49 protein-coding genes and 1 riboswitch (1 of these 50 only partly in view) are annotated in these 56,882 nt (G+C 73.5%); of the genes, 11 read left to right on the top strand and 38 right to left on the bottom strand.

Going from position 1 to position 56,882, the window contains the following annotated elements:
- Window positions 1-199 precede the first annotated feature (199 nt).
- Genes ACLQ2W_RS13355 through ACLQ2W_RS13370 form a run of 4 tightly spaced genes read right to left on the bottom strand, consistent with a single transcriptional unit; the run spans window position 200 to window position 3,523 of the window.
- A complete protein-coding gene (locus tag ACLQ2W_RS13355; RefSeq protein WP_281941943.1) occupies window positions 200-610 on the bottom strand; it encodes a type II toxin-antitoxin system Phd/YefM family antitoxin in 411 nt (136 codons plus the stop codon).
- 38 nt (window positions 611-648) lie between these two features.
- Entirely contained in the window at window positions 649-1,191 is a 543-nt protein-coding gene (locus tag ACLQ2W_RS13360; RefSeq protein WP_107157374.1) for a GNAT family N-acetyltransferase, read from the bottom strand.
- A 50-nt stretch (window positions 1,192-1,241) separates the two neighbouring features.
- Complete coding sequence (locus ACLQ2W_RS13365) at window positions 1,242-2,963, bottom strand: acyl-CoA dehydrogenase family protein (RefSeq protein WP_425786662.1); 1,722 nt, start codon at window positions 2,961-2,963, stop codon at window positions 1,242-1,244.
- Window positions 2,960-3,523, bottom strand: coding sequence for a PadR family transcriptional regulator (locus ACLQ2W_RS13370; protein ID WP_107157372.1), 564 nt, complete (start codon window positions 3,521-3,523; stop codon window positions 2,960-2,962). Before ACLQ2W_RS13370 ends, ACLQ2W_RS13365 begins: the two co-directional genes overlap by 4 nt.
- Before the next feature lie 133 nt (window positions 3,524-3,656).
- A riboswitch (SAM riboswitch) is annotated at window positions 3,657-3,767 on the top strand.
- A 244-nt stretch (window positions 3,768-4,011) separates the two neighbouring features.
- Here ACLQ2W_RS13370 and ACLQ2W_RS13375 point away from each other — a divergent pair.
- The 3 genes from ACLQ2W_RS13375 to ACLQ2W_RS13385 are packed head-to-tail and all read left to right on the top strand — an operon-like array spanning window position 4,012 to window position 6,425.
- A complete protein-coding gene (locus tag ACLQ2W_RS13375; RefSeq protein WP_425786663.1) occupies window positions 4,012-4,875 on the top strand; it encodes an ABC transporter substrate-binding protein in 864 nt (287 codons plus the stop codon).
- 30 nt (window positions 4,876-4,905) lie between these two features.
- Window positions 4,906-5,685 carry an amino acid ABC transporter permease gene (locus tag ACLQ2W_RS13380; protein ID WP_425786664.1) on the top strand — a complete coding sequence of 260 codons (780 nt, stop codon included), beginning with the start codon at window positions 4,906-4,908 and terminating at the stop codon, window positions 5,683-5,685.
- Window positions 5,682-6,425, top strand: a complete 744-nt coding sequence (locus ACLQ2W_RS13385) for an amino acid ABC transporter ATP-binding protein (protein ID WP_425786665.1) — start codon at window positions 5,682-5,684, stop codon at window positions 6,423-6,425. The genes ACLQ2W_RS13380 and ACLQ2W_RS13385 overlap by 4 nt, the downstream gene beginning before the upstream one ends.
- Here the strand turns inward: ACLQ2W_RS13385 and ACLQ2W_RS13390 are convergent, their stop codons facing one another.
- The 26 genes from ACLQ2W_RS13390 to ACLQ2W_RS13515 all read right to left on the bottom strand — a co-directional run bounded on the left by ACLQ2W_RS13390 (window position 6,426) and on the right by ACLQ2W_RS13515 (window position 36,872).
- The gene (locus ACLQ2W_RS13390) at window positions 6,426-7,346 is read right to left on the bottom strand and encodes a carbohydrate ABC transporter permease (protein WP_425786666.1); all 921 of its coding nucleotides are present in this window, start codon (window positions 7,344-7,346) and stop codon (window positions 6,426-6,428) included.
- On the bottom strand, window positions 7,343-8,362 hold the full coding sequence (locus tag ACLQ2W_RS13395; RefSeq protein WP_425786667.1) for an ABC transporter permease: 1,020 nt from the start codon (window positions 8,360-8,362) through the stop codon (window positions 7,343-7,345). The genes ACLQ2W_RS13390 and ACLQ2W_RS13395 overlap by 4 nt, the downstream gene beginning before the upstream one ends.
- Window positions 8,359-10,038, bottom strand: a complete 1,680-nt coding sequence (locus ACLQ2W_RS13400) for an extracellular solute-binding protein (RefSeq protein WP_425786668.1) — start codon at window positions 10,036-10,038, stop codon at window positions 8,359-8,361. The genes ACLQ2W_RS13395 and ACLQ2W_RS13400 overlap by 4 nt, the downstream gene beginning before the upstream one ends.
- Before the next feature lie 93 nt (window positions 10,039-10,131).
- Entirely contained in the window at window positions 10,132-10,821 is a 690-nt protein-coding gene (locus ACLQ2W_RS13405) for a RibD family protein (RefSeq protein ID WP_405089788.1), read from the bottom strand.
- Complete coding sequence (locus tag ACLQ2W_RS13410; RefSeq protein WP_425786669.1) at window positions 10,818-11,447, bottom strand: GTP cyclohydrolase II; 630 nt, start codon at window positions 11,445-11,447, stop codon at window positions 10,818-10,820. Before ACLQ2W_RS13410 ends, ACLQ2W_RS13405 begins: the two co-directional genes overlap by 4 nt.
- Before the next feature lie 67 nt (window positions 11,448-11,514).
- On the bottom strand, window positions 11,515-12,435 hold the full coding sequence (locus ACLQ2W_RS13415; protein WP_425786961.1) for a lysylphosphatidylglycerol synthase domain-containing protein: 921 nt from the start codon (window positions 12,433-12,435) through the stop codon (window positions 11,515-11,517).
- Between the two features lie 111 nt (window positions 12,436-12,546).
- Window positions 12,547-13,356, bottom strand: coding sequence for an SAM-dependent methyltransferase (locus tag ACLQ2W_RS13420; RefSeq protein WP_425786670.1), 810 nt, complete (start codon window positions 13,354-13,356; stop codon window positions 12,547-12,549).
- A complete protein-coding gene (locus ACLQ2W_RS13425; protein ID WP_425786671.1) occupies window positions 13,353-14,390 on the bottom strand; it encodes a glycosyltransferase family 4 protein in 1,038 nt (345 codons plus the stop codon). Before ACLQ2W_RS13425 ends, ACLQ2W_RS13420 begins: the two co-directional genes overlap by 4 nt.
- Before the next feature lie 4 nt (window positions 14,391-14,394).
- A complete protein-coding gene (locus ACLQ2W_RS13430; protein WP_107157360.1) occupies window positions 14,395-14,793 on the bottom strand; it encodes a 6-pyruvoyl trahydropterin synthase family protein in 399 nt (132 codons plus the stop codon).
- 2 nt (window positions 14,794-14,795) lie between these two features.
- On the bottom strand, window positions 14,796-15,773 hold the full coding sequence (locus tag ACLQ2W_RS13435) for a zinc-dependent alcohol dehydrogenase (protein ID WP_425786672.1): 978 nt from the start codon (window positions 15,771-15,773) through the stop codon (window positions 14,796-14,798).
- A 94-nt stretch (window positions 15,774-15,867) separates the two neighbouring features.
- Window positions 15,868-16,137 (bottom strand): hypothetical protein, encoded by a 270-nt coding sequence (locus ACLQ2W_RS13440; RefSeq protein ID WP_425786673.1) that lies wholly within the window; start codon window positions 16,135-16,137, stop codon window positions 15,868-15,870.
- Window positions 16,138-16,244: 107 nt separating this feature from the next.
- The gene (locus tag ACLQ2W_RS13445) at window positions 16,245-16,601 is read right to left on the bottom strand and encodes a DUF1622 domain-containing protein (RefSeq protein WP_405089794.1); all 357 of its coding nucleotides are present in this window, start codon (window positions 16,599-16,601) and stop codon (window positions 16,245-16,247) included.
- 133 nt (window positions 16,602-16,734) lie between these two features.
- The gene (locus tag ACLQ2W_RS13450) at window positions 16,735-18,144 is read right to left on the bottom strand and encodes a cellulose binding domain-containing protein (RefSeq protein WP_425786674.1); all 1,410 of its coding nucleotides are present in this window, start codon (window positions 18,142-18,144) and stop codon (window positions 16,735-16,737) included.
- Complete coding sequence (locus ACLQ2W_RS13455) at window positions 18,141-19,535, bottom strand: pectinesterase family protein (protein ID WP_425786675.1); 1,395 nt, start codon at window positions 19,533-19,535, stop codon at window positions 18,141-18,143. Before ACLQ2W_RS13455 ends, ACLQ2W_RS13450 begins: the two co-directional genes overlap by 4 nt.
- Window positions 19,536-19,706: 171 nt before the next feature.
- Window positions 19,707-21,842 carry a sigma-70 family RNA polymerase sigma factor gene (locus ACLQ2W_RS13460; protein WP_425786676.1) on the bottom strand — a complete coding sequence of 712 codons (2,136 nt, stop codon included), beginning with the start codon at window positions 21,840-21,842 and terminating at the stop codon, window positions 19,707-19,709.
- A gap of 104 nt (window positions 21,843-21,946) precedes the next feature.
- The gene (locus tag ACLQ2W_RS13465) at window positions 21,947-22,612 is read right to left on the bottom strand and encodes a TcmI family type II polyketide cyclase (RefSeq protein ID WP_425786678.1); all 666 of its coding nucleotides are present in this window, start codon (window positions 22,610-22,612) and stop codon (window positions 21,947-21,949) included.
- Window positions 22,613-22,643: 31 nt separating this feature from the next.
- The gene (locus ACLQ2W_RS13470; protein ID WP_425786679.1) at window positions 22,644-23,870 is read right to left on the bottom strand and encodes a cytochrome P450 family protein; all 1,227 of its coding nucleotides are present in this window, start codon (window positions 23,868-23,870) and stop codon (window positions 22,644-22,646) included.
- Window positions 23,867-24,187 (bottom strand): putative quinol monooxygenase, encoded by a 321-nt coding sequence (locus ACLQ2W_RS13475; protein WP_107157354.1) that lies wholly within the window; start codon window positions 24,185-24,187, stop codon window positions 23,867-23,869. Before ACLQ2W_RS13475 ends, ACLQ2W_RS13470 begins: the two co-directional genes overlap by 4 nt.
- Window positions 24,184-26,451, bottom strand: a complete 2,268-nt coding sequence (locus ACLQ2W_RS13480) for an FAD-dependent monooxygenase (protein WP_425786680.1) — start codon at window positions 26,449-26,451, stop codon at window positions 24,184-24,186. The genes ACLQ2W_RS13475 and ACLQ2W_RS13480 overlap by 4 nt, the downstream gene beginning before the upstream one ends.
- A gap of 132 nt (window positions 26,452-26,583) precedes the next feature.
- Window positions 26,584-27,735, bottom strand: coding sequence for a glycoside hydrolase family 26 protein (locus tag ACLQ2W_RS13485; RefSeq protein ID WP_425786681.1), 1,152 nt, complete (start codon window positions 27,733-27,735; stop codon window positions 26,584-26,586).
- Window positions 27,729-29,585: a glycosyltransferase family 2 protein gene (locus ACLQ2W_RS13490; RefSeq protein WP_425786682.1), complete on the bottom strand. Its 1,857-nt coding sequence runs from the start codon at window positions 29,583-29,585 to the stop codon at window positions 27,729-27,731. The genes ACLQ2W_RS13485 and ACLQ2W_RS13490 overlap by 7 nt, the downstream gene beginning before the upstream one ends.
- 79 nt (window positions 29,586-29,664) lie before the next feature.
- Window positions 29,665-31,170 carry a glycosyltransferase family 39 protein gene (locus ACLQ2W_RS13495; protein ID WP_425786683.1) on the bottom strand — a complete coding sequence of 502 codons (1,506 nt, stop codon included), beginning with the start codon at window positions 31,168-31,170 and terminating at the stop codon, window positions 29,665-29,667.
- 181 nt (window positions 31,171-31,351) lie between these two features.
- Window positions 31,352-33,661, bottom strand: coding sequence for a glycoside hydrolase family 3 N-terminal domain-containing protein (locus ACLQ2W_RS13500; protein WP_425786684.1), 2,310 nt, complete (start codon window positions 33,659-33,661; stop codon window positions 31,352-31,354).
- Window positions 33,662-33,700: 39 nt separating this feature from the next.
- Window positions 33,701-34,567, bottom strand: coding sequence for a carbohydrate ABC transporter permease (locus ACLQ2W_RS13505; protein ID WP_396775063.1), 867 nt, complete (start codon window positions 34,565-34,567; stop codon window positions 33,701-33,703).
- Window positions 34,564-35,562, bottom strand: coding sequence for a carbohydrate ABC transporter permease (locus ACLQ2W_RS13510; protein ID WP_107157348.1), 999 nt, complete (start codon window positions 35,560-35,562; stop codon window positions 34,564-34,566). Before ACLQ2W_RS13510 ends, ACLQ2W_RS13505 begins: the two co-directional genes overlap by 4 nt.
- Window positions 35,559-36,872 (bottom strand): ABC transporter substrate-binding protein, encoded by a 1,314-nt coding sequence (locus ACLQ2W_RS13515; protein WP_425786685.1) that lies wholly within the window; start codon window positions 36,870-36,872, stop codon window positions 35,559-35,561. Before ACLQ2W_RS13515 ends, ACLQ2W_RS13510 begins: the two co-directional genes overlap by 4 nt.
- Before the next feature lie 134 nt (window positions 36,873-37,006).
- On the opposite strand from ACLQ2W_RS13515, the gene ACLQ2W_RS13520 reads away from it, so the two are divergent.
- A complete protein-coding gene (locus ACLQ2W_RS13520; RefSeq protein WP_425786686.1) occupies window positions 37,007-38,011 on the top strand; it encodes a LacI family DNA-binding transcriptional regulator in 1,005 nt (334 codons plus the stop codon).
- 7 nt (window positions 38,012-38,018) lie between these two features.
- Here the strand turns inward: ACLQ2W_RS13520 and ACLQ2W_RS13525 are convergent, their stop codons facing one another.
- Window positions 38,019-39,491, bottom strand: a complete 1,473-nt coding sequence (locus ACLQ2W_RS13525) for an RICIN domain-containing protein (protein WP_425786962.1) — start codon at window positions 39,489-39,491, stop codon at window positions 38,019-38,021.
- Between the two features lie 175 nt (window positions 39,492-39,666).
- On the opposite strand from ACLQ2W_RS13525, the gene ACLQ2W_RS13530 reads away from it, so the two are divergent.
- The gene (locus ACLQ2W_RS13530) at window positions 39,667-40,860 is read left to right on the top strand and encodes an endo-1,4-beta-xylanase (protein ID WP_425786687.1); all 1,194 of its coding nucleotides are present in this window, start codon (window positions 39,667-39,669) and stop codon (window positions 40,858-40,860) included.
- A gap of 7 nt (window positions 40,861-40,867) precedes the next feature.
- On the opposite strand, the gene ACLQ2W_RS13535 is transcribed toward ACLQ2W_RS13530, so the two are convergent.
- Window positions 40,868-41,425, bottom strand: coding sequence for a DUF5872 domain-containing protein (locus ACLQ2W_RS13535; protein WP_425786689.1), 558 nt, complete (start codon window positions 41,423-41,425; stop codon window positions 40,868-40,870).
- A gap of 72 nt (window positions 41,426-41,497) precedes the next feature.
- Complete coding sequence (locus tag ACLQ2W_RS13540) at window positions 41,498-41,638, bottom strand: hypothetical protein (protein WP_425786690.1); 141 nt, start codon at window positions 41,636-41,638, stop codon at window positions 41,498-41,500.
- Window positions 41,639-41,712: 74 nt separating this feature from the next.
- Between ACLQ2W_RS13540 and ACLQ2W_RS13545 the strand changes: the two genes are divergently transcribed.
- Complete coding sequence (locus ACLQ2W_RS13545) at window positions 41,713-43,287, top strand: glutamate synthase-related protein (RefSeq protein WP_425786691.1); 1,575 nt, start codon at window positions 41,713-41,715, stop codon at window positions 43,285-43,287.
- Window positions 43,288-43,302: 15 nt separating this feature from the next.
- On the opposite strand, the gene ACLQ2W_RS13550 is transcribed toward ACLQ2W_RS13545, so the two are convergent.
- Window positions 43,303-44,544 (bottom strand): DUF1501 domain-containing protein, encoded by a 1,242-nt coding sequence (locus tag ACLQ2W_RS13550; protein ID WP_425786692.1) that lies wholly within the window; start codon window positions 44,542-44,544, stop codon window positions 43,303-43,305.
- A gap of 12 nt (window positions 44,545-44,556) precedes the next feature.
- Window positions 44,557-45,858 carry a DUF1800 domain-containing protein gene (locus ACLQ2W_RS13555; RefSeq protein WP_425786693.1) on the bottom strand — a complete coding sequence of 434 codons (1,302 nt, stop codon included), beginning with the start codon at window positions 45,856-45,858 and terminating at the stop codon, window positions 44,557-44,559.
- 88 nt (window positions 45,859-45,946) lie between these two features.
- Here ACLQ2W_RS13555 and ACLQ2W_RS13560 point away from each other — a divergent pair, with 88 nt between their 5' ends.
- Window positions 45,947-47,185, top strand: a complete 1,239-nt coding sequence (locus ACLQ2W_RS13560) for a sugar efflux transporter (RefSeq protein WP_425786694.1) — start codon at window positions 45,947-45,949, stop codon at window positions 47,183-47,185.
- Here the strand turns inward: ACLQ2W_RS13560 and ACLQ2W_RS13565 are convergent.
- Both ACLQ2W_RS13565 and ACLQ2W_RS13570 read right to left on the bottom strand, forming a co-directional pair.
- Entirely contained in the window at window positions 47,137-47,796 is a 660-nt protein-coding gene (locus tag ACLQ2W_RS13565) for a class I SAM-dependent methyltransferase (RefSeq protein ID WP_425786695.1), read from the bottom strand. The genes ACLQ2W_RS13560 and ACLQ2W_RS13565 overlap by 49 nt on opposite strands.
- Before the next feature lie 152 nt (window positions 47,797-47,948).
- Complete coding sequence (locus ACLQ2W_RS13570; protein WP_281942011.1) at window positions 47,949-49,001, bottom strand: S1 family peptidase; 1,053 nt, start codon at window positions 48,999-49,001, stop codon at window positions 47,949-47,951.
- Between the two features lie 549 nt (window positions 49,002-49,550).
- Between ACLQ2W_RS13570 and ACLQ2W_RS13575 the strand changes: the two genes are divergently transcribed.
- From ACLQ2W_RS13575 to ACLQ2W_RS13585, 3 genes are all read left to right on the top strand, one after another.
- Window positions 49,551-49,781 (top strand): DUF2188 domain-containing protein, encoded by a 231-nt coding sequence (locus ACLQ2W_RS13575; protein ID WP_425786696.1) that lies wholly within the window; start codon window positions 49,551-49,553, stop codon window positions 49,779-49,781.
- A 219-nt stretch (window positions 49,782-50,000) separates the two neighbouring features.
- Window positions 50,001-55,460, top strand: a complete 5,460-nt coding sequence (locus ACLQ2W_RS13580; RefSeq protein WP_425786697.1) for a carboxyl transferase domain-containing protein — start codon at window positions 50,001-50,003, stop codon at window positions 55,458-55,460.
- A 147-nt stretch (window positions 55,461-55,607) separates the two neighbouring features.
- Entirely contained in the window at window positions 55,608-56,000 is a 393-nt protein-coding gene (locus tag ACLQ2W_RS13585; RefSeq protein ID WP_107157328.1) for an SCO5389 family protein, read from the top strand.
- Between the two features lie 69 nt (window positions 56,001-56,069).
- Here ACLQ2W_RS13585 and ACLQ2W_RS13590 read toward each other — a convergent pair whose 3' ends face one another.
- Entirely contained in the window at window positions 56,070-56,651 is a 582-nt protein-coding gene (locus tag ACLQ2W_RS13590; protein ID WP_281942027.1) for a TetR/AcrR family transcriptional regulator, read from the bottom strand.
- A 69-nt stretch (window positions 56,652-56,720) separates the two neighbouring features.
- Between ACLQ2W_RS13590 and ACLQ2W_RS13595 the strand changes: the two genes are divergently transcribed.
- Window positions 56,721-56,882 carry the start of a hypothetical protein gene (locus ACLQ2W_RS13595; protein WP_425786698.1) on the top strand. The gene runs 852 nt beyond the window's last position, so the window shows 162 of its 1,014 coding nt (coding positions 1-162); it begins with the start codon at window positions 56,721-56,723; its stop codon lies beyond the right edge, outside the window.

Genomic DNA, 56,882 nt, shown 5'->3' on the forward strand with positions numbered 1-56,882 from the left:
CGTTGCGCCCCCGCCCCGCGCGGCGCCCGCCCCCCCCCCCCGGGGCGCCCCCCCCCACGGCGGCGCCGGCCGGGTCGGGCCGGGCGGCTCCCGGGTCGGGCGCGTGGTGCGGACGACCCGGGCGACGGGGCCGGTGGCGCCTGGCCCTCGGGCGAGGCACGGGCGGCGCTTGCCGCCGGGCGTCGGTCGGCGCGGCCGGTCAGGGGCGCAGCAGGTCGGCGTGGGCGGCACGGAGCCGGGTGAGGGCCGCGTCGCCGGCCGGCGCGCGCCGGTCCAGCTCGGCCCACGCCTCGGCGAGCGCGTCGGTGAGGGCCCGCAGCTCGGCGGCGTGCCGCCGGCTGGACTGCCGGTGCAGCTCCTCCAGGCGGCGGGCCCAGCCGGCGCTGATCGCGGCGATCCGCTCCGCGTCGGCCCGGGCCTGGGCCCCGGTGCGGGCGGCCGGGGCGGGCACGATCGCGGCGATCGGGCGGGGATCGCCGTCACGCGTGACGACGGTGACCGTGTCGGTCAGCTCGGCGAGGGAGACGAGTTGGGTGAGCCGGGTGCGGACCTCGCGCAGCGGCAGGGCGCGCGGCTGGGGGGACCGGTCGGCCAGTGCGGGGACAGCCATGGACACATGTTGACGTCCGGGTACGACAAGAACCCTTCTCAGGCCGTCCATTCCGGCGCCAGCACCGACCAGACCTCCATGTCCGCCCGGCCCTCCGGCACCGGCGCGGCGTCCCGGAGCACCCCGTCGCGACGCATGCCGAGCCGGCGGGCGACCGCGATGCTGCGCTCGTTTCCGGCCCGGGTCACCCACTCGACGCGGTGGATGCCGCGCTCCCGGACCGCCCAGTCGATGACCACCCGGGCGGCGCGGGTGACCAGGCCCTGGCCCTCCGCGTCCGCCTCCAGCCAGCAGCCGGCCTCGCAGACGCCGCGCGCCGTGCTCAGCGACACCAGCAGCACGCCACCGACGAGCGTGCCGCGCTGCCAGATGCCCCAGATCCCGCCGTCGTCGCGGGCCCACCGGTCCGCGTACGCCTGGAGGACCCGGCGGGCCGACTCGGCGTCGGTGGCCACGAAGGACGCGCCGACCCAGGGCGCGATGTGCTCCCGGCAGCGGTCGAGGTTGGCGAGGAACTCGTCGGCGTGCCAGGGCTGCAACGGTCGCAGCTCGGCGTCGTCGGTCAGGGCAAGCGCGAACATTCGTGCAACCTACCGGCCCACCGTGCGGTCCCGCCCGCCGATTTCGCCGCTCACTGTCGCATCTCGTACGCGCCGGCCAGGTCGGCCACCCGCTGCCACGTCCGGGCGCTGCGATCGGCGTCGACCACCGGGCGGCGGATGTGGGCGAGCGCCCAGGCGGCCTGCTCGTCGGTGGTGGCCGGTTTGCCGTGCAGCTCGGTGGCGTAGCCGGAGAAGTCCCGGACCAGCAGGTCGAAGATCTCGTCGAGCAGGTCCGGGTCGAGACCGGTCAGCTCCGCCTGCTCCAGGACGAGCTGACCGTAGACCACGAGCGCGAAGAGCTGGCCGATGGTGAGCAGGAAGTCCAGGTCGCGCTGCTGCGTCTCGTCCGGCGCGTGCGCGGCGAGCAGCGTGACCAGACCGTCGGCCTGTTCCCGGAACCGGGCCACGTTGGGCAGGTGGGCGTGCGCGTCGTAGGGGGCGCGCCAGTCGTGGAACCGGATCGCGCCGAGGCCACGCGCCGGGCCCTGCCGGAACAGGAACGTGTCGTCGGCCGCGTCCCGCCGGGTCGGCACCGCCGGGTGTTCGGTGGGCCGGAACAGGTAGTTGGGCATGAACTTGAGGATCAGCGCCAGGTTGACGTGGACGGTGCCCTCCAGCTTCGGCAGGCCACGGATGTCCTTGGCGGCCTTGTCGAAGTAGGTGTCGGCCTCGAAGCCCTTGGCGGCGATGACGTCCCAGAGCAGGTCGATCACCTTCTCGCCCTCGGTGGTGACCTTCATCTTGGTCATCGGGTTGAACAGCAGGTAGCGGCGGTCGTCCGGGCCGGCCGAGCGGAAGTAGTCGACCGCCCGGTCGCTGAAGAGCTTCATCGCCACCAGCCGGGCGTACGCGTCGGTCAGCTCGCGGCGCACGTGCGGGAAGTCGGTGACCCGCCGGCCGTACAGCACCCGGCCGTGGGCGTGGCTGACCGCCTCGTACATGGCGTGCTCGCAGATGCCGACGGACGCGGTGCAGAGGTTGAACTTGCCGACGTTGACCGTGTTCAGCGCGGCGTCGAACGCGGCCGGCCCGGTGTGCAGCACGTCCTCGGCGCGCACCGGGTAGTCCTCCAGCCGGAACTCGGAGACGTACATCTGGGCGGCGACCACGTTGCGGACCAGCCGGTACGCCGGGTGCCGGCTGTCGGCGGCGAAGAACACGTACCCCTCGGGGCCCTCGACGTCGGCGCGCCGGCCGAAGACCGAGACCAGCCCGGCGACGTTGCCGTTGCCGATGTAGTACTTGCCGCCGGTGGCCCGGAAACCACCCGCGCCGTCGGGGGTGAGCAGCATGTCGGTGGCGTAGATGTCGGCGCCGTGCGGACGCTCGGAGAGGCCGAACGCCATCACGTGCCCCTGGTCGAGCAGCTCGGCGGCGCGGGCCCGGGCGGCGGCGTTGCCGCTCTGCCACACCGGCCCGAGGCCGAGCACGGTGACCTGCCAGGTGTACCAGTAGCCGAGCCCGTAGAAGCCGAGGATCTCGCTGAGCGCGGCGTTGCGGGCGGTGTCCCAACGCTTGTCGGCGTCGTCGCCGCCGTCGGCGGCCGGGGTGAGGAACGTGGCGAAGAGGCGTTCCCGGGCGGCGAAGTCGAGGAAGTCGGCGTACCACTCGCGGGCGTGGTAGCTGTCGACCAAGGCGCGCTTGCCCCGGGTCTCGAACCAGTCGATGGTGGCGCGCAGCAGCCGCCGCGAGGTCTCGTCGAGGTCGGCGGGGTCGTAGTGGTGCGGGTGGAACAGCAGCGGGTCGCTCACGCGGGGGGCCTTTCCGGGTCGAGGTCGCGGAGGGTGGCCAGGACGTCGTCCAGCCAGGCCAGCACCATCCGCTCGTACGCGATGCCGCCGCGCAGCACCACGTGCTGCAACGCCGCCCGGGCGTCGGGTGCGGCGGAGCCGAAGTCGCGGCGCTCGCCGGCCAGGTAGCCGGCGAGGACGGTCTCGTGGTCGGCGCGGTAGCGCTCGACCTCGGCGACCAGGAGCGCGCGCCCGGCCGCGTCGTCGAACGCGGCGCCCCGGATCTTGACGGCCAGTTCGTGCCGGACCGCCTCCGGGCGCACCGGGGCGTGCAGCCAGCCGACAAGTGCGGCCCGGCCGGTCGGGGTGACCGACCAGAGCTTCTTGTCCGGCAGGCTCTCCTGACCGATCTCCTCACCGGTGATCCGGTCGTCCTCGGCGAGCTGTTTGAGGACCCGGTAGATCTGCTGGTGGGTGGCGGTCCAGAAGCGCCCGATCGAGCGGTCGAAGCGACGGGCCAGCTCGTAGCCGGAGGCGGGTTGCTCCAGCAGCGAGACGAGGATGGCGTGCTCCAGTGACATGCCGGCCATCTTGCTATGCACTTTGTTGCATAGCAAGAGCTAGTCCGGCAGGGAGTCGCCCGGTAAGGCACGGCCGTGAGGGTGGTCATAACGGCTGGACGACCGGCGCACCGGTGCTGCTAGCCTTTCGGCAGGTCATGAGCGCCAGCGTCAAGCCCCGGCTCGCTGGCCGGCAACCCTCCGCCACGGTGGGGTGCTCCGGGTGAGGACCAGGCGCCGACGGCAGTCGGCGCAAGCGTGGCCTGGCACCCAGGTCAGCACCAACCGGCCAGGGAGACCCGATGTTCGCACCGCCCCTCGTTCCGACCCGCCTCATGCTGGTCACGCGCCGCCACGTCGACCTGATGCGGGTGTGCAGCGACCGCTGTCGCGACGCGCGCTGAGCGACCGCTCCACCCTTTCCCCGATCCATCCTTCCGGCTTCGCCGTGCCCGGCGGCGCCGGCACCGGCACGCGTCCCGCGTGTCCGTCCACTCTGGAGAGACATCGTGCGTATCCGTACCGCCCTGACCCGCGTCGCCGCGCTCGGCGCCGCCGCCGTGCTCGCCGCCACCGCGCTGACCGCCTGCGGCGGGGCAGCCGACGACGCGGCCGACAACCCGTACGGCCTACGGCAACCCGGTGTGATCCGGGCCGGCACGCTCACCGACGCCCCGCCGAACGTCTTCCTCAAGGACGGCGAGTTCACCGGCTTCGACAACGACCTGCTGCGGGCCGTCGCCGGGAAGGTCGGTCTGAAGGTGGAGTTCGTCGGCACCGACTTCTCCGCGCTGCTCGCCCAGGTCAACAACCGCAAGTTCGACGTGGGCAGCTCCTCGATCACGGTCACCGAGGCCCGGAAGAAGACCGTCGACTTCGGTAACGGCTACGACTTCGGCTACTTCGGCCTGGACGTGCCGGCCGGCTCCGCGATCACCGGCTTCGACCAGCTCGCCGGCAAGCGCGTGGTGGTGGTCCAGGGCACCGTGCAGGACGACTTCGCCACGAAGGAGAAGCTGAACCCGGTGCGGGTGCCCGACTACAACGGCGCGGTCAACCAGCTCAAGGCCGGCACCGCCGACGCCTGGATCGCGCCCGCCGAGATCGGCGACAAGTCCGCGGCCGACAGCTCCGGCAAGATCAAGGTCGCGGCGAAGCAGCTCAGCCCCGCGCCGACCGCGTACGCGGTGGCGAAGGGCAACGACAGGCTGCGCGAGGCGCTGGACAAGGGCCTCGACCAGGTGATCGCCGACGGCACCTGGAGCCGCCTCCAGGAGCGGTACTACCCGGGGCGGCCGATCCCGGCCGACTTCACCCCCGGCAGCGGATCGGTAGCCGTGCCGTCGCCGTCGGCGGCCTCTGCGAACCGGTAACCGGGCACGAGCGGGACGGACGGAGCGGACATGGATCCACTGAGCACCCTCTGGGAGACGTTCTTCGACTGGGGGTCGATGCGCGAGGCGCTGCCCGAGATGCTGACCGTCGGGCTGCCGAACACGCTGATCCTGGCCGCCTCCGCCGCCCTGCTCGGCTCGGTGCTGGGCATGCTGCTGGCGGTCGCCGGCATCTCGCGTACCCGCTGGTTGCGGTGGCCGGCCCGGGTCTACACCGACGTGTTCCGCGGCCTGCCGGCCGCGGCCACCATCCTGCTCATCGGCGTCGGCCTGGCGCCGCTGGGCATGGAGGTCTGGGGCCCGAACCCCTACCCGCTGGGCGTGCTGGCGCTGTCGCTGATCGCCGCCGCCTACCTCGGCGAGATCTTCCGGGCCGGCATCCTGAGCGTGGAGGCCGCCCAGTTGGAGGGCGCCCGGGCGCTCGGCTTCTCCTGGGCCGAGTCGATGCGGCTGGTGATCATCCCGCAGGGCGTACGCCGGGTGCTGCCCGCCTGGGTCAACCAGCTCATCGCGTTGATCAAGGACTCCAGCCTGGTCTACTTCCTCGGCCTGCTGGCCAGCCAGCGGGAGCTGTTCCGGATCGGCCAGGACTACGCGGCGAACACCGGCAACCAGTCCGCGCTGCTGCTGGCCGGCCTGTGCTACCTGCTGCTGACCGTGCCGCTGACGCACGCGGTCAACTGGCTGGACCGGCGGCTGCGCCAGGGCCGCCCGGCCGCACCGCCGCCCGAGCCCGACACCGACCTGACGCCGGCCGGCGTCACCCCGACCGGAAGGGACCCGCGATGAGCACCGGCACCGTCACCTCGGTCAGCCTCGCCGTCCGCGACGTGCACCTGGCGTTCGGCGCGCACCGGGTGCTGCGCGGCGCGGACCTGGACGTGGCCCGGGGCGGCACCGCCTGCGTGATCGGACCGTCCGGCTCCGGGAAGTCCACGCTGCTGCGCACCGTCAACCGGCTGATCGAGCCGGACCGGGGCGACGTGCTGTTGGACGGGCGCAGCGTGCTACGCGACGACCCGGACGCGCTGCGGCAACGCGTCGGCATGGTGTTCCAGCAGTTCAACCTCTTCCCGCACCTGAGCGTGCTGCGCAACGTCACGCTCGCGCTGCGGAAGCTGAAGAAGCTCGACCGGGACGAGGCGGAGGCGGTGGCCCGCGCCCAGCTCGACCTGGTCGGGCTCGCCGCGAAGGCCGACGCCCGGCCGGCGCAGCTCTCCGGCGGCCAGCAGCAACGCGTCGCCATCGCCCGCGCGCTCGCGCTGCGCCCGCAGGTGATGCTCTTCGACGAGGCCACCTCGGCGCTGGACCCGGAGCTGGTCAAGGGCGTGCTCGCGGTGATGGCCGACCTCGCCGCCGCCGGCATGACCATGGTGGTGGTCACGCACGAGATGGGCTTCGCCCGCACCGTCGCCGACACGGTCGCGTTCATGGACGCCGGCAGAGTGCTGGAGGCCGGGCCGCCGGCCGCCGTGTTCGAGGCCCCCGAACACCCCCGGCTGCGGCGGTTCCTGTCCCAGGTGCTCTGATCAGCCCTTGACGGCCCCGATCAGCACCCCCTTGATGAAGTGCCGCTGGATGAACGGGTAGACCGCGACGATCGGCGCGACGGTCAGCACCACCACCGCCATCTTGATCGCCTCGGTCGGCGGCATGGTCACGCCGCTGGCCGCGCCGGAGGTGTGCGGCGCCTGCCCGGCCAGCAGGTAGCTCTGCAACACCCGCTGGATCGGGTACATGTCGTTGCGGTCGATGAACAGCAGCGCGTCGAACCAGACGTTCCAGTAGCTGACCGCGTAGAAGAGACCGACCACGGCGATCACCGCACGGGACAACGGCAGCACGATGCGGCCCAGCGTACGGAAGTCGCTGGCGCCGTCGATACGCGCGCTGTCCAGCAGTTCCTGCGGGATGCCCTGGAAGAAGCCGCGCACCACCACCAGGTTGAACACGCTGATCGCGGACGGCAGCACCAGCGCCCAGATGGTGTCCTTGAGCCCGAGCCCGGTGACCACCAGGTAGCGGGGCACGAGCGGCGGGTAGACCAGGAACGGGATCAGGAAGTACGCCAGCAGCCAGCGGTGCCCCAGCGTGCCCGGCCGGGACAACCCGTACGCGGCCAGCACGGTGACGGTCAGCGCGATCGCGGTGCCGCAGACGGTGACCAGCGTGCTGATCCACAGCGCCCGGGTGACCGCGCCGCCGGCGAAGATGGTGGCGTAGGCCGAGGTGTCGATGCCCTTCGGCACCACCACCAGGCCGCCCGCGTCGGCGATCGTCCGGCGCGACGAGAGGCTGGTCACCAGCACCACCCAGAGCGGGAAGAGGACGCCGAGCACCAGCAGGGTGAGCAGGGTGGCCTTGAGCGCCTGGCCGACGCGGGTGGGGGGTTCCTCCCACACCGGGCGGTGGGGCCGCGCGCGCGGCGGCCGTCGGATGATCACGGTCATGACTTCGAGTAGATCCCTCGTTCGCCGAGCAGGTGCGCCACCCGGTTCGCGGCCAGGATCAGCACCAGGCCGACCACGGCCTTGAACAGGCCGGCCGCCGCGCCGTAGCCGTAGTTCCCGGTGGCGATGGAGAAGTGGTAGACGAAGGTGTCGAGCACCTCGGCGGCCTGCCGGCCGACCGCGTCGCGTTGCAGCAGGAACTGTTCGAAGCCGACCGAGAGCGCGTCACCGAGGCGCAGGATCAGCAGCAGCACGATCACCGGACGCAGGCCGGGCAGCGTGATGTGCCAGAGCCGCCGCCACCGGCCGGCGCCGTCCGCCGCGGCGGCCTCGTAGAGGCTCTGGTCGATGGTGGACAGTGCGGCGAGGAACACGATGGTGCCCCAGCCCACGTCCTTCCAGACCGCCTCGGCGGTGACCAGGACGATGAACGTGTCCGGGTCGGTCATCACGTTCCACGGCTGCATGCCGGCGTCGCGCATGGTCTGGGCCAGCAGCCCCGCGCCGCCGAGCATCGCGACGAAGAAACTGATCACCAGCACCCAGCTGAAGAAGTGCGGCAGGTAGACGATGGTCTGGACGAGGCCGCGCAGCCGGCTGGAGAGCAGGTTGTGCAGCATCACCGCGAGCAGGATCGGCAGCGGGAAGAAGAACACGAGCTGGAACGCGGTGATGGCGAGCGTGTTGCGGAACGCGTCCCAGAACGCCGGGTCGTCGAAGAGGAGCTGGAACTGGCCGAAGCCGATCCAGTTGCTGTGCGTGAACGCCTGCCACGGATTGTCGCCCAGGTACGGGTTGTAGTCCTGGAACGCGATGACGTTGCCGGCGATCGGCAGGTAGCTGAAGATCAGCAACACCAGGAAGCCGGGCGCCACCATGGCCAGCAACTGCCAGTCGCGGCGCAGCCGGCTGCGCAGCGGCACCCGGCGACGGCGGGGCGGTCGGCGACGGGCCGGTGGGGCCGGCTCGTCGGGTCGGGCCCGCTCGGGCCCGACCGCGACGGCCGGCTCGCTCACTTGGCCGCCTTGGGCAGCGAGTCGGCGAGCAGCTTGCGGGCTTCCTCCCCGCCGTTGGCCTTCCACTCGGCGACGATGGCGTCCGCGTCGCTCAGTGGACGCCGGCCGCGCAGCACGTCGGTGAACTTGTCCTCGGTCGGCACCTGGTTGGCCTTGTAGGCGGCCGGCATCTCCAGCTTGACCCCGGCCCAGGGGTTCTTCTCCAGGAACTTGACCATCTGGTTGGAGTAGTTCAGCACGTCCGGGACGTAGCGGGGGGTGTCCGGGTACGGCCCGATGGTGGGGTTGCGACCGCTGATGAAGAAGTACTGGTTGGCGATCTCCTTGAACGCCAGGTCGGTCTTGACCGGCCCGTTCGGCGACTTGGTGTGGTGCTTGCCCTCGACGCCGAAGTCCCGGAGCTGGGCCTCCTGGCTGCCCAGCGGCGCGGAGCACCAGTTGATGACGCGCAGCAGCTCCTGGACCCGATCCTTGCCGAGGCCCTTCCTGACGAAGGTGAACGAGATCGGCTTGTCCTCGCCCCAGACCAACGGGTCGCCGCCGGTGGCGGAGAAGATCGGCACCGGCTGGATGTTCAACGTCGGGTTGGTCTTCTGGTGCTCGGCCTGGGCGCCCTGCCAGAAGCCGATGCCGTCCTGCTTGAACACGATGGCGCCGTTCTTGGCGAACAACTGCTTGGCGTCCGCGCCGCGACTGGCCACGATGTCCGGGTGGACCAGGCCGTCCTTGTAGATCTTGGCCATCACCTCGAGCGCCTGGCGGAACTCCGGCGTCTCGTACTTGAACTCCGGCGTCCCGTCGGAGCGCAGCCGCCACCCCTGGTTGGCGCCGGGCACCCGGTGGAACATCTGGATCATGGCGAAGACGTCGTCGAACGCCCACACCTTGCGAGCCGGGTCGGTGACCTGCCGGGCCGCGGTCAGCAGCTCGTCGAGGTTGGTCGGCACCCCCAGGCCGCGCGCGTCGAGCAGGTCCTTGCGGGCGAACAGCGCCCAGGGGAACGGCCCGTCCGTGGGATTGGGCACGGACATCAGCCGCTCGTTCCACACCGCCTGGCGCCAGGCCCCGGTCGGGAAGCTGGCCAGCATCGGGTACGCGTTCGCAGCGTCGCCCCGGAGGTGGTCGGTGAGGTCCTCGAAGAGCGCCTTGATCGCCTCGGCGAAGCGCGGGATCTTCTCCACCTCCCAGCTCGGCACGCAGAGCAGCTCCGGCACGTCGCGGGCGCTGAGCATGGCGTTGAGCTTGTCGGCGTAGGTGGCGCCGTCCTGGATGGTGAAGTTGACAGGCGTGCCCAGCTCGGCGTTGACGGCCTGGAGGTAGGCGCTCTGCGCGATGCCGGGCGGCGCCGGGCCCCAGGCGGGCGTCATCGCGGTGATCTGCTTGCCGCTGGTGCCGGGCTTGTCGGTGATGGCGTCGACAAGCGTCGCCGGGTAGCTGGTGTAGCCGTCGGGCACCGGGCGGGTGCCGACGATGTCGGGCTTGACGGCGCCGGGCAGGTCCTTCCGCGTCGGCAGCAGGCCGGAGACGGCGTCGAGCTGCTGGGAGGCGCCGGAGCCGGCGGGCTTCTCGGAGCATCCGGCGAGCAGCGGGCCGCCTGCGGTGGCGGCCACGCCGAGGCCGACCAGGCCGAGGAAGCGGCGGCGGGTGGCGCCCGGATCGGGGTGGTGCACGCTCATCGATACCCCTTCGGGAGGGATGCATTCGTATGGATGAGCAACAAACTAATCTCGACCGTGAGCTTGCACAAGAGCGAACCGGAGCGGCGTCGGTCAGGCCTGGCAGCGGTCGGAGAGCGCGTAGCGCGTCAACACCACGTCGCCGATCTGGCGCACCTCGACCACCCGGGCCCGGCGACCCGGGTGCCACGGGAAGCGGCCCTCCCCGACGAACCGGGGGGCCCGACCGTCCCCCACGAAGAACGGCGCGACCACCAGGTGCAGCTCGTCGGCGAGCCCGGCGGTGAGGAACTGGCGGTGCATGGTGCCGCCGCCCTCCACCATCAACCGGCCGACCCCGCGCCCGGCCAGGTCGGCGACGACCGCCTCCGGGGTGACCGGCTCGCCGGCGTCGACCACGGTGGCCACCGCGCCGACCTGCTCCCGGGCCTTGTCGACCACCCCGCTCGGGCAGTAGACCAGCTTGACGCCGTCGCCGACGGTGAAGAAGCGGGCCACCGGGTCGAGGTCGCCGCTGCCGGTGACCGTCACCTTCACCGGGGACGGGGGCAGGCCCCGGGCCACCCGCTCGGCACGCCGCCGATCGCTGCGCACCAGCAACCGGGGGTCGTCGCGGCGGACCGTGGCCGCGCCCACCATGATCGCGTCGCACCCGGCCCGCGTCGCGTCGACCCGGTCCAGGTCGTCGTCGTTGGAGAGCAGCAGCCGCTCGGTGGTCGCGTCGTCGATGTAACCGTCGATCGACATCGCGCAGCTCAGCAGCACGTACGGGCGGGTGGTCACGGCACGAACGGCAGGTCGAGGGCGTGGTCGGCGCGGGTGACCTTGGCCGCCAGGTAGTCGGCGTTCGCCGGGGACAGGTGCACGCCGGTGACCACCCGGTCGGCCACCGCGACGCCCAACCCTTCGAGCTGTGCCGCCTTGTCCGGATTGTTGCTCAGCAGGGCCACCCGGTCCACGCCCAGCGCGGTGAGCATCTGCGCGGCCACCGTGTAGTCCCGCTCGTCGGCGCCCCGGCCGAGCGCCAGGTTCGCCTCGTACGTGTCCAGCCCGTCGTCCTGGAGCGCGTACGCGTCGAGCTTGGCGTACAGGCCGATGCCCCGCCCCTCCTGACGCAGGTAGAGCAGGTAGCCACCGGCCTCGGCGATCCGCTCGACCGCCTCGCGCAACTGCGGGCCGCAGTCGCAGCGCTGGCTGCCGAACACGTCGCCGGTCAGGCACTCGCTGTGCGGGCGGACCAGCGGCGGGTCGGCGTCGGCGTACCCGCCGAGCCCGAACGCCAGGTGCTCCCGGCCGTCCACCAGGCCGTGGAACGTGTGCACCAGGGCGGTGGTGGAGTATCCGTCGGGGAACCGAAGCGGGACCGTGACCCGGGTCCGGACCGTCGCGCTGGGCAGGGTTTCGTCCATGGTTCTCCTCCGTCCGGTCGCCGGGCTGACCGACGACTCACACCTCGCACCCTCACCGTATGCGGGATCACCGACAGTTGCCGGTCGGGCGCAACAGCAGCACCACGGCGCCGGGCAGGCTGGCCACCAGGACCAGCGCGCCGTAGACGGTGCCGGTGGCGACGCCCTGGGCCGCGGTCAGGCCGGCCGCCGCGAACGCCCAGGCGGCGACGCCCTCGCGGGGCCCGAAGCCGCCCACGTTGAGCGGCAGGGCCATGGCCAGCAGGGCGAGCAGGGTCAGCGGCAGCAGGCGGGACAGCGGCGCGTCGGCCCCGGCGGTGCGGGCGGCCACCACGAACGTGGCCAGGTGGCCGGCGAACACCACGGTCGAGGCGATCACCACGCCGGCCCAGGTCCGCCGCGCCAGCAGCCCGGCGCGGACGTCGGTCAGCGCGGTACGCGCCACCCGGGCGAGGCGGGACGCCCCGGAACGCGGCACCGCACGGGCCACCAGCACCAACGCCACCACGGTCACCACCCCGACAGCGGCCAGCGCCGGCAGGTACCGGCGGACCGGGGACGGGAACGCGGCCAGCACCGCCACCGCGATGACCACCTGCACCACCTGGCCGGCGGCACGCTCCCAGACCACCGCGCGGACCCCCCGGGCCACGTCCCCGGCGTCCCGGCCGTGCCGGACCGCCCGGTGCACGTCGCCGAGCACGCCGCCGGGCAGGGTGGAGTTGAGGAAGATCGCCCGGTAGCAGTGCGCCACCGCGGCGCGCATCGGCAGCCGTACGCCGAGCCCGCCGGCCACCAGCGACCAGCGCCAGGCGCCGCTCACGGTGGTGACCACGCCGATGCCGAGCGCGGCGGCCAGCGCCGGCGCGTCGATCAGCCGCAGCCCGGCCAGGAACGGACCGGTGCCGACGAAGGCGACCAGCGCGGCGAGCACGGCCAGCCCGGCGGCCGGCCGCAACCAGGCCCGGCGGGTCCAGGCCCAGCGCACCCGGGCCGGGCGCGGCCGGACCGGTACGGGCACGGGCGCGGCGACGGCGACATGTGACAAACGGTCCTCCCTCGTTCCCACCGGATGTCACGTGTCGGCGGGCCGTACGGTTCAGCCGGCGAGCAGGTCGGCGTGGTGCAGCACCACCTCGACCCGGCCGGCGGCGGCCTCGGCGAGCCGCCACTCGGTATACGTCCGCGCGGGGCCGTTCAGATGCGGTCGCTCCTCGACGGCCGCGTCCACCCAGCCGGTCAGCCACTCGGCGGTCAGCGCGGCCTGCTCCGGCCCGAGCCGCCACGGGGTGGACCGCACCGCCACCTCGACGCCGTGCCGGCCGAACGCGGCCACCGTGGCGTCCACCGCGTCCGGCCCGAGCAGGGCCCGCCCGTCGACGGTCCGCCGTTGGTGGGCGTTGAACGCGTCGGCCAGCTCGGCGTCGAGCGGATCCGCCGGGGTGAACTCCGCACGGCCGGACACGGTGAGCGCGAACAGCGTCGGGTGTCCGGCGCAGGCGGCCACCATCCGGTCGACCTCTTCGGCGGTGAGCATGTCCAGCAGCGCCGACGCGGTGACCAGGTGGGCGTCGGCCAGGTCGGCGCGGGTCAGCCGGGTGATGTCCGAGCCGCGGGTGGTCACCGTGACCGGCGCGCCGTCGGCGGCGGTGAGCCCGCCGCCGGTGGCCAGCGCCAGCAGGTGCCTGTCGCGTTCGTGCAGCACCCAGCGCTGCGGGCCGGGCAGCCGGGGGGCGAGCCAGCGGGCCATCGACCCGGTGCCGCTGCCCAGGTCGTGCACGACCAGCGGGCGTCCGGCGGGCAGCCGGTCGCGGGCCGCGTCGGCCAGCTCGACCGAGCGGGCGGCCGCGTCGGCGGGCTCGCGCAGTCGTAGCCAGTCCGCGAAGTCGGGTGGGAGTGAGGTGGTCATGCCGCGGTCGCCTCCTTGAGCGCCGTCGCCAGCCGGTCCACGGTGACCGGCCAGCCGGTGAGGGTGGGCCGCCGCTGCCGGGCGGCGCGGCGCAGCCGGTCCCGCAGGGCGGGGTCGGTGAGCCAGCGGCGCAGCGCGTCGGCGGTCGGACCCGGGTCGTCCGGTGGCACCAGCAGGCCGGGCCGGTCGCCGTCGGGGGCGTGCCCGAGCGTGGCCGGCAGGCCGCCGGTGTCGCTGGCCAGCACCGGTACGCCCCGGGCCAGCGCCTCGGTCACCACCATGCCGTACGTCTCCCGCCGGGAGGGCTGGACCAGCAGATCGGCGGCGGCGTACGCGGCGGCCAGCTCCGTCGCGGTACGCGGGCCGGTCAGCCGGACCCGGTCGGCCAGCCCGGCCCCGGTGAGCCACCCACGCAGCCGGTCCACGAACGCCGGGTCCCGGTCCAGCGGGCCGATCCAGTCGCAGGTCCAGTCCAGGTCGGCGACCCCGGCGAGCGCGGCGGCCAGCACGTCGTGGCCCTTGACCGGGGTGACCGCCGCGACGCAGAGCAGACGCCCGCCGCCGGGCGTGCCGGGGGCGACCGGGGCCGGCTCGACGCCGGGCGGCGCGACCGTCACCCGGGCGGGGTCGAGCGGGTAACGGTCGAGCAGCCGCCGGCGGGTCCACTCGCTGGTGGCGACCACCCCGGTCGCCGCGCCGAGGGCCCGCCGTTCGGCCTCGTCCTCGATCGGCAGGTGCACCAGCACCACCAGGCGCAGTCGCGCGGCGTGCGGGGCGAGCACGTCCGGCACGGTCGAGGCGACCAGGCCGTCGAGCAGCACGGTCGCGCCGCCGGGCAGCCCGGAGAGCAGCCCGGCCAGCGCGGATCGTTCCCGGTCCCCCGGGTGCGGCCAGCGGCCCGGCACCTGGTGCTCGCGCACGGTCCAGCCGAGCGCCGCCAGCCCGCGGCAGACGTGCCGGTCGTAGGCGTTGCCGCCGCTGGGGTTCGCCGGGTCGTCGATGTCGCCCGGCAGCACCACGTGGACGGCGGTCATCCGGTCACAGCGGCCGTTCGTAGCTCGCCCAGGCGACGTGCGACTCGTGCAGCGTGACGGTGATCCCGGCCAGACCCCGGGCCCCCTCCCCCAGCCGGCCGGCGTGCACCGCGTCGGCGAGCCGGTCGGCGACGGTGCGGGCCAGCACCTCGGTGGTGGTGTTCACCCCGGCGAAGGCCGGCTCGTCGTCCAGGTTGCGGTAGGTCAGCTCGCCGAGCACGGCCTTGAGCTGCTCGGTGGCCAGGCCGATGTCGACCACGATCCCGTCGGCGTCCAGCTCCGCCCGGCGGAACGTGGCGTCGACGACGAAGGTGGCGCCGTGCAGCCGCTGGGCCGGGCCGAACACCTCGCCGCGGAAGCTGTGGGCGACCATCATGTGGTCCCGGACGGTCACGCTGAACACGTTCACTCCTCGCCGTAGGTGATGAGATGACAGAGCGCCGGGAGCCGGCCCGAGGCGAGCCGGTCCAGCACGTCGGGCAGGTCGGTGAAGCGGGACCGGCCGGTGAGCAGCGCGTCGAAGGCCGGGTCGGTCAGCAGGTCCAGGGCGACGGCGAGCCGGTCGGCGTAGCTGCGGTCGGCCCGCCGGGGCGAGACGGTGCCGACCTGGCTGCTGCGGATGGCGAGCCGCCGGGAGTGGAAGGCGCCGCCGAGGGCGAGGGTGACCGGGCGGTCGCCGTACCAGCTCAGCTCCAGCACGGTGCCCTCCGGGCGGAGCAGCTCCAGGCCGCGTTGCAGCCCGTCGGCGCTGGCGCTGGCGTGCACCACCAGGTCGCGCCCGCCGGTCGCGTCGGCGGGCAGGGCGAAGTCGACCCCGAGCGCCTCGGCGACCCCGGCCTTGCCCGGGTCGGCGTCGACCAGCTCGACCCGGACGCCCGGGAAGCGGGCCAGCAGCGCGGTCACGCTGCACCCGACCATGCCACCGCCGATCACGGTGACCCGGTCGCCGACCAGCGGCGCGGCGTCCCAGAGCGCGTTCACCGCGGTCTCCACGGTGCCGGCCAGCACCGCCCGGGCCGCCGGCACGCCGTCCGGCACGACCACCACCGATCCGGCCGGGACCACGTACGCGCTCTGGTGCGGGTACAGGCAGAACACGGTGCGCCCGCGCAGCTCCGCCGGGCCGGTCTCGACCGTGCCGACGTTGAGGTAGCCGTACTTGACCGGCCCCGGGAAGTCGCCCTCCTGGAACGGCGCGCGCATGGCGGCGTGCTGGTCGGCGGGGACCCGGCCGGTGAAGACCAGCGTCTCGGTGCCCCGGCTGACGCCGGTGAACCGGGTACGGACCAGCACCTCACCGTCGCCGGGCGGGTCGAGGCGGACCGGCCGGATCTCGCCCTCGCCGGGCGCGCGGAGCCAGAACGCGTGGGCGTCGACGGTCACGGATCCTCCTCGTTCTCCGCATTCCGGCCGGGTTGTCGATCATAGACACGGAAGCGGGACGACCCGGGTTCGAACCACCCGGCCCACCGGCCGTTCAGGCGGCCCGCCGCCGCTCCCCGGCCGGCCGGCTCGCCGACTCGGCGCGGCGGTCGGCGTCCCCGGCCAGGCGCATCGCCCGGCGGGCGGCGGTCAGCGGGTCGCAGGGCGTCGGCGCGCCGGCGCAGAGCAGGCTGGCGCACCGACCGGCGACGTCCGGCCGGTGTGCGGCGGCCACGTCGTACGCGCTGCGCCACAGCAACGGGTCGGTGACGCCGCGTGGCAGGACGGCGTCCTGACTGGACCTGGTCCGGATCGTGTCGGGCACCGGTGTTCCCCTTCCCTCGTCACTCCCGGTGTCAGTGACCCGGTGAGTCGACATCAAACCTCTCACCCGTGCGCAGGTGCCGGCCAGCAATACATCTCACGTCCGACTCATCGGCCCCCCGGAGGCTTGCCCTGCCAGGGCCAGCGGCCGTCCAGCTCCACCTCCAGCGAGAAGCTGAGGAACGTCCGGACCGCCACGATCAACGCCAGCACGCCCACGCTGGTGAAGGTGGGCGACACCGCGACCGTACGGATGATGTCGCCGCCGACCAGGAACTCCAGGCCGAGCAGGATGGCCCGGCCGACCCCCTGCCGGTACGCCCGGTAGTGCGCGACCACCTGCCGGGTACGACCGCAGCGCGCCGCGAACACCACCGTGGCGACCGTGACGCCCACCGCGATGACCAGCACCCCGGTCAGGTCCAGCAACGCGCCGATGTGCTGGATGATCTCCTTGGTCGGCACCCGACACCTCCGTCCGCCTCAGCCTGGCGTATCCGGCGGGGGCGGCGAGCGGGTTTGCGCGACCCGGCAGCCGGTGGGGGACGTCCGGCCGGGGCGGCGGGCCCGGTGGACCGCACCGCCCCGGCCGGCGGCCTCACCGGCCGATGGCGGCCTGCGGTCCGGCGTAGGTCCGGACGAGGTTCGGGACCTGGTCGGCGGCGTCGAGCCGGTAGCTGTAGAAGCTCGACGGGGTGAAGGCCGACCCACCGGTCTCCCGCTGGCCGGTGCAGCTCACGCAGACGCTGCCGGTCTGGCGCAGCTCGGCGGTGTCGTCGCGGTAGTAGGGGTCCTTGACGGTGTCGTAGTACGTGTTCTCGATGACCATCCTGGTGGCGCCGCGGGAGTAGTTGCCGTAGCCGCGGACGTTCTGCAGGTAGTTGTTGTAGAGGTGGGCGTACTGCACGTTGTCGGTGCTGGGGTTGCGCACGTTGGTGTCGTGGATCCAGTTGTGGTGGATGGTGATGCGGGCGGTGACGTTGGTGGTCCAGCCGATGCCGAACGCCTTGTTGCCCTCGGCGATGACGTTCCAGGACACGGTCAGGTTGGTGGTGTCCTTACGGCTGTCGATGAGGCCGTCGTTCATCCGCACGATCTGGTTGTGGTCGATCCAGATCCGGTTGGCGGTGTCCATCTGGATGCCGTCGTAGTCGAAGTCCTTGTCGTCCGGGTCGTCGGAGGTCATCCGGGTGTCGCGGATGGTCAGGTTCCGGATGATGACGTTGCTGGTGCCGGTGCCGAGGTTGAAGCCGCCGTTGACGATCTGGCCGCTGCGGCCGACGCCGACGATGGTCTTGTCGGACCTGACCGGGATCTCCCTGCCGTACGGGCTGACCGTGATGGCCGCGCCGACCCGGATCACGTACGGGGTGCTGGCGGCGGCGTACCGCTCCAGGTCGGCCTGGTTGGTGACGGTGACCGTGGTGCCACCGGCCCCGCCGGTCGTGCCGGCGGCCCCGGCGAACCCGTCCGGCGCGTTCGGGTACGGCCCGCTCGACGGCGGCGTGGTCGACGGCGGCGTGGTGGGGGTCGGGCCGGGCGCGCCGGTCGTCGGGGTGACCCCGCCGGTGCAGGCGGTGCCGTTGAGCGTGAACGCCGTCGGCGCCGGGTTGGTGGCCCCGCGCGTGCCGGTGAAGCCGAACGAGACGCTGCCGCCGGTCGGCACCGCGGCGTTGTAGCCGACATCGGTCGCGGTGACGCTCGACGTACCGGTCGGGATCGTCGCGTTCCATGCCTGGCTCACCTGCTGGCCGGCGGGGAACGTCCAGGCCAGCCGCCAGCCGGTGAGCGCGTCGCCCAGGTTGGTGACCGTCACGTCGGCGTTGAAGCCGCCGCTCCACTCGCTGGACACCCGGTAGTCGACCCGGCAGCCGGCCGCCGCCTGTGCGGTGACCGCGGTGGCCGCGCCGGCCACGGCGAGCGCCGCGGTGGCGCCCAGCACCAGGGCGGTACGCCAGGACCGGCGCGGCGTCGGGTGCGTCGTGTCCCTCTCCCGGGTGGGGCTCACAGCGGATTCCAGCCGTCGGTGCCGGCCAGGTACCGCTGCGGGGTGTAGTTCGCCGCCTGGGCGTCGCTGAGCTGGGGGCGGTTGCCGTTGACGGTCGCGCCGGCGCCGGTGTTGCGGTATTCGGAGAAGCGGGCGTTCTGCCAGGTGGCGTCGCCCATGTTGGTCCACGGCTGGCTGATCTTGATGGTGTTGCTGAGCGTGGACTCGCGGTAGAGCACCTGGGCGCCCTGGCCCCAGGGGCGGCCGAGCGTGGTGTTGTTGGTGCCGGTGCCGGTGACGGTGGACCGGTAGATCAGGAAGCCGTAGGTCCGGGCGGGGTCGGTTCGGGCGGCGGTGATGGCGCTGCCGGTGGAACGCTTCTCGTGGATGGTGGAGGCGTTGATGACGACGGTGCCGTCGCCGAAGATGAAGTCGGTGGTGCCCTCGATGTAGGAGTTGACCACGTAGGCGCGGGTGCGCGCGTTGACCAGGAAGGTGTCCTGGTCGCCGAGGAGCCGCACGTTGCGCAGCACGGCCCGGTCGGCGTTGAGGTGCAACGCGACCGCCTGCTGGTTGACGGTCGTGGAGTTCTCGTCGTAGTCGTTGGCGATGGTCAGGTTCTCCGCGACGAAGTTCGCGCCGTCGACGAACATGCTGGCGCTGGCGAAGGTGCCGTTGCTGGCGGCCGAGTTGTTGTAGACGATCGTGGTGTTCGACGGGGACGAGCCGAGCCCCTGGAAGGTGATGTTCGGCTTGTTCGCCGGCACGCGTACCACCTGCCGGTAGGTGCCGGGCTTGATGGTGATGACCCGGCGGGTGGTGTTGTTCGCCGGCACCGCGTCCACCGCCTCCTGCACGGTGCGGTAGGTGCCGCTGCCGTCCGCGGCCACCGTCGGCGTGCCGGCCGGCGGCGGGGTGGTCGGCGGCGGGGTCGTCGGCGTCGGGGTCGTCGGCCCGGAGGTCGGCGTCGGGGTCGCCGTGGGGGCGGACGGGCCGCCACAGGCGACACCGTTGAGCGTGAACGCGGTCGGGCTCGGGTTGGTGGTGCCGGTCGAGGCGCCGTTGAAGCCGACCTCGACGCTCGCGCCGGCGGCGATGGTCGCGTTCCAGTCGACGTTGGTGGCGACGACGGCCGCGCCGGACGAACTGGCGGTGAAGCCCCACGCCTGCGTGACGGTCTGCCCGGCCGGGAACGTCCAGCCGAGACGCCAGCCGGTGAGCGTGTCACCGAGGTTACGGATGGTGATGGCGGCGCTGAAGCCGCCGGACCACTGCGCGGTGACCCGGTAGTCGACCTGGCAGCCCGCGGCGGCCTGGGACGGGCCGGCGGTGGCGACGCCCACGGCGGCGATGGCGGTGGTGACGAGCACGGCGAGCACGGTGGCCGTCCGTCGTCGGAGGAGGATTCTCACGGTTCTCCCGGGGTTCGGTGCGGATGCGGTGTGGTCTCCCCGACCGTCACCGCCAGCGCTGGCGGCGGCCCGCACGGCAGGGAGCGGTGCCCGGAACGGGTGCTGCCCGGCGACCCCGTCAGCACACAGACGGGCCGGCACGACCGCGGCAACGGTTTTCCGGCGGATTTCTCAGAAGGCGGTCAGGTCGGCGCCGATGCCGGTACCGGTGCTGAGGTAGCGGGTGGCCGGCAGCGTCCCGTCCGGCCGGCGCGGTCCCTCGGCCACACCGGGGTCGGTCGACCGCAGCCGTACGGCGGTCCCGCCGTCCCAGGAGTTGCCGGCGGTGTCCGCGGCGCCCCGCGCCGGTGCGGCGTTCCCCACGGCCAGGTTCCGGCGCGCGGTGGTCTCGCCGTCGGCCAGGTCGAAGCCGACACCGCCGTTGCGGAAGGCGGTGTTGCCGGTGAGGTCGATCGGCCCGGTGTTGGCCTCCACGCCGAACCCGTGTCCCCGGTTGTCCCAGGCCGCGTTCCCCCGCACCCGGTGCCCGGCCGGGAGCGACTCACCGCCGCCGAGGGAGAAGCCACACCCGTTGCTGTCCCAGTCGGCCACCTCCCAGCGGTCCTGCCCGTTGCCGTAGGACCAGTTCCGCTCCACCGTCACCGGGTCGGCGAACCCGCCCAGGTCGACGCCGTCGTCGGCGTTGTGGAAGGCCCGGTTGCCGCGCAGCACGTTCCCGACGCCGGCCCCGAACTTGACCGCCAGCCCGATCCCGGAGCCGCCCGGGTCCGCCGGGTCGTAGCTGCGGAAGAAGTCGCTGTCGAGCACCTGGTTGTCGACCGTTCCCGGGTCGCGCAGCGTCAGGCCGGAGCGGACGTTGTCGTGCATGGAGAGCCGGCGGAACACGGTGTGGGCGCAGGACCGGCAGACCCAGGCGTGGCTGCGGGAGCCGCGTACCTCGAGATCCTGCACGGTCCACCACGCGGTCCGCTGGGTGACCGCCCACCTGTCCGCGGGGATCGCGGCGGCGTCGAGCACCGGCTGTTCCGCCCGGTAGGCGCCGAGCACGATGCGCCGGTCCGCGGTGCCGTCGGTGGTGATGGTCACCGGCTCGGTCATCCGGTAGGTGCCGCCGCGCAGCGCGATGGTCTGGCCGGGCCGGACCACCTCGACCGCCCGGCCCAGCGTGGCGAACGGACGGCGGAGACTGCCGTCGCCGTCGTCGTGGCCGTCGGGGGCGACGACGATGTCGGCGTCGGTGAGGCCGGTGCGCGCCTGCGACGGCCGAGGCGTCGGGGTGTCGCCCGGCGGTCCCGACGGCGCGGGCGGGGCCGACGGGCCGCCGTACCCCGGGATCGTCGGCGCGGCGGCCACCACGCCGTCGCGCCCGTCCGGGGTGTGCCGCACGGCGGGCACGAGGCCACCGACCGCCAGGATCGCGACCGTACCCGCCGCGACCGCGGCCTTGTGCGACAGCACGCCCCGCAGGCCGCCCGGCACGCCGGAGACGGCGGACACGGCGGCCGACGCCGTCGGCGCGACCGCCCGGGCCTCGACCGCCAGGCGCAGCCCGGCCGGCACCGCCAGCGCGGCCAGCACGGGCAGCACCTGCTCCGGCGTGGTCCGCCGGCCGCCGGCCGCGAGGCACGCCGGGCAGGCGAACACGTGCCGGCCCAGCCGCTTACGCCACAGCGGGACGAGCACCCCGTCCCAGCCCCGCGCGGTGCGGGCCAGTTCGGGGCAGCGCGGCCGGGCCCGCCAGGCGGCCAGCACCGTGTACGCCTGCGCGAGCCGGGCGCGCATCCGCTGGATCCGGACCGCCGCGTGTGCCGGGCCGACCGCCAACGCCTCGGCCAGGTCGGCCCGGCTCAGCTCGCCGTTGAGCTCCTGCCACCACAGCGCGAGCACCTCGCGGTCGTCGGTGTCGAGCCAGGCGACGGCGGCGAGCACGTCCCGCCGCTCGGCGTCCCGCTCCGCCCCGGCCAGCACCTCGCCGGCCACGTCCACGGCCGGGTCCGGCACGTCCGCGTACGGGTCCAGCGGCACCTGCCGGGCGACGACCCGCCGGCGGGCGTGCTCCCGCACCTGGCGGATGGCGATGGTGACCAGCCAGGCCCGGAAGCGTTCCGGTTCACGCAGCGCGGGCAGCCGCTCGACCACCCGCAGCATGACCTCCTGCACCACGTCGTCGACGTCGGCGTGCCCGGCCAGCGCGCGGCCGACCACGTTGTAGACGAGCGGCAGGTGGGCGGCGAGCAACGCGGTGAGCGCGCCCCGGTCACCGCGACGCGCGGCCGTCACCAGGTCGACGTCCGCCTCCGCGGTCACCGCGCACCGCCCTCCGGCCCCCGCGGGATCCCGACCACCGGCGATCGTGGGAGCGCGCCCAAGAGGCTGGCACAGCGTTACCGGCTTGTAAACTCCACCCCGGCTCAGTCCTGCGCGCGCCAGCGGTAGAAGACGGTGGCCACCTGGTCCTGCGGGCCGTGGCAGAGGTCCGGCCGGTACGGCTCGACGTACGGGCCGAGCTCCCGCCGCACCCTGTCGAACGTCGGCGTGTCGGCGTGCTGGTCGCGGGTGGCCTCGGCGGCCGAGGACTCCTGCTCCAGCAGGTGCACGTAGACGTCGTCGATCGAGTAGAGCCAGCGCCCGGTGACGCCCAGCTCGGCCGGGAGCGACCCGGCGTCGGACTCGGCGAACACCCGGGCCACGTCCGGCTCGGCGCCCGGCTTGATCCGTCCGACGATCACGGTCAGCCTGGTGTCGTCCGGCGGCTCCCCCTCCGGCGCCCAGTGGTAGAACTCCTTGGCCACCGAGTCCGACGGGTTCTTCCAGTACCGCGGGTACGGCGTCACGTACGGGCCGATCTCCTCGGCGATCTTCTGGAACGCGGGCAGCCCACGGGTCTGCCCGGAGATCCTCGGGTCCTGCTCACGCTCGATCACGTGCAGGTACAGGTCGTGGTGCGACAGCAGGTACCGGCCGATGACGCCGAGGTCCTGCGGTCGGGTGATCTGGTCGTAGTGGCCGAAGACGTTGCCGACGATCTCGTCGCTGCCGGGGACCATGTGGCAGACGATCACGTTCCGGAAGACCATGACGTGCTCCTTGGCTGGCTGAATGGGCGGGCTAGGCGGAGAAGGTGACCGGCAGTTCCAGCAGGCCACGGAAGGGCGAGGCGGCGGGCAGTCGGCGTACCTCGGCGAGCGGCACGGCGAGCCGCAGCCCGGGCAGCCGCCGCAGCAGCGCGGAGAGCGCGAGCAGCGCCTCCATCCGGGCCAGCGAGACACCCAGGCAGTAGTGCACGCCGTGACCGAAGCCGAGGTGCGGCCCCCGGACCCGGCGCAGGTCGAGCCGGTCCGGGTCGGCGAAGTGGGCCGGGTCGTGGTTCGCCGCGTTGATCGCCACCCCGACGATCGAGCCGCGCGGGATGCGTACCCCCTGGTACTCGACGTCCTCGGTGGTGATGCGCGGGCTGGCCACCGGCAGCGGGCCGTCGAACCGCAGCAGTTCCTCGATCGCGGTGGGCAGCAGTCGCGGCGTGCTGCGCAGCAGCGCCAACTGCTCCGGGTGGGTGAGCAGGGCCAGCACCGCGTTGCCGAGGAAGTCGGCGGTGGTCTGGTGGCCGGCGAACAGCAGCAGGAACGTGGTGGTCACCAGCTCCGCCTCGGACAGCGTCCGGTCCCGGTCGACGGCCCGCACCAGCGCGCCGATGATGTCGTCGGCCGGGTCGCCCCGCTTGGCCCGGACCAGCTCGGTCAGGTAGTCGTGCAGCTGCGCCTGGGCCTCCTGCACCGCCGCGCGTTCCTCCTCCGGCGGCCGGCGGGTCGAGCCGGAGGTGCGGATGACCTGCGTCCAGTCGAGCACCCGGTCGTGGTCGGCCGGCGGCACGCCGAGCAGCTCGCAGATGACCGTCATCGGCAGCGGGATGGCGAAGTCCCGCATCAGGTCCGCCTCGCCGTGCGGCACGATCTTGTCGAGCAGGGAGTCGACGACGGTGGCCACCCGGGGTCGCAGCGCCTCGATCCGCCGGGGCGCGAACGCCTGTGACACCACGCGGCGCAGCCGGGTGTGCTCGGGCGGATCGGAGTTGAGCATGTTGCGGTTCAGCCCCTCCGAGTTCGGGCCGAAGATCCGCAGGAAGTGCCGGTCCGGGCCGTAGAGGTCCTTGGACAGCCGCGGGTCGGTCAACGCCGCACGCGCGTCGTCGAAGCGGGTGATCAGCCAGGAGTCGAAGCGCGGCGACCCCACCGGGCAGACCGGCCGCTGCGTGCGCAGCCGGGCGAAGGTGGGATAGGGGTCGGCCGCGAACGCGTCCGTGTACAGCTCGCCGGCGGGCACCACGTCGTCGGTCATCGGGCCTCCCCCGGCTCGCCGGCCACACTGTGCAGCACCTGGTAGGTGTGCCGTTCCGCGGACTCGCGCAGTTCCCGGACCACGCGCAGCAGCCGGTCCCGGTGCGCGCTGCGGCCGAACGCGTCCAGCCGCTCCCGGTCGGCCCAGTCGCTGATCACCAGATAGACCCGCGGGTCGTCGGCGTCGCGGACCAGGTCCTGGTGCAGGCAGCCGTCGAGCGTGCGGATCTCCTCGGCGGCGGTCCGCCACTCCGCCTCGAACCGTTCCTCGCAGCCCTCCCGGGTGCGCATCGCCAGCACCGTCCGGACCCGGCTCACCGGACACCGCCGAACACCAGGCACAGGTGCTTGCGGAGCGCGTCGGCGTCGACCGGGGCGCCCCGGAACCCGACGTGCCCGTCCGGGCGGATCAGGTAGAGCCCGGTGCCGGCCAGGCCGTACCCGGCGCGGAACCGCCGGTCGGCGTCGCGCAGCACCGGCGGGTCGGCCAGGTGCGGCTCGGCGACATCCGGGTCGAGCAGCAGGTACGCGTCCAGCTCCCCGCCGGCCTGCCGCCGCGCGTCGGCGCAGAGGTCGGCGAACCCGGCCAGTTCCGCCGCGTCGGCCGTGGCATCGGCGTAGAGCAGCAGCGTGTGCCCGGTGCCGCGGGTCAGGTCCCGCAACCGCAGCGGGTGCCCGACACCGCGCCGCCGCAGTCCCTCGACGTCCGGCGCGCGGTCGCCGGGGCGGGGCGCGTCACCGAGCGCGGCCGGGTCGGCGACGGTCTCCCCGACCAGCGGGCTGCCGGCGTAGCTGAGCAGCAGGGACATCTCCTGGAGGAACTGCCGTTCCAGGTCGGCGCGGTCCACCTCCTCGGTGCCCGCCATCCGCACCGCGCGACCGACGATCTCCTCGCCCTCCGGCCGCCGCTCCGCCTCGTAGCTGTCCAGCAGCCCGGGGGCGGCGCGCCCGCGTACCGCCAGGGCCAGCTTCCAGGCCAGGTTCCAGGCGTCCTGGATGCCGGTGTTCATGCCCTGGCCGCCGGCCGGTGGGTGCAGGTGGGCGGCGTCGCCGGCGACGAAGACCCGACCGTGCCGGTAGCGGTCGACGATGCCGTGACTGATCCGGAACACCGACGACCAGCGCAGGTTCGACGCCCGGGTGCCGGGCGGGGCGAGCCGGTCGAGGGCGGCCTGCACGTCGTCGAGCGTCGGCGAGGCGAGTTCCTCGCTGAACCCGGGCGGGGCGTCCCGACCGCCGGTCTGCGCGAAGAACCGGGGCGGGGCGAGGGTGGCGATCCGGTACCGGCGCTCACCCCGCAGCGGGACGCAGACCAGCATCCCGTCCATCTGTCCGTCGGTGGTGTGCAGGAACCGCAGCAGGTGCCCGTCCGGCATGTCCCAGTCCACGTCGACGTCGACGAGCATGAACAGTTGCGGGAAGCGACCGAGCCCGCCGGTGAAGGTGAGGCCGAGCCGTTCCCGGACCCGGCTGTGCGCGCCGTCGCAACCGATCAGGTACGCCGCGCGGACGGTCTCGGTGCCGCCGTCGGCGGTGCGGACGGCAGCGGTGACGCCGTCCGCGTCCTGGGTGAAGTCGACCAGTTCGGCGCCGCGCCGGGGGCGCACCCCGAGCGTGGCCAGCCGTTCGGTGAGGATCCGTTCGGTCTCGTACTGCGGCAGGCCGAGGTGGGCGTACGGCAGGCCGGGCAGCTCCCAGCTCATCCGGTGCGTCTGCACACCGTTGACGAAGACCATGTTGCCGGTGAGCCAGATACCGGCGTCCATCGCCTCCCGGACGACGCCCTGCTCCTCCCAGATCTCCATGGTGCGGCAGTGCACGCCGATCGCCTTGTCGGCCTGGTCGGGCGGGGTCGCCAGCCGGTCGATCACCCGGCAGTCGACGCCGCGCCGGGCCAGCTCGACGGCGGCGGTGAGCCCGGTGGGGCCCGCCCCGACCACCAGTACGTCGGTTGTCCTCTCCACGTCGGCCTCCCTGCCCGTGGTGTGGTGTCGCCGGTCGTCCGCGTCGGGCACGACGTGGAAGAGACGGCGTCGGATGTCGAGGAGGAACGGCGCGATCGGCCCGGCCTGCGCCGAGGCGTGCGCCGGGTCGGCGATCCAGTCGAGGAACTCGGCCGCGCCGTCCCATTCGGCGAAGATGTGGTGCACGTCCGACCCGGGTTCGCGGAGCAGCCGCTCCCGCCGGTAGCCCGGCACGGCCGCCATCCGCCGCACCACCTCGGGGTAGCCCCGGTGGAACTCGGCGAGGCGGGCGCTGGGCACGATCAGCTCCACGTCGACGTAGACCGGCCCGGCCCCGTCGACGTCCTCGGTCATGGTCGGGTGGTCGGGCGGGCCGGCCGGCTCGGTCAGCGGCCGGAGCAGCTCGGCCAGGCGCGCCGCCACCGGCCCGTCCCGGTACGCGCGCAGCGCCGCCTCGTCGACCCACTCGGTGACCACGACGAAGCCGTACGGGTCCAGGGCGTCCCGCAGCAGCTCGCGCCGGAGGCTGCCGGGCAGTGCGCTGACCTGGCCGGCGACGGTCTCCCAGGCCGGCCCGACGGCGGGTTCGCAGCCGGGGCGCGCTCGCCTGAAGAGCATCGTCCTGACCATGCCGCCCCCTCGCGCCGTGCCGCCTCGTGCCGCGACCCTGCCGCAGGTCGCGTCAACCGGCCGTCACGGACGCCGGTCGGGGTGTCGTGGTCCGGTGACGCCCCGGGGACGGCGTGTCCCCTACCGGTCCGCCTCGGTCCGTGGTCGCGTCGCCGGTGACCAGGTCACGTCGTAGCGCGGGCCGGACACCGACTCGGCGAACGCGGTCGCGGCGGCCGGCGAGTCGGCGATGCGCCAGTCGGTCTCCTTGTCCACCTCGAACCAGATCAGCCCGATCAGGTTCCGGTAGCGGGGCAGCGAGTCGAACGTCTCGCGGATCCACCGCGCCTTGCGGGCACCGATGTCGGAGGCGCCGGTCTCGGTGACGACGAGCGGCTTTCCGGTGACGGTGCGGATCTCGGCGATGGTCGGTCCGAAGATCTGGTCGAACGACCAGTAGGTCTTGGTGAACGCGCCGGTGCCGTAGTAGCCGGTGACACCGACCCAGTCGACGTAGTCGTCGCCCGGGTAGAGCCCGCCCAGCCCGGCGGTCGTCTTGTCCCACCGGGCGTTCGGGCTCCACACCCAGGCGACGTCGGTGGCCCCGGCCGCGGTGAAGACGTCGTGCACGTGCCGCCAGGCGCGCACGTAGTCGCCCGGGTGGTTGCCGTTGGCCCGCTCGCTCCACGGGTACCAGTCGCCGTTCATCTCGTGCGCGAACCGGATGGCGATCGGGTAGCCCAGCGACCGCACGCCCTCGGCCCAGGAGCGCAGGTAGCCGTCGAAGTCGCCGCGGGCGATGCGCTCCAGCCGGTAGGCCGGCTGGGTGGACCGGAGCCGGTCGACCTGGCGGTCGGTCAGTCCGGTGCGCCGGGCCGCCTCGTCCACGGTGTGGTCCCAGGGCTCCCAGCCCAGCATCGGCATCATGCCCCGGTCGGCGATCCGGTCGAAGAGGCTCCGGTCGAAGGCGGCGGACGCCCAGCTCGCGCCGAAGAGCAGCACCTGCGGCGCGCGTCGGGCGGCGGTGGTGAACCGGTCCACGGCGGTGAGGTCGTAGGGGCCCTTGTCGGTCATCACCCCGACGAACGCCCGGTCGGCCGGCGGGAACACCCCGGCGGCAGGCGGGGACGCGGTGGTCGCCGGGGCGCCGGCCGGCGACGCGGCCCGGGGCGGGGCCGGCGCGGGGCCCGACGCCGGGTCGGACCGGAGGCCGGGCGCCACCACGAAGGCGTACGCCAGCAGCAGCACGCCGGCCAGCGCCAGGCCCACCCGGGGCACGGTCGGCCTCAGCACGGCGACCCCCCGCCGACCGGCGTCGGCCGCTGCGGGGCCGGCTCGTCCCGACCGGCCCGGACCCGTTCGGCCCAGGCGATCAGCGGCGGCGCCAGCCCGGTGACAAGCGTCAACGCCGGCCAGACCCGCAGCAGCGGGTGGTCGTGGTCCAGCCCGAAGCTGGCCCCGAGCAGGCCGGCGGCGGCCGCCGCCCACCAGAGGTGCAGCCGGAAGGTACGCGGCGTCTCGGCGGTGCGCAGCGTCCCCTTGGCGGTCACCACGAAGCCGAGCCGGCGGCGCAGCACCGTGCCCACCGCCGCGGCCAGGTAGACCGGCCCGGCGAACAACGCGAGCGCCATCCCGGCCATGCCCACCTCCTCCCGCTCGTGCGGGGCGATGTTGAAGCGGCGCAGCCAGAGCCAGAGCAGGAACCAGGTGCCGATCGTGGAGCCCCACAGCGCGCCCCACACCTGCGGGTCGAGCCGGCCCGCGTCGACGCCGGTGAGCAGGTACAGCGCGGTGGCCGCGTTGCCCAGCAGCAGGCTGACCGCCACGCTCGGGTAGTAGAACTGGAGCAGGCGGTACTGCCAGCGGCGGCGTGACGGCAGCTCGCGCGGCGCGCGCAGCTCGCGGCGGAGCAGGATCTCGCAGATGCCGGCCGCCCAGCGGCGCTGCTGGTTGAAGTAGTCGGCCCAGGAGGTCGGCCCCTCCCCCAGCGCCACCACGTCCGGGGTGTAGACGCCCTTCCACCGCCGGCCGGTCGTCGGGTTGACGGCGGCGTGGATCCGGATGCTGGTGAGGTGGTCCTCGATGATCGAGTCCTGGTAGCCGCCGATGGTCCGCCACGCCGCCGGCCGGTAGAGGTGTCCGGTGCCGGTGAGCAGCGGCGCGTCCAGCCCGTTGCCGCCCCGGGCGATCAGGCCGTTGTAGAGGTACTGCTGCACCGAGGCGCCGTGGGCGACGAAGTTCTGGTGCATGTTGCCGTACACCTGGGGGGTCACCACGAACGCGACGTCGGGGTCGCGGAAGTAGCCGAGCGTGCGTTCCAGGAAGTGCGGCAGCGGCACGTGGTCGGGGTCCACGTTGGCCACCACGTCGTAGCGGTGCTCGTGCTCGGCCCGCCAGGCGTTGTGGTTGCCGGACTTGGTCCGGGCCCGGAACTCGCCGCGCGGCTGGTTGTACTCCGGCCGCCCCCGGCGGGTGAAGTGCCGGACGCCCAGCCGCGCCGCCATCGCCCGCACCGCCGGGTCGTCGCCCTCGTCGAGGATCCACACGTCGACCCGCCCGCAGTAGACGATCTCCCGGAGCCGGCGCAGCGTCCGCTCCGCGACGTCGAGCGGTTCCTTGCTCGGCACGATCGTGGTGAGCAGCGCCACCCGCAGGCCGACCGGCGGATCGACCGGCACCGGATCCTTGGCGTGGAAGGCGAACACCCACACCACCACGTTCTGCGCCAGCCGGATCAGCTCGACGCCGACGACCACGCAGAACGCGAGCCGGGCGGCGAGCGTCGACCAGCCGCCCGGCCCGACGACGCCCGGTCCGGGCACGTGCTGCGGCAGCAGCAGCCAGCCGACGAGGAGCAGGCCGGCGGCGCTGTTGACGAGCACCAGCAGGGTGAGCACCGCCCGCGCGGCGACCGAGGCGGCGGGACGGAGTTCGACGGGCGCGTCGGGTGCCCGGGGTGGGCGCAGCGGTCCGGCGGTGGCGCCGCAGCGCGCGTACGCCAGCCGGGCCCGGATGTTGCGCTGCCGGCGGTCGGCTCCCGGCGGGACGGGCCGCCCGGGCGGGGCGCCCGGCCGAGCGCGGTCACCCGACGGCGCCGGCGGGAGGGCGCGGCGGGACAGGCGTGTATCGGCGGCGACGGCCACATTTCCCCCATGGTCTGCATCGGGCTCGCCAGGAACCCGGACCGATGCTAAGCGGACAAACAGGTGGGAAAGGCGCGAATCAGGGCGATGTACGCCGTTGGTCGGTCAGCAGGACCACCGTGAACCCGGCCGGCCGCCAGACCCGCGCCGGCCGGTACCCGGCCCGCAGGGCCCGCGCCGCCGCGCCGTCGCCGTCCCCCGGTGCCCACCCGACGGTCGGGTGACCGGGCTGGATCAGCCAGAGCCGGCGCGGGGCCACGTCGCACCCGCCGCAGTCGCGCCCCGGCCGGGTGGCGAACACGTCGACCGACCCGGTGGCGAGCACGTCGACCGGACGGTGGTCGGTGGGCACGTACCGGGCCACCAGCGTCCGCGCCGCCGGATCGCCGTAGAGCACGCCGTCCCCGCGCCGCCCCAGCCCGTCGACGATCGCCGCGACCCGGCGGGGGTCCTGGCCGTGCCCGTCCGGCCCCCGCACGGCCACCTGGGCCGGCGCGCCCACCAACGCGACCGCCGCCAGCCCGGCGACCGCCCCGTGGGCCCGCAGCCGGGACAGCGCCACCGCGGCGAGCACCGCCCAGGCCGGCACCGTGAAGAGCAGGCCGGCCGGCGACCAGACCGGGACCACCCGCGCTACCAGCAGCAGCCCGAGCGCCGGGACCAACGCCCACGCGGTGCAGATCGCGGCGGCGTACCGGAGCGGGAGACTGAACAGCGCCAACCCGGCCAGCACCGCGCCCAACGCGGCGACGCCGAACAGCTCCCGGGGCGTGGCCGCCAGCATGCCCGGATCGACGCGGACGCCGGGCGGGAGCAGCCCGCCGTCGTCCCGCGCGCCGGACCGGAGCAACGCCGCGACGACGAGCACGCCCGGCAGCGCGGCGGCCAGCCAGCGACCGGCCGTCGCGCGCCGGAACGCCAGCAGCACCCACCCGTGGCCGGCGAGCAGCAGCAGCGCCCCGGGCTGACACAGGCCGAGCAGGACCACCGCGCCGGCGTACGCCGCGAGCCGCCGCGCGGTCGGCCGGTCCAGGACCGGCAGCAGCAGCCAGGTGGCGAGCACGGCGGCGAACAGCGCCGACGCGTGCGGTTGGGCCTCCTGCGCGTACCGGGTCGCGGACGGCAGCACCGCGAACAGCGCGCCGGCCAGCACCCCCGTGCCGGGCGCGAACATCCGCGCGGCCAGCGCGCCGACCAACGCCGCGGCCGCGGTCATCGCCAGCAGCGACGGTACGCGCAGCGCGACGTCGCCCGCGCCGAACAGCTCCGCCCAGCCGCGCACCAGCAGGTGGTACGGCGCCAGCGTAGGGTCCCCGGCCCACACGTCGCGCCACGGGGAGGTGGCGGCGCGCCAGGTGGCCAGCTCCTCGGTCCGCAGCCCCGGCGTCCCGAGCCCGGCCCCGCCGAGCCCACCGGTCAGCAGCGCCGGCAGCAGCCAGGCGGCGATCCGCCACCGGCTGGCGCCGGCCGCGACGCGGGCGGCGGCCCGGCGCGGGCGCGGTGACCGGTCCTCTCCCCACGGGTCCTCGACGCCGACGTCGACCGGCCCGAGCCGGGGCAGGACCATGGTGTCCGCGTCCATCATCGTGACTCACGCATCCCCTGCGGCCCGGCACCAGGAGCCCACCTTGCGAGGGCTGAACGACGTCCGGAGCCTACGGAGTGGAAACCCGACGTAGGGCCGTTTTCCGGCGAATTACGCACCGCGGGGACGTGCGGTGGGCCGGGCCGCCGGTCGTCCCCGTGGACGACCGGCGGCCCGGAGGTCAGCTCAGTTCCGTGGTCGTCCAGCGCGGGGACGCGTTGGTCACCGGGACCGTGGGACCGGTGAGCGTGGTGGACGCCGCCGCGTCCCGCCGCACGCTCGTGCCGACCCACACCTCGACCTCGCCGGGCTCCACCACGCGGGTGAGCGTGCGGTCGGAGAACGCCAGGCGGGTGGTGGGCACCGTCAGCGCGACGGTGACCGACTGCCCCGGCTCCAGACGTACCCGCCGGTAGCCCAGCAACTGCGCCACCGGCCGGGTCACCGAGGCCACCACGTCGTGGCCGTAGAGCTGGACCACGTCGTCGCCGGCGACCGCGCCGGTGTTGGTCACCCGCACCGTGACGCGCAGCGCGCCGTCGGTCGGCGCGGTGGCCGGCACGGTGAGATCGGTGTACGCGAACGTGGTGTACGACAGGCCGTGCCCGAACGGCGCCACCGGCGTCGCCGGCAGGTTGGTGCCGTTGCTGCCCTCGCCCAGCGTCGGGTGCAGATAGGAGTACGGCTGCGCGCCGGCCGAGCCGGGCAGGCTGACCGGAAGCCGGCCCGACGGGTTGAACCGCCCGGAGAGCACGGCGGCGATCGCGCCGGCGCCCTCCTCGCCGGGGAAGAACGCCTGCACCACGGCCGCGCAGCGGGACAGCGCCCAGCCGACCGCGTACGGCCGGCCGGTGAGCAGCACCAGGACCACCGGCGTCCCGGTCGCCAGGACCGCCTCGACCAGTTCCCGCTGGACGCCGGGCAGCTCCAGGTCGTCCCGGTCGCAGCCCTCCCCGACCGTGCCGCGCCCGAAGAGACCGGCGTGGTCACCGACGACCAGGACGGCGACGTCGGCCGCGGACGCGGTGGCGACCGCCTCGTCGAAGCCGGACCGGTCGTCGCTGTCCACGTCGCAACCGCCGGCCCAGGTGACGAGGTCCGGGCCGAACTCGCCGCGCACCGCGTCGAGGACGGTCGGCACCTCGATGCCGGTCTCCACGCCGGCATGCTGGACGAGCACGTGGTTGAGGAAGGAGTAACACCCGAAGAGCGCGCCCTCCCGGTCCGCGTTCGGGCCCACGACCGCCACCCGTCGGCCCGGAGCCAACGGAAGCACGCCCTGGTTGGCGACCAGGACGACCGACTCCTCGGCGAGTCGGCGGGCGATCGACCGGTGCTCCGGCGGATCGAGGTCGATCACGCGGGGCGGCTCGTCGTCGAACGTGGCGTCGAGCAGCCCGAGGTCCCGCTTCTGGCGCAGGACGCGCAGCACCGCACGGTCGACGAGCGCCTCGTCGACGGTGCCGGCCCGCACCGACTCCCGCAGCGTCAGGTAGGCGTCGCCGGTGGGCAGCTCGATGTCGAGGCCGGCGGCGAGCGCCTGCGCGGCCGCGTCCGCGTTGTCGGCCGCCACGTGGTGCAGCAGGTTCAGGAAGGCGACCGCGTAGTAGTCGGCGACCACGGTGCCGTCGAAGCCCCAGCGGTCCCGCAGCACGCCGGTCAGCATCGTCGGATCGGCGGCCACCGGCACGCCGTCGATCTCGGTGTACGAGTGCATGACGCTGCGCGCGTCGCCGTCGAGGATCGCCATCTCGAACGGCGGCAGCAGCACGTCGGCCAGCTCCCGGGGGCCGGCGTGCACCGGCGCGAAGTTGCGCCCGGCGCGCGACGCGGAATAGCCGGCGAAGTGCTTCAACGTGGCGTGCACGCCCTGCGACTGCAACCCCCGCACGTACGACGTGCCGATGGTGCCGACCAGGTAGGGGTCCTCGGCGATGCACTCGTCGACCCGCCCCCACCGCGGGTCCCGGATCACGTCCAGCACCGGGGACAGGCCCTGGTGGATGCCGAGCGCCCGCATCGACGCCCCGATCGCCGCCGCCATCTCGGCCACGAGATCGGGATCGCAGGCGGCGCCCCAGGCCAGCGGCGTCGGGAAGGTCGCCGCCTTCCACGCCGCCAGGCCGGTGAGGCACTCCTCGTGCACCAGCGCCGGGATGCCCAGCCGGGTGCCGGTCACCAGGTCCCGCTGGAACTTCCACAGCCAGGCCGCGCGGGCCGCCGCGTCGACCGGGCGGGTGCCGTAGGCGCGGGTGAGGTGACCCAGCCCGTGCCGGGAGAAGTCCTCCAGCCGGCCGGTGTCGGCGAACTCGCCCTGCAGGGGCGCGACCGCCTCGCCGTCCTCCTTCTCCCAGAACCCGACGAGCTGCGCGATCTTCTCGTCGAGCGTCATCCGGCCGAGCAGCTCGCGTACGCGTGTCTCGTCGGCGTGCCCGTCCCGGCGCTGCTGGGCCGGTGCCGGCCCGTCCACCACCGCGTGGACCTCTGTCATGGTGTGCCTTTCCCTCGGTTGTGCTCGTACCGCTGCCGCTCAGCCCTTGACCGCACCCTGCAGGCCACCGACGATCTGCTTCTCGGCGAGCGTGAAGAAGAGCAGTGCCGGCAGCATCGCCAGCGAGGTGAAGGCGAGGACGCCCGCGGTGTCGGTGGTGTACTGGCTGGAGAAGTTCTGCACCCCCAGCGGCAGGGTGTGCAGGCTGACGTCGCCGAGGACGAGCAGCGGCAGCAGGAACGCGTTCCAACTCGCGACGAACGCGAGGATCCCGACGGTGACGAGCGCGGGCCGCGACAACGGCAGCACGATGCGCCAGAGGAAGCCGAGCCGGTCCGCGCCGTCGATCGCCGCCGCGTCCTCCAACTCCCGGGGAATGGCCGCCAGGAAGGGCCGGAGGATGACGATCGTGATCGGCAGCGAGAAGGCGACCTGCGGGAGGATCACCGCGTAGTACGAGTTGATCAGGTTCAGGTCCCGCAGCATCAGGTAGAGCGGCAGGATGGCCGCGCCGGCCGGGAAGAGCAGGCCGAGCGTGAAGAACGTGTTGAGCGCCTCCCGGCCGCGGAACGTGTAACGGGCGATCACGAACGCGGCGCACAGGCCGAGCACCACCACGCCGAGCGTGGTGCCGAACGCGATCACCGCGCTGTTGAACGCCTGCCGCCAGAAGTCGCTCTGGGTCAGCACCCGCGCGTAGTTGTCCCACACCCACGGGTCGGGCAGCCCGGCCGGGTCGGCGACGATCTGCGGCGTGGTGCGGAAGCCGCCGACGATGACGTAGACGATCGGGGCGATCGACACGGCCGCGACCGCGAGCGCGAGCGCGTACGTCAGCGGCGTGCCCCAGGAGATCGGCCGGCGCCCGGCGGACGGGGGCAGGACGGAGTTCGCGGTCACGGTCAGTTCGCCCTTCTGGTGATGGCGCCCTCGATGTCGCGGCGGAGCAGGAAGCGCTGGAACAGCAGCGCCGCCACGAAGGAGATGACGAACAGGATCACGGCCACCGCGTTGCCGTAGCCCCACAGCCGGGCGAAGAAGCCGTTGTCCACCATGTAGGTGGCCATGGTGGCCGACGCGCCGAGGGAGCGCACCGCGGGCACCGAGGTCACCCAGACCACGTCGAAGACCTGGAGCGAGCCGATCACCGACAGGAACATCCAGATCCGGATCGTGGGGCCGAGCAGCGGCAGCGTGATGTGGCGTTGGGTCTGCCACCAGCTCGCGCCGTCGATCGCGGCGGCCTCGGTCAGCTCCTCCGGCACGTTGGACAGGCCGGCGAGCAGCAGGATGATGGCGAAGCCGACGTACTTCCAGGTGAGGACGAACAGCAGGGTCCAGATGACCACGTCGAGGTCGGCGAGCCACGCCTGGACCAGACCGCCCAGGCCCAGTGCCCGCAGCAGTTCGTCGGCCGTGCCGTCGCCGGTCAGGATCAGCTTCCACATGATGCCGACGGTGACCTCGGCGAGCACGTACGGCACGAAGGCCAGCAGGCGGAACGCGCCGCGCCCGCGGAAGCGGCGGTTGAGCAGCAGCGCGACGCCGAGCGCGAGCGGCCCCTGGACCAGCAGCGACCCGAACACGACGATCGCGTTGTTGCGCAGCGCGTCGAGGAAGATCGGGTCCTGGAAGGCGAGGACGTAGTTCTTGAAGCCGACGAACTCGGTGGGTGGGCCCACCCCGCGCCACCGGAACAGGCTGTAGTAGAACGCGAAGCCCATCGGCACCAGCACGAACGTCACGTAGACGACGAGCGCCGGCGTGGTGAGCCCGACGATCTCGTACCACTTGCGGCGGGTCTCGGCCCGGCGGGAGGAGGCGCGTCCGGTGGGCCGGGAGCCCGCCGGCGGCGCGGTGACGCCGCCGGCGGGGAACCGGGTCTGGTCGGTGGAGGTCACTTGCTCGCGGCCGCCTTCATGGCGGAGACGACCTTCTCCGGCGTGCCGTTGCCGGCGAAGATGGCGACGATGGCGTCGTTCATCGCGCTGCCGACGGTGCTGCCGTAGGCGGTGTCCAACCAGAGTTGCACGTAGGTGGCCTCGGACGTGGCCGTCAGGATGGACTTCAGCGCGGGGTCGGTCACGCCGTCCGCCGCGCCCTTGGCGACCGGGAGGCCGGTGCCGGTGGCGGCGTAGCCCTTCTGCACCTCGGGGCTCACGAGGTACTTGAGGAACTCGACGCACTCCGCCGGAGCCTGCTTGGCGCAGGCGAATCCGTCGCCCCCGCCGAGGGCCGCCTTCGGGTCACCGGCGGAACCGGAGATCGCCGGCACCGGGAACCAGCCGAGGAACTTGCCGAGCGCCGCCTTGTCGGTGGCGACCGTGTCCAGGGTGCCCCGGTTCCAGTCGCCCATCAGCTCCATCGCGGCCTTGCCGTTGGCGAGCAGACCGTTGGCGCTGGTCGGGTCGTTCTGGCCGGGCGTGGCGATGAAGTTCTTCTGGAACGGCTTGGTGTCGATGAAGGTCTTGAGGTCCTGGCCGGCCTTCACGAAGCACGGGTCGTCGAAGTTCCGGTCGGTGGACGCCTTCTTCAGCGTGTCGACCGAGCAGGCGCGCAGCGCGAAGTTGTACCACCAGTGCGCGGCCGGCCACTTGTCACCGGCGCCGAGGGCGATCGGGATGACGTTGATCGCCTTGAGCTTGGTGACCGCGGCGTTGAGTTCCTCGAAGGTGGTCGGCGGCGCCGAGATGCCCGCCCTCGCGAACATGTCCTTGTTGTACCAGACGCCCTCGATGCCCATCCGGTACGGCAGGCCGTACTGCTTGCCGTTGACCTGCCAGATCTCGGCCGCGGAGCCGATGTCGGCGACCTCGGTCTTGACCTGGTCGGTGATCTCCTTGAGGTAGTCGGCCTCCACCTGCTCGCGCATCTCGCCGCCGCCCCAGGCCTGGAAGACGTCCGGCGGGTCGTTGCTCAGCAGCGCGGCCGGGAGCCGGGTGCGCTGGAGCTGGTTGGTCTCGATCGCCTCGATCTCGATCTTGACGGTCGGGTGGGCGGTGGAGAAGTCCTTGGCGACCTTCTCCCAGTACGTCTTGCCGGGGCCGTCCTGGGAGGCGTTGTGCCACCAGGTCAGGGTCACCGGGTTCTTGTACAGCTCGCTCTCCGGAGCCGCCTTGTCGTCGTCGCCACCGCCGCTGCATCCGGCGGCGACGAGGGCGCTGGTCATCAACAGTGCCAACACGGCACCGGCGCGGCGTTTCATCGCCATTAGATGTCTCCTCGACCACTCAGTCGGGTTACCTGTCGGGGAGTGTTACAGCCACGTAACTCGATGTCAATCGGTATCGATAACGTTTTCGAACCGTCGCGACGCAGCCTCACGAGACCTCTATCATCGTCGTCGTGACCTTCCCGCAGCGCGTCAAGATGTCGGACGTGGCCCGCACCGCCGGCGTCTCGGTGGCGACCGTATCAAAGGTCGTCAATGGGAGGTGCGGCGTCGCGCAGGCCACCGTCGAGCGCGTGCGACAGGTCATCCACGACCTCGGGTACGAGGCCGACCTGGGCGCGCAGAGCCTGCGCAGCCACCGGACGAACGTGCTGGGCATCCTGGTCGCCGAGTTCGAGCCGTTCTCGACCGAGCTGCTCAAGGGCGCCTCCCGCGAGGTGGCCGGCAGCGGGTACCAGTTGCTGGCCTACTCCAGCGGCGACGGCGAGGGCGCCGCCATCGGGTGGGAGCGTCGGTCGCTGGCCCGCCTGTCCGGGACGCTGATCGACGGCGCGGTGATCGTGACGCCGACCGTGGTCGAGACCAAGCACGGCTTCCACGTCGTGGCCGTCGACCCGCACACCGGCCCGTCCGGGCTGCCCACCGTCGACTCGGACAACTTCGCCGGCGCGGTGCTCGCGACCAACTACCTGCTGTCGCTGGGCCACCGACGGATCGGGCACATCAGCGGTCGGCCCGACCTGGAGTCGGCGCGCCTGCGGGAGGCCGGGTTCCGCCAGGCCATGGCGGACGCCGGCGTGGCGGTGGACGAGCGGCTGGTCCGCGTCGGCGGCTTCCGGATCGAGGGCGCGGCCGGCACGGCGGCGGAACTGCTCGCGCTCCCCGACCGGCCGACCGCGATCTTCGCCGGCAACGACCTCTCGGCGATCTCCACGCTGGACGTGGCCCGGAGCATGGGCATCCCGGTGCCGGACGACCTGTCGGTGATCGGCTTCGACAACGTCCCCGAGTCGGCGCTCGTCGACCCGCCGCTGACCACGATCCGGCAGCCGCTGCAACGGATGGGCGCTGAGTCGCTGCGCCTGCTGATCGACCTGATCGCCGGCGTCGAACGCGACGCGCACATCCGGCTGCCCACCGAGCTGGTGGTGCGGGCCTCCTGCCGCCCGCTCGACTAGACCACGGTCAGACAGGCGTGCGCGACCACTGCTGGTTGGCGCCGGTGTTGCACGGGTACTGCTTGAGGACCACGCCGTCCGCGGTCGACAGGGCCGGCACGTCCACGCACTTGCCGCTGTGCCGGGCCCGGAGCTGGAACCAGGTGCCGTTGGCCACCATCTGGAACTGCTGGTTCGCGCCGCTGCCGCAGGTGTACTGGATGAGTTCGGCGCCGTCGGCGGTCGAGGCGCCCGTCACGTCGAGGCACTTCCCGCTGTGCCGGCTGACGAGGCGCCACCAGCCGCTGCCGGCGTCGACGAACTGCCACTGCTGCCACGCGTTGCCGCCGTACGTGTACTGGCCGACGCGCGCGCCGTTGTCGGTGTTCGGCGCCTGGACGTCCATCGCCTTGCCGCTGTGGCGCACGGTGACCCGGTAGAACGTCCCGGTCGACGGCGGCGGCGTGGTGGGCCCGCCGCCGACCGTGTCGCCCCACCCGTAGCGGATCCGGTCCGCGCCGGAGGGATTGCGGACGGTCAGGTCGAGGCTCGTGCCGCTGCCGCTGAGCGAGAACATCGAGTACCAGTCGTACCCGATGGTGCCGGGCTTGCCGCCGAGGGCCGGCCAGTAGGTGCCGCCCATCCGGTTGTCGCGCATGACCTGGGCCACGGCGCGGATGTGGCGGACGAAGTTGTCGGTGCTGGCGGCGTCGGCGTAGTCGCGGCCGTCGTTCATCGGCGCGCCGAACTCGGTGACCACCGCGCGGGAGGCGCAGGTGCCGAGGCGGGTCTGGATGTGGCTCCGGAAGGCGTCGTAGCTCATCGCCTCGTAGAAGAACGCGTAGTGGTGGAAGGAGAACAGCGTCGCGGCGAAGCGGGAATCGTTGCAGACGTCGCGCAGATCCTGGCTGAAGCCGGTGCCGCCAATCAGCACCCGACCGGGCACCGCCGAGTAGTGGTAGCTGAGCCAGTTGGCCGCGACGTCGCGCCACTCCGCCGAGCTGTAGCCGTGCGGCTCGTTCATCGGCTCGAAGTAGACGTTGGGGTTCGCGCCGTACGTGTTGGTCACCGTGGACCACATCGCGTTCCAGGCGGCGAGGTTCGTGATCCGGCCGCCGGAGGCGGCGCCGTCCTCCCAGTAGGCGAGGATGACCTTGAAGCCCCGCGCGGTGGCGGCGTCGATCGCGCCCCGGTACGCCTCCCACCACGCCGTGCCCACGGTGTGCGTGTTGATCGGCAGCCGGACGGTGTTGACGCCCATGGTGGCCGCCATGTCGTCGTAGAGGGCGTTGGCCTTGGCCCGCACGGTCGCGTTGCTGTCGGACATGCTCAGGCCCTGCACGACGAGCGGGCCGGTGCTGAAGTTGTCGCCCAGCACCGCCCAGTTCATGCCCCGGAACCCGTCGGTGGCGGCGGCGGCCGGCGTCGGGGCGACCGCCACGCCACCCACCAGCGCGATCAGCGCGCCCACCAGCGCGATCAGCAACCGACGACGCCGCATCTCGTTCACGCGAAGACCTCCCCATACAGACAACCATCTATGTTCACGTTCACAACGGCGGGTGTCAAGACACCGGCGCGCCGGGCGATTGACGACGCCACATCGACGGCCGTAATGTTCCGGCCGAGTTTCGGAAAAGTTCCCGGAAGTTTCGCCCGCTGCCGGAAGGACACCTGTGAAGCCGAGCCGTTGGATCGCCGCCGGCCTGGTCGCCGTGGCGACCGCCGCCGCCCTCAACGCCGTACCCGCCACCGCCGGACGCCCCTACGACCCGACCGCGCAGAGCCTGCGTGCCCTGGCCCAACGGCACGGCCTGTACGTGGGCACCGCGGTCGACATGGCCGCGCTGGACAACGCCGCCGAGCCGCGCTACCGCGAGCTGGCCGGGTCCGAGTTCTCCACCGTCACCGCCGAGAACGTGATGAAGTGGGAGAGCCTGGAACCCACCCGCGGCACCTACGACTGGGGGCCGGCCGACAAGCTGGTCGCGTTCGCCCGCCAGCACGACCAGCGGGTCCGCGGTCACGTGCTGGTCTGGCACAACCAGTTGCCGGCGTGGCTGACCAGCGGCGTCGAGGACGGCTCCATCGACACCGCCGAGCTGCGCCGCATCCTGCGCGACCACATCACCGCCGTGGTCCGCCACTTCAAGGGCCGGATCTGGCAGTGGGACGTGGTGAACGAGGCGGTCAGCGACCCCTGGGACACCCCGTCCACGCTGCACTACAAGGGCTTCTGGGCCGAACACCTCGGGCCCGGCTACATCGCCGACGCGTTCCGCTGGGCCCGTGCCGCCGACCCGAACGCGCTGCTGTTCTACAACGACTACAACATCGAGGCGTTCGGCTCCGGCAACCCGGCCGACGACAAGACGCAGTTCGTCTACGAGATGGCGCGGGACCTGCGGGCCCGGGGCGTGCCGATCGACGGCGTCGGCAGCCAGGGCCACCTGGGCACCCAGTACGGCAACTACGACACGCTCCAGGTCGCCGCCGCGCTGCGGAAGTTCGCCGGCCTGGGCCTGGCCACCGCGTTCACCGAGGTGGACGTGCGCAGCCAGCTGACCGCCGGGGTGCAGGCCGGTGACTCCGCCGAGATCAACCCCCGGTTGCAGGCGTCCGCGGCCAACTTCAGCACGCTGCTGCGCGCCTGCCTGGCCGAGCGGCACTGCCTGTCGTTCACGCTCTGGGGCTTCACCGACAAGCACTCCTGGGTGCCGGGCGCGTTCTCGGACCCGCCGGAGGGCCTGGCCACCGTGTACGACGAGAACTACCAGCCGAAGCGGTCGTACCAGGAGCTGAAGGCCGACCTCATCTTCGCCGGGCCGCCGTTCGTGCTGCCCCGCGTCCCGCAGCAGCCGCGCCGGTAGTCGGTGCTCACGCGGTCCGGCGGCGGAGTTCCGACTCCAGCCGTCGGATCAGCGTGCTGCGGGCCTTGCCGCCGCGTTCCCTACGCAACGCCGCGTCGAGCTGGCGCTTGTCGAGGTCGCGCACCAGCTTCGCCGCCTCCGCCACCGGCAGCTCGTTGACCTGTTCGGCCGCGGTCGCGTCCCGGCGGGCCCGCTTGGCCGGGCCGGTGTTCGGCACGTACTGCCGGCCGGTGCGGGAGGCGCGCCGCTTGCGACTGTCGGTTTCCCGCCGGTCCTGCTCGGACAGCTCCTCCCATGCCTGTTTCGGCAGGTAACGCTCGGTTTCACCGTTGTGCCGGGCACGGGTGTCACCGGACCGGGTCTGCCACTGCTCGCCGCCCCAGCGTTGCAGGGAACGCTGCCGTGCGTCCTTCGGGCCCGCGAAGCCCCCGCCGCGCTTCTTGTACTCGTTGGTCAGCAACTGCGACTTGCGGGCCGACCACTGCCCCGGCCGGCCGCCCTTGTCGGAGGCCTTGATCTCCTCCTTCAGCCGCTCCCGCAGTTCCGGCTTCGTGTACTTCGCCATGACCCGGCGTTACCCGGACCGGACCGGCCCATGCCCCGCCGCCGGGGCACGAACCCGTCGCCGACCCCGGCCTCAGCCGGCGGCCCGGTAGCCGAGGTCCATCGTGTCGGACCGGCCGGACCAGGCCAGCCGCGTGTCGCCGTGGAACCCGGCGTCCGCACAGTCCGGCAACCGGCCGGTCGCCACCGCCGCGCAACCTCCAGCTCGGTCCACTTCCCTGACACCGCTCGCGCCGCTCGGGTTCCCGCCCGAGTTTGGCCGGCGGCCCGGGCGGAAAGAGTGGCGGGATGAGCTGGGCCAGAAGAGCCGTACCCGCCGCCGTCGCCGCCGTCGCCGCGCTCGCCGCACGGGACCTGCTGCAACGTGACCACGCGCTGCGCCGCAACTTTCCCGTCCTCGGCCGCGCCCGCTACCTGATCGAGTCGATCGGGCCCGAGCTGCGCCAGTACGTGGTGGCCGGCAACGACGAGGAGCGGCCGTTCACCCGCGACCAGCGGCGCTGGGTGTACGCCTCGGCGAAGCAGGAGAACAACTACTTCGGGTTCGGCACCGACAACGACATCGAGCACACCCGCGGCTACCCGATCATCAAGCACCGCACGTTCGGGCGGGCCGTGCCGCCGTCCGCGCCGGCCGCCGGGCACGACGTGGCGTTGCCCTGCGCCAAGGTGCTGGGCGCGGCGCGCGGGCGGGCGCGGGCGTTCCGGCCGGAGTCGGTGGTCAACATCTCCGGGATGAGCTTCGGCTCGCTCTCCGGCAACGCTGTCGAGGCGTTGAACCGGGGTGCCGCGCTGGCCGGCTGCTTCCAGAACACCGGTGAGGGCGGCCTGTCGCCGTACCACCGCAAGGGCGGGGAGCTGGTCTTCCAGCTCGGCACCGCGTACTTCGGCTGCCGCGACGCCCACGGCCGGTTCAGCCTGGACCGGCTCAAGGAGCTGGTGGCGGGCGCGCCGGTGCGGGCGTTGGAGATCAAACTCAGCCAGGGCGCCAAGCCCAGCCTGGGCGGTCTGCTGCCGGCGGCGAAGGTCTCCGCCGAGATCGCCGCCACCCGGGGCATCCCGGCCGGGCAGGACTGCGTCAGCCCGTCGCGGCACGCCGAGTTCTCCGACTGCGACAGCCTGCTGGACTGGGTGGAGCTGCTCGCGGCCGAGACCGGCCTGCCGGTCGGCATCAAGTCGGCGGTCGGCGACCTGGGCTTCTGGGAGGACCTCGCCACGCTGATGCGGGACACCGGCCGGGGGGTCGACTTCGTGACCGTCGACGGCGGCGAGGGCGGCACCGGCGCCGCCCCGCTCATCTTCAGCGACTCGGTGTCGCTGCCGTTCCAGCAGGGCTTCTCCCGCGTCTACCGGACGTTCGCCGAGCGCGGCCTGCACGAGCAGGTGGTCTTCGTCGGCGCGGGCAAGCTCGGCCTGCCGGACAACGCGGTGGTCGCGTTCGCGCTCGGCGCCGACATGGTCAACGTCGGCCGGGAGGCGATGCTGGCGATCGGCTGCATCCAGGCGCAGAAGTGCCACACCGACACCTGCCCGACCGGCGTCGCGACCCAGAACGCCTGGCTGGCCCGGGGTCTGGACCCGGCCCGCAAGTCGGTGCGGGCCGCCAACTACGTGCGGACGCTGCGCCGGGACCTGGTCAAGGTCGCCGAGGCGTGCGGCGTGGAGCATCCCGGCCTGATCGGCACCGACTCGGTCGAGATCGTCGACGGCCGGACCGCCGCCACCCCGCTCGACCAGGTGTACGGCTACCGGCCGGAGTGGGGGCTGCCGTCGGAGGCCGACCGGGCGGAGATCATCCGCCTGATGACGGCCGAGGCGCCGCGCGGCGGCAGCGCGCCGCCGTCGGCCACCGCGGTCGGCTGACCCGGCGTCGCCGGCTCAGAGCGCGTCGGCGAGCCGCCCCCGCCAGCCCCCGAGGACCGCCCCGGCGTCGGTGTCCAGCACCCGCTCCAACAGCGTGGCGTAGACGTCCCGGAAGTCGGTGGTGAACTTCAGGTCGCCGTCGTCGAGGTCGGTGAGGCTGGGCGGCTCGCCGTACAGGCCGCCGTCGACCGGCGCGCCCAGCAGCAGCACGTTCGAGGCGGTGCCGTGATCGGTGCCGTCGGAGGCGTTGGCCCGGACCCGGCGGCCGAACTCCGAGTAGACCGCCACCACCACCTTGCGGCCGGCCTCGGTGCGCGACATCCGGTCGGTGAAGCGACTCAACGCGCCGTCGAGCTGCCCGAGCAGCACCTGCTGGAGCTGCTTCTCGTCGGCGTGCGTGTCGAAGCCGCCGAGCGAGACGGAGAAGACCCGGGTGACGACCCCCGCCTCGACACAACGGGCGACCAGGTCGAGTTGCGCGTCCAGGGAGGCCCGGGCGCCGCCGGTCGCGGTGGCCGACGCGGTCTCCCCGTCGTCCTCGGCGTCCTCCCCCGCCGGCGTGGCCCGGACCTGCCGGACCATCGCGTCCACGGCGCCCAGGTCGGCGAAGCAGGCCGCCGCGCGGGCCCGGGCCGGTGAGTCGTCCGGCGCGACGGCCGCGAGCGCGGTGAGCGTCTCGGCGGCGAGCCGGGGCGGGCCCTCCCGCTCGGTCACCGGCACCGACGCCCCCGCCCCGCGTTCCCCGGCCAGCAGTGGCGGCAGGGCCGGTTCGAACGACACCGCCAGCCGGGGGTCCGCGCCGGCCCGGTCGAGCCAGCGGCCCAGCCAACCCGTGGTGCCGGGCCGGTCCGGCTGGGCGGTGTGCCAGATGTCCATGGAACGGAAGTGGCTACGGTCCGGCTTCGGGTAGCCGACGCCGCGCACCACCGCGAGCCGTCCCGCGCCGTACGCGCGGTGCAGCCCGGCGAGCGCCGGGTTGAGGCCGGTGCCGTCGTCGAGCCGCAGCACCTCCTCGGCCGAGTACGCCAGGTCGGGCCGGGCGTTCCGGTAGGCGGGGTCGGCGTGGGGCACGACGGTGTTCAGGCCGTCGTTGCCGCCGTACAGCGTGACCAGGACCAGCGTGCGGGCCTGCGGGTCCCGGTCACCGGCGGTGGCGAGCAGGTCGTTCAGGCGGTACGCGGCGGCGCCGCCGGCCAGGGCGCTCGCGCCGACCACACCACTGGCCACCAGGAACCGCCGTCGGGTCAGGACGTCCACGGATCGCTCCTCTCAACTGACCGCGTACTCGGGGCTGACCAGGCCGGCGACCAGCAGCCGGCGGGGTTGTCCGGCCAGCGGGGCCAGGGCGGCCCGGGTGCGATCGCTCCACCGGTCCACGACCAGCAGCCGCGCCAACGCGTCGGGCCGACCCGCCGGCGGCGCGGCGGCGAGCCGGGCCAGCACCGCCGGATCGGCCGCGCCGGCCACCTGGTCGGCGACCCTCATCCGGGCCTGCAACGACGAGGTGGTCAGCCAGGCCGTGCCGGCCGGCCAGCCGCCGACGCTCGGTGGCCGCAACGGCACCTGGTCCAGGGCGTTGAGCCCGGCCAGCAGCCGGCGCCGGCCCGCCTCCGACAACGCCGCCGGGCGCACCCCCAACTGCCGGGCCGCGCCGACCAGCCATTCGACGGGTTGCTTGACGAGCGTGTCGCGGGTCTGCGCGAACGCCGGCGCGGTGAAGATCCGGCGCAGCGTGCCGACGGTGTCCGGGCCGGCGAGGTCCGCCGGCGGCGGCACCTGCGCGCCGGCGTAGCGGAACCACAGCCGGCCGGCGACGAACCGGGCGGTCTCCGGGCGGCCGGCGAGCAGCGCCGCGTACGAGCCGGCGTCGAAGGCGGCACGGCTGCCGAGGATCGTCTTCGGCCCGGGGTCGTGCCGCCGGGCCACGAACCGGGCGACGCCGGTACGCCGGTCCACCGTCCAGCCGGTGAGCGCCCGCGCGCCCTCCTTGACGTCGGTCTCGCCGTAGCCGCCGCCGATGCCGAGCGTGAACAGTTCCAGCAGCTCACGGGCCAGGTTCTCGTTCGGCGCCCGCCGGGTGTTCTGCTGGCCGTCGAGCCAGAGGATGAGCGCCGGGTCCCGGACCATGGCGTCGACCAGCGGCGCCAGCGGGCCCCGACCGTACCGTCGAAGCGTCTCCAACTGACGCAGCATCAGCGGCGCCGACCGGACCTTGCGCACGCTCGTGGCCCAGTGCCCGTGCCAGAAGAACAGCAGCTTCTCGTCGCCCTGGTGCTCGGCGGCGATCATCCGCGCCAGCCACCAGGCGGTCAGCGTGCTCACCTGCTCACGACGCTCGCGGTTGACCTGTTGGCGTTGCTCACGGGTGGCGTCCTGGCCGAGCGCCGCCGCCGGGTCGGGGCCGAGCGCGGGCGTCGGGGTGGCCGTCGCGCCCCGGTCCGGCCCGGCGGGGTCGAGCAGCCGGTCGAGGGTGGCGGCGAGCCCGGCCCGCTCGGCGTCGTCCACCTCGTCGGCGGTCGGCCCGAACGTCGCCCGGCGCAACAGGTGCGCCACCGCTTCCCGTTCCCTCATGCCGCCGACGTTAGCGGCGCGGTGTTCGAGGACGGTAAGAATCACGTCCGGGCCGGGTTTGTCACCGGTACGGCGTACCGTGCGCCGCATGGCTGTCGACACCAGGCCGGCGGTGCGCGCCGGCCGCTTCCGGCTGCTTCCGCTGGCCCTGCTGTTCCTGACCGTCGGCACCTCCGTCTCCGTGGTGATGCCCTTCCTGTCGCTGTTCCTCGACACCGAGGTGCGGGCCGATCCGGTGCGGGTCACCGTGTTCCTGGTCGTCACGCCGCTGTCCGGGGTGGCGGTGGCGGTGCTGGTGGGGCGGCTGTCGGACCGGTGGCCGATCCGGCGTCGGCTGCTGATCGGCGCGTCGCTGGCCGGGATGGTGGGCGCCGGCCTGATCGCGTTCGTCCGCGACTACTGGGTCCTGATGGCGCTGACCGCGACCGTGATGGCGCTGGCCAACTCGCTGTTCCCGCAGTCGTTCGCCTACACCCGCCAACTGCTCGACCGGGACAGTCCCGGGCGGGCCGCGCTCGGCGTCAGCGTGATGCGTACCGTCTTCTCGCTGTCCTGGGTGGCCGGGCCGCCGCTGGCCGCGGTCCTGCTCTCCGTCGGCGGCTTCCGGCTGGTCTACGGCGCGGCCGCGGTCATGTACGCGCTGGCCGCGCTGATCGCCGTGCTCCGGCTGGAGGAGCTGCCGGCGCCGCCGCGGCCGGCCCCGGACGAGCCGGCCGCCGGCCCGCCGGGCGCGTCGCGGTGGCGGTTGGCGCTGACGGTGGCCGCCTTCACCATGTTGCAGTGCCCGCTGACGCTCGGCGTGCAGGTGCTGCCGCTGTTCATCGGCCGGGTGCTGCGCGGCGACCCGGCGGACGCGGGCCTCGTGCTGGGCCTCTGCGCCGCGCTGGAGATCCCGCTCATGCTGGGGCTGGGCGCGCTCACCGCGCGGGTCCGGCTCCGGCCGTTGATCCTGGTCGGGGCCGGCTGCGGCGTCGCCTACTACGCGGTCGCCGCCGGGGCGACGAGCGTGCCGGTGCTGCTCGTCGCGCAGCCGGTCAACGCGCTGTTCATCGCCGCGGTCTCCGGGGTCGGCATCTCGTACGTGCAGGATCTGCTGCCGGGTCAGCCCGGCCGGGCCACCACGCTGTTCACCAACACGTTCCCGATCGGCGCGGTGCTCGCCGGCCCGCTGCTGGGGCTCTCCGCGCAGGTCGGCTTCCGCTGGGCGTACGCCATGGCGGCGACGTTGTGCGCGACCGGCACGCTGGTGCTGCTGTTGACCCGGCCCGGGGCCGACGGTCAGCGGCGGTGGGCCAGGACCACGTGGTCGACCAGCTCTCCCGGGTGACCGTCGGGGCCGGTGGCGGTGCGGCGTGCCGCGCCGAGCCGCTCGATCCGCCAGCCGTCCGGGTCGAGGTCGATCGCGGCGAGGATCCGCTCCGGGCTGGCGAACCGCGGGTCGTCGGCGTCGAGCCCGGACCACGGCGGCGGCGCGCCGTGCTCGACGACGAGCAGCCGGCCGCCGGGCGCCACCGCCCCGGCCGCCCGGGGCAGCACCTGTTCCCGGGGCAGCACCAGCGGAGACTGGAAGAACTGCGCCGACACCAGGTCGAAGCGGCCGGCCGGGAAGTCCCGGGTCACGTCGTGCCGGGCGGTGGTGATCCGGTCCGCCACGCCGGCGTGCGCGGCCTCGACCGCGAGCCGCTCCAGCGCCACGGTCGAGATGTCCACGGCGGTGACGTGCCAGCCCCGGGTCGCCAACCAGACCGCGTCGCCGCCCTCCCCGCTGCCCAGGTCGAGCACGGTGCCCGGGGGCAGGTCGGCGGCCACCTCGGCGAGCACCGGGTTGACCCGGCCGCTCCAGATCCGCTCCGCCTGTCCGTACCGCTCGTCCCAGAACCGGGCCGGGTCGGTGTCCGCCGGCGGGTCCTGGTGGTGCTGGTGGTGGTGCCCGGTCATGCCTGCCTCCTTCGCCGCCGGGCACGTCGGCGGCCCGGCTCCGCCATCGTGCGCGGGGGCCGGGCCGGCAGCAAGGATCCTTGCCGTTACGGCAAAAGCGGTCGGAAGGGGCCGCCGGTTTCCCGACGACCCCTTCCGGTACGCGGACGCGATCAGGCGATGCTCACGCCGTAGACGCTGAGCGCCTCGGTCACCGGCTGGAAGTAGGTGGTCCCGCCGGAGGAGCAGTCACCGTTGCCGCCGGAGGTCAGGCCGATGGCGCTGCTGCCGCTGAACAGCGAGCCGCCGCTGTCGCCCGGCTCGGCGCAGACGTTCGTGCGGATCAGGCCGGAGACGCTGCCCTCGGCGTAGTTCACCGTGGCGTCGAGCGCCTCGACCGTGCCGCCGTGCAGGCCGGTGGTGCTGCCGGAGCGCTGCACCGACTGCCCGACGAACGCGTCGGCCGCGCCGGTGATGGCCTGCGTGCTGCCGTTGTAGAGCGAGACGCTGCTCTCGGCCGCGCCGGCGTTCGTGTGCTGCACGATGCCGTAGTCGTTGCCGGGGAAGCTGCCGGTGCCACCGGTGCCGAGCTGGCTGCTCTGCCCGGAGTCGGCGTACCAGTTGGCGGCGATCGCGGTGCAGTGCCCGGCGGTCAGGAAGTAGTAGGTGCTGCCGCTGCGCACGTTGAAGCCGAGCGAGCAGCGCCCGCCGCCCTGGGCGTAGATGGCCTCGCCGCCGGCCGTCCGGGTGCCGAGCGTGCCGGCCTCGCGCTCGATCCGGATCGTGCCGTCGAGCTGCTTCGCGACGGCCTTGACCCGGTCCAGCTTCGCGCCGGTGACGGTGCTGTCGACGGAGACGACCACCTGGTTGGTCGCCGGGTCGGTCCACCAGGCGGTGCCCGGGATGCGGGCGGACTTGTCGAGCGCCGAGGTGGCGCGGGCGAGGTCGTCCGCGCCCCGGGTGACGAGCTTGGGGGTGGCGCCGGCCGCGCGGACCTTCTGGGCGGCGGCGGCGTCGGTCACCGTGACGACCATGGCGCCGGCGGCGTCGGCGTACGTCCCGGCGGAGCGGTCGCCGAGTGCGGCGGCGAGCGCGGTGGCCTTCTCGGGGGTGGCGGACGTCTCGGGTGCGGCGTTTGCGGGAGCGCCGGCCAGTGAGCCGACGATCAGCGCGCCGGCCACGGTGAGGGCGGTGGCGGTACGCCGCGATGACCCGGAGAGTCGCATATGGATACCTCCTGGAGCTGAGCACGGGCGGCCTTTCGGCAGCCCCGGGCAGCCGTTCGGCCGGTGAGGCTCGGCCGATCGGGCTTCGTCGAAGTTGTCACACGTTTGTCATTGATGGCAAGAGTTCCGCTTGCGGCGACTGGCCCCGATCTCAGCACTTGGGTCGGGTAGGACCGATCGACGGCAACTCGGGCGGTTGGCGGCATTCACGCGCGTCCTTACTGGTCAGTAACACGTTTTCGCACCACCCCGCCGGACCCCCGACCCGGCTCCCCGACCAGATGCCGGGACAAGATCGAAACCCACAAAATCGCGCCGCCCCGGCGCGCACCCCCACCCACCCGACGCCTGTTTCACGGAAAGAGTGGCCATTGCCGCCGGAATGGCCACTCTTTCCGTGAATCTGCGCGCGGTGGGGGCGGGGGGCGAGAGGGGCGGGGGGCGAGAGGGGCGGGGGGCGAGAGGGGCGGGAGGGGGGCGGGAGGATTAGGGGGGCGGGGGTGGGGGCAGACATTCGTCATCGACCACGGATTCGAGGGAGCTGACGACATGGCGACGGGTGACATCGACACCTACCAGCAGGACGGGCAGTGGAAGAACCGCCCGGAGGGCAACGAGCGCGCCAGCAGCCGGCACGAGACGAAGGCCGAGGCGGAGGCCGCCGGCCGGGAGATGGCGGCCGAGCGCGGCACCGAGCACGTGATCAAGAAGCAGGACGGCACGATCGGAGAGAAGAACACCTACCCGCGCAGCCGCGACCCGCGCGAGATCCCGGGCTGAACCGCCCACGTCACCGCTGGACAGCGCCGGACCCGCTCGGGGACGGCGCTGTCCAGCGTATTGGCATAAAAACTTTTGTGTGGTTCCTACAACGGTCGCCGCTCAGGGTTCGGCGATTACGACATGGCGCGGCCCGCTGGCAGACGGCAGGGTGAGGCAGGCCGGGGGCACCGCCGCCACCCGGCGCAACACCGTGGGTCTACCGAAGGGGACGGTCACGTGTTCACCCGTGTCGCCATCGTCAACCGTGGTGAGGCCGCCATGCGGCTCATCCACGCGGTCCGGGAACTGGCCGCGGAGACCGGCAGCCGGATCGAGACCGTCGCGCTGTACACCGACGTCGACCGCACCGCCACCTTCGTCCGCGAGGCGGACGTCGCGTACGACCTCGGGCCCGCGTCCGCCCGCCCGTACCTCGACCTCAAGGCGCTGGAACGCGCGCTGGTGGAGACCCGCGCGGACGCCGCCTGGGTGGGTTGGGGCTTCGTGGCCGAGGACCCGGCCTTCGCCGAGCTGTGCGAGAAGGTCGGCGTCACGTTCGTCGGGCCGAGCGCGGACGCGATGCGCAAGCTCGGCGACAAGATCGGCGCCAAGCTGATCGCCGAGGAGGTCGGCGTGCCGGTCGCGCCGTGGAGCCGCGGCGCGGTGGAGAGCCTGGAGGCGGCGGTGGCCGCGGCGGCGCAGATCGGCTACCCGCTGATGCTGAAGGCGACCGCCGGCGGCGGCGGGCGCGGCATCCGGGTGGTCCGCAGCGACGCGGAGCTGGCCGACGCGTACGAGCGCACCAGCCAGGAGGCGGCCCGGGCGTTCGGCAGCGGCGTGGTGTTCCTGGAGCGCCTGGTCACCGGCGCCCGCCACGTCGAGGTGCAGGTGATCGCGGACGGGCAGGGGACCGCGTGGGCGCTCGGCGTCCGGGACTGCTCGGTGCAGCGGCGCAACCAGAAGGTGATCGAGGAGTCGGCCTCGCCGCTGCTCGACCCGGCGCAGGTCGCCGAGCTGAAGACGTCGGCGGAACGGCTGGCGGTCGCGGTCGGCTACCGCGGCGCGGCCACGGTGGAGTTCCTCTACCACCCCGGTGACCGGCTCTTCGCCTTCCTGGAGGTGAACACCCGGCTCCAGGTCGAACACCCGATCACCGAGTCGACCACCGGGTTCGACCTGGTCAAGGCGCAGTTGCACGTGGCCGGCGGGGGCCGGCTCACCGGCGCGCCGCCGGCCGAGCGCGGGCACGCCATCGAGGCGCGGCTCAACGCGGAGGACCCGGACCGCGACTTCGCCCCCTCCCCCGGGCGGATCACCCGCCTGGACCTCCCGGCCGGGCCCGGCATCCGGGTGGACACCGGCGTCAGCGAGGGCGACACCATCCCCGCCGACTTCGACTCCATGATCGCCAAGATCATCGCGTACGGCCGGGACCGGGACGAGGCGCTCGGCCGGCTGCGCCGCGCGATGGCGGACACCACAGTGGTCATCGAGGGCGGGGCGACCAACAAGAGTTTCGTGCTCGACCTGCTCGACCAGCCCGAGGTGATCGACGCCAGCGCGGACACCGGCTGGATCGACCGGGTCCGCGGCGAGGGCCGGCTGGTCGGGCACCGGCACTCCGCGGTGGCGCTGGCCGCCGCCGCGATCGAGGCGTACGAGGAGGACGAGAGCGCCGAGCGGCAGCGGCTGCTCTCCACCGCGGCCGGCGGCCGGCCCCAGGTGCAGCACCGCAGCGGCCGGCCGCTGGACCTGAAGCTGCGCGGCGCGAGCTACCGGATGCGGGTGGCCCGGGTCGGCGCGCACCGGTTCCGGGTCGGCATCGAGGCCGGCGGCGACGCGCGTACCGCCGACGTCGAGCTGGACCGCTTCGACCGGCACACCGGGCAGATCGCCGTCAACGGCGTCCGCTACCGCCTGCTCACCGGCACCCACGGGCCGGTCCACCTGGTCGAGGTGGACGGCGTCACGCACCGGATCAGCCGCGACGAGGGCGGCGTTCTGCGCTCCCCGATGCCGGCGCTCGTCGTCGCCACGCCGCTGGAGGTCGGCGCGGAGGTCGAGGCCGGCGCGCCGGTGCTGGTGCTGGAGGCGATGAAGATGGAGACGGTGCTGCGGGCGCCGTTCCGGGCCCGCCTGAAGGAGTGCGCCGTCGCGGTCGGCACCCAGGTGGAGGCCGGCGCGCCGCTGCTGCGCCTGGAGCCGGTCGCCGAGGAGGGCGCCGAGGCCGCCGCCCCGGCCGAGGAGGCCGTGGAGCTGGACCTGCCGGACGCGCCCGCGGACGTCCCGGCGCGGACCCGGGTCGAGCGCGGCCAGGAGGACCTGCGTGGGCTGCTGCTCGGCTTCGACGTGGACCCGCACGACGAGCGCCGCGTCCTCGACGACTACCTCGACGCGCGGCGCGCGGCCACCGAGGCCGGGCACCGGCCGCTGGCCGAGGAGCTGGAACTGGTCGACGTCTTCGCCGACCTGGCCGAGCTGAGCCGCAACCGGCCCGGCGGGGACGACGGCTCCGGCGGGCACCTGCACAGCGCCCGCGAGCACTTCCACACCTACCTGCAGAGCCTCGACGTGGAGCGGGCCGGTTCGCCGGAGGCGTTCCGGGCCCGGCTGGCCAAGGCGCTCGGTCACTACGGCGTCACCGAGCTGGACCGCTCCCCCGCGCTCGAGGCCGCGGTGTTCCGGATCTTCCTGGCCCAGCAGCGGGCCACCGTCGACGCCGCCGTGATCGCCGCGCTGCTCCGCGCCTGGCTGCGGGAGCTGCCGCCGGACGAGGCGCTGCGCGAGCCCGCCGGCCTCGCGTTGGAGCGGCTGATCGCGGCCACCCAGGTCCGCTTCCCGGTCGTCGCGGACCTGGCCCGGGGCGTGGTGTTCGCCTGGTTCGCCCAGCCGCTGCTGCGTCGCAACCGGGCCCGGGTGTACGCGCGGGTCCGGTCGCACCTGCGTCACCTCGACCGTCAGCCGGACGCGCCGGACCGCGACGAGCGGGTCGCCGAGATGGTACGCAGCACCGAGCCGCTGGTCCGGCTGCTCGGTCAGCGGCTGGTCCGGGACAACCTGGACAACGCGACCATGCTGGAGGTGCTGACCCGCCGCTACTACGGCAACAAGGCGCTCACCGGCGTCCGCACCCGGACGGCCGGGGGTTGCGTGTTCGTGGTGGCCGACCGTGCCGAGTCGAGCGTGGTGTCGGCCGCGGTGCGGTTCGACGCGCTCGGCGACGCGCTGCGCGGGCTGGCCGAGGTCGCCGCGGACTGCGCGGCCGTCGACGCGGACGTCTACCTGGCCTGGGAGAACCAGCCCGAGGAGTTCGACGCCACCGCCGCCGCGCTGCTCGACGTGATCAACGCGCATCCGCTGCCGGACCGGGTGCGCCGGCTCACCACCACGGTGGCCGGGCGCGGCGGCGCGGTGATGCACCACCACTTCACGTTCCGTCCGGACGGGACCGCGATGGTCGAGGAGCGGCTGATCCGGGGCCTGCACCCGTACATCGCGCAGCGGATGCAGTTGGAGCGGCTGCACCGGTTCGACCTGACCCGGCTGCCGTCGCTGGACGAGGAGGTCTACCTCTTCCAGGCGGTCGCCCAGGAGAACCCGACGGACCAGCGGCTCGTCGCGTTCGCCCAGGTCCGGGACCTGACCGAGCTGCGCGAGCAGGACGGCCGGCTGGTGGCGCTGCCGACCACCGAGGACGCGGTCACCGCCTGCATCGACTCGATCCGCCGGGCGCAGTCCCGGCGACCGTCGAAGGTCCGGTTCCCGACCAACCGGATCGTCATCTACGTCTGGCCGCCGAGCGAGCTGACCCGCGAGGAGATGGAGCGGATCGCGGCCCGGGTGCGCCCGACCACGGTCGGCGCGGACCTGGAGGAGATCCTGTTCATCGGGCGGCAGCGGGACCGCCGGACCGGGGAGCTGACCAAGGTCGGCGTGCGGATCGCGTTCGACGTCACCGGGCAGGCCCGGCTCTTCGTCGGGGAGCCGCCGACCGAGCCGGTCGAGCCGCTCGACGACTACCGGCTGAAGGTGCTGCGGGCGGCCAGCCGCAACACGGTCTACCCGTACGAGCTGACCGGGCTGCTCGGCGAGTTCACCGAGCACGACCTGGACGCCGAGCACACGCTGGTGCCGGTGGACCGGCCGAAGGGGCGCAACACCGCCGCGATCGTGGCCGGCGTGGTCCGTACGCCGACGCCACGGCACCCGGACGGGGTGACGCGGGTGGTGCTGCTGGGCGACCCGACCAAGTCGCTCGGCGCGCTCTCCGAGCCGGAGTGCCGGCGGGTGATCGCCGCGCTGGACCTGGCGCAGCGGATGGGCGTGCCGCTGGAGTGGTACGCGCTCTCCGCCGGCGCCCGGATCTCGATGACCTCGGGCACCGAGAACATGGACTGGGTGGCCGCCGCGCTCAAGCGGATCGTCGAGTTCACCCAGGACGGCGGCGAGATCAACATCGTGGTGGCGGGCATCACCGTCGGCGCCCAGCCGTACTGGAACGCCGAGGCGACGATGCTCATGCACACCAAGGGTGTGCTGGTGATGACGCCGGACTCGGCGATGGTGCTGACCGGCAAGCAGTCGCTTGACTTCTCCGGTGGCGTGTCCGCCGAGGACAACTTCGGCATCGGCGGCTACGACCGGGTGATGGGCCCGAACGGCCAGGCGCAGTACTGGGCGCCGAACCTGCCGGCCGCGCACGAGGTGCTGATGGCGCACTACGACCACACGTACGTGGCGCCGGGTGAGGACGCGCCGCGTCGGGCCACCACCACCGACCCGGTGGACCGGGACGTGTCGACGTTCCCGCACACGGTGGCCGGCAGCGACTTCACCACGGTCGGGGAGATCTTCTCCGCCACCGCGAACCCGGACCGGAAGAAGCCGTTCGACATCCGTACCGTGATGCGGGCCCTCGCGGACCAGGACCACCCGGTGCTGGAGCGGTGGGCGGGCATGGCCGACGCGGAGACCGCGGTGGTGCAGGACGTGCACCTCGGCGGCATCCCGGTCTGCCTGCTCGGCATCGAGTCCCGGTCGGTGCCCCGGCACGGCTTCCCACCCACCGACGGCCCGGACACCTACACCGCCGGCACGCTGTTCCCCCGGTCGTCGAAGAAGGCCGCGCGGGCGATCAACGCGGCCAGCGGCAACCGGCCCCTCGTCGTGCTGGCCAACCTGTCCGGCTTCGACGGCTCGCCGGAGTCGATGCGCAAGCTGCAACTGGAGTACGGCGCGGAGATCGGCCGGGCGATCGTGAACTTCCGCGGCCCGATCGTGTTCTGCGTGATCTCGCGCTACCACGGCGGCGCGTTCGTGGTGTTCTCCAAGGCGCTCAACCCGGCCATGACGGTGCTGGCGATCGAGGGCTCGTTCGCCTCGGTGCTCGGTGGCGCGCCGGCCGCCGCCGTGGTCTTCGCCGGCGAGGTCGCCGCGCGCACCGCCGCCGATCCCCGGGTACGCGAGTTGGAGCGCCGGGTCGGGGCCGCCACCGGCACCGAGCGCGCGACGCTCACCGGGGAGCTGGACGAGCTGCGGTCGTCGGTGCGGGCCGAGAAGCTGGGCGAGGTGGCCACCGAGTTCGACCGGGTGCACAGCATCCAGCGTGCCGTCGAGGTCGGTTCGGTGGACGCGGTGATCCGCGCCGCCGAGCTGCGGCCCCGGATCATCGAGGCGATCGAGGCGCGTCTGGGCTGACCCCAGGACGCGTCGACGGCGGCGGACGGGCTTCGGGCCCGTCCGCCGCTTCGCGTGTGGCGGTGCTTGACCGGGCCGAACCGGCCGTGATGTGCTCACCACGTCAGCTTGATGGAAACGGTTGTCGTTTCCGGAAGTGGAGGAGACATGTCGCTCACCGTTCCGCCCGCCCTGCTCCGCGCCGCCGAGGCCGGTCCCGTGTCCGAGGAGGCGTTCGTCGCCTGCGTCCGCGACTCCCTGCCGTACGCCTGGGAGACCGTCAGCCGGGTGGTCGCCGACCTGGCGACGTCCGACGCCGACTTCACCGACAACGTCGTGCCGCCGCCGGGCGAGACCGAGCGCGGGCAACTGCTGCGCGCGCTCGCCAGCGACGCGATCCGCGCCGGCCTGGAGCGTCACTTCGGGGTGCGGCTGGCGTTCCAGAACTGTCACCGGGTGGCCGCGTTCCGGCCGTCCGCCGCCGGCTCCGAGGCGTACCGCCGGTTCACCTCCAGCCGGGGCCAACTGCTGAACCAGTCCCCGACGCTGCGCAACTGCTGAGCCACGCGCCACGCGGCGGGCCGGCGTGCCCCGCCGGCCCGCCGCCGGCCCGGTGGGGTCGGCGCCGGGTCAGCCGTGGCCGCGCACCAGCGGCAGGAACACCTCGTCCACGATCTCGACAAGCACCTCGTCGGGGACCGAGGGGATGCCGCGCATCGCGTACTCGGCGCGGAGCAGCATCATCGGCGCCGTCGCCACCCGGGGCCGGGCGGCCGCCGCCGGCGCCTCGCCCCGGGCCGCGGCCCGTTCCAGCATCCCGAGCCACGCGCGGTCCATGGTGTCCGCCCCGGACCGCTCCCGCATCAGGGTGAGCAGCTCCGGGTCGTCGGCCGCGGCGGCGAGCAGGCCACGCAGGATCGTCCCGTGCGGCGAGGACCACGTCTCGTTGGCCCGCCGGAGCATCTCGAGCGCGTCGCCGCGCAACGTTCCGGTGTCCGGGTTCGGCATGGCGGCGTCGGACAGGTGGCGGTACGCCGCGATGCCCAGCGCCGCCCGGTGCGGCCACCGGCGGTAGATGGCGTTCTTGTTGGTGCCGGCGCGGGCGGCGACCCGGTCCATCGTCATCCCCGAGTATCCGGATTCGCGCAGTTCCGCCGCGGCGGCGTGCAGGATCGCCCGTTCCAGTTCCTCGCCCCGGCGCCTCGTGCCCATGGCTTGCAGGGTACTCGACGTACCCTGTAGGGTACGCGGCGTACCTTACCGAACGGGGAGGAACGCGAGATGCGCGTCTTCGGCATGAACTACGACACCGGCTTCGTGAGCGCCGGGTCCACCACCCACGAACCCTTCGACCCGGAGACCGTACGGCGCGACCTGCGGGTCATCCGCGACGAGCTGCACTGCGACGCGGTGCGGATCACCGGCGGCGTCCAGGACCGGCTG

It is taken from the genome of Micromonospora sp. DT227 (assembly GCF_049841835.1).
Taxonomy (GTDB): domain Bacteria; phylum Actinomycetota; class Actinomycetes; order Mycobacteriales; family Micromonosporaceae; genus Micromonospora.

What these genes read in the sequence shown, in the direction of transcription:
- ACLQ2W_RS13355 (WP_281941943.1), bottom strand. Translation starts at nt 610, where the DNA reads ATGGCTGTCCCCGCACTGGCCGACCGGTCCCCCCAGCCGCGCGCCCTG.
- ACLQ2W_RS13360 (WP_107157374.1), bottom strand. Translation starts at nt 1,191, where the DNA reads ATGTTCGCGCTTGCCCTGACCGACGACGCCGAGCTGCGACCGTTGCAG.
- ACLQ2W_RS13370 (WP_107157372.1), bottom strand. Translation starts at nt 3,523, where the DNA reads ATGTCACTGGAGCACGCCATCCTCGTCTCGCTGCTGGAGCAACCCGCC.
- ACLQ2W_RS13380 (WP_425786664.1), top strand. Translation starts at nt 4,906, where the DNA reads ATGGATCCACTGAGCACCCTCTGGGAGACGTTCTTCGACTGGGGGTCG.
- ACLQ2W_RS13385 (WP_425786665.1), top strand. Translation starts at nt 5,682, where the DNA reads ATGAGCACCGGCACCGTCACCTCGGTCAGCCTCGCCGTCCGCGACGTG.
- ACLQ2W_RS13390 (WP_425786666.1), bottom strand. Translation starts at nt 7,346, where the DNA reads ATGACCGTGATCATCCGACGGCCGCCGCGCGCGCGGCCCCACCGCCCG.
- ACLQ2W_RS13400 (WP_425786668.1), bottom strand. Translation starts at nt 10,038, where the DNA reads ATGAGCGTGCACCACCCCGATCCGGGCGCCACCCGCCGCCGCTTCCTC.
- ACLQ2W_RS13410 (WP_425786669.1), bottom strand. Translation starts at nt 11,447, where the DNA reads ATGGACGAAACCCTGCCCAGCGCGACGGTCCGGACCCGGGTCACGGTC.
- ACLQ2W_RS13420 (WP_425786670.1), bottom strand. Translation starts at nt 13,356, where the DNA reads ATGACCACCTCACTCCCACCCGACTTCGCGGACTGGCTACGACTGCGC.
- ACLQ2W_RS13425 (WP_425786671.1), bottom strand. Translation starts at nt 14,390, where the DNA reads ATGACCGCCGTCCACGTGGTGCTGCCGGGCGACATCGACGACCCGGCG.
- ACLQ2W_RS13465 (WP_425786678.1), bottom strand. Translation starts at nt 22,612, where the DNA reads ATGGTCTTCCGGAACGTGATCGTCTGCCACATGGTCCCCGGCAGCGAC.
- ACLQ2W_RS13470 (WP_425786679.1), bottom strand. Translation starts at nt 23,870, where the DNA reads ATGACCGACGACGTGGTGCCCGCCGGCGAGCTGTACACGGACGCGTTC.
- ACLQ2W_RS13480 (WP_425786680.1), bottom strand. Translation starts at nt 26,451, where the DNA reads ATGCTCTTCAGGCGAGCGCGCCCCGGCTGCGAACCCGCCGTCGGGCCG.
- ACLQ2W_RS13495 (WP_425786683.1), bottom strand. Translation starts at nt 31,170, where the DNA reads ATGATGGACGCGGACACCATGGTCCTGCCCCGGCTCGGGCCGGTCGAC.
- ACLQ2W_RS13500 (WP_425786684.1), bottom strand. Translation starts at nt 33,661, where the DNA reads ATGACAGAGGTCCACGCGGTGGTGGACGGGCCGGCACCGGCCCAGCAG.
- ACLQ2W_RS13515 (WP_425786685.1), bottom strand. Translation starts at nt 36,872, where the DNA reads ATGGCGATGAAACGCCGCGCCGGTGCCGTGTTGGCACTGTTGATGACC.
- ACLQ2W_RS13525 (WP_425786962.1), bottom strand. Translation starts at nt 39,491, where the DNA reads ATGCGGCGTCGTCGGTTGCTGATCGCGCTGGTGGGCGCGCTGATCGCG.
- ACLQ2W_RS13535 (WP_425786689.1), bottom strand. Translation starts at nt 41,425, where the DNA reads ATGGCGAAGTACACGAAGCCGGAACTGCGGGAGCGGCTGAAGGAGGAG.
- ACLQ2W_RS13545 (WP_425786691.1), top strand. Translation starts at nt 41,713, where the DNA reads ATGAGCTGGGCCAGAAGAGCCGTACCCGCCGCCGTCGCCGCCGTCGCC.
- ACLQ2W_RS13555 (WP_425786693.1), bottom strand. Translation starts at nt 45,858, where the DNA reads ATGAGGGAACGGGAAGCGGTGGCGCACCTGTTGCGCCGGGCGACGTTC.
- ACLQ2W_RS13560 (WP_425786694.1), top strand. Translation starts at nt 45,947, where the DNA reads ATGGCTGTCGACACCAGGCCGGCGGTGCGCGCCGGCCGCTTCCGGCTG.
- ACLQ2W_RS13565 (WP_425786695.1), bottom strand. Translation starts at nt 47,796, where the DNA reads ATGACCGGGCACCACCACCAGCACCACCAGGACCCGCCGGCGGACACC.
- ACLQ2W_RS13570 (WP_281942011.1), bottom strand. Translation starts at nt 49,001, where the DNA reads ATGCGACTCTCCGGGTCATCGCGGCGTACCGCCACCGCCCTCACCGTG.
- ACLQ2W_RS13575 (WP_425786696.1), top strand. Translation starts at nt 49,551, where the DNA reads ATGGCGACGGGTGACATCGACACCTACCAGCAGGACGGGCAGTGGAAG.
- ACLQ2W_RS13585 (WP_107157328.1), top strand. Translation starts at nt 55,608, where the DNA reads ATGTCGCTCACCGTTCCGCCCGCCCTGCTCCGCGCCGCCGAGGCCGGT.
- ACLQ2W_RS13590 (WP_281942027.1), bottom strand. Translation starts at nt 56,651, where the DNA reads ATGGGCACGAGGCGCCGGGGCGAGGAACTGGAACGGGCGATCCTGCAC.